Source organism: Blastopirellula marina, from assembly GCF_002967715.1.
GTDB classification, from domain to species: Bacteria; Planctomycetota; Planctomycetia; order Pirellulales; family Pirellulaceae; genus Bremerella; species Bremerella marina_B.
Window position 1 is genome coordinate 1 of the sequence record NZ_PUIA01000051.1, and the last position, 57,671, is coordinate 57,671.

54 protein-coding genes and 1 tRNA gene (1 of these 55 running past the window's edge) are annotated in these 57,671 nt (G+C 54.0%); 34 read left to right on the forward strand and 21 right to left on the reverse strand.

Annotated features, from left to right (window positions below):
• Nucleotides 1-597, forward strand: a 597-nt coding sequence (locus C5Y96_RS16135; RefSeq protein WP_214609075.1) for a hypothetical protein, incomplete at its 5' end; no start/stop codon positions are given.
• Between the two features lie 33 nt (nucleotides 598-630).
• A complete protein-coding gene (locus C5Y96_RS16140) occupies nucleotides 631-2,862 on the forward strand; it encodes a type ISP restriction/modification enzyme (protein ID WP_105355380.1) in 2,232 nt (743 codons plus the stop codon).
• Between the two features lie 14 nt (nucleotides 2,863-2,876).
• Here C5Y96_RS16140 and acs read toward each other — a convergent pair whose 3' ends face one another.
• The 3 genes from acs to C5Y96_RS16155 form a co-directional block, all read right to left on the reverse strand.
• Nucleotides 2,877-4,832, reverse strand: a complete 1,956-nt coding sequence (gene acs / locus C5Y96_RS16145) for an acetate--CoA ligase (protein ID WP_105355382.1) — start codon at nucleotides 4,830-4,832, stop codon at nucleotides 2,877-2,879.
• A gap of 120 nt (nucleotides 4,833-4,952) precedes the next feature.
• Nucleotides 4,953-6,212 carry a DUF6807 family protein gene (locus C5Y96_RS16150; protein ID WP_105355385.1) on the reverse strand — a complete coding sequence of 420 codons (1,260 nt, stop codon included), beginning with the start codon at nucleotides 6,210-6,212 and terminating at the stop codon, nucleotides 4,953-4,955.
• A 208-nt stretch (nucleotides 6,213-6,420) separates the two neighbouring features.
• Complete coding sequence (locus tag C5Y96_RS16155) at nucleotides 6,421-7,221, reverse strand: polyprenol monophosphomannose synthase (protein WP_105355387.1); 801 nt, start codon at nucleotides 7,219-7,221, stop codon at nucleotides 6,421-6,423.
• Nucleotides 7,222-7,340: 119 nt separating this feature from the next.
• Between C5Y96_RS16155 and C5Y96_RS16160 the strand changes: the two genes are divergently transcribed.
• Complete coding sequence (locus C5Y96_RS16160; RefSeq protein ID WP_105355397.1) at nucleotides 7,341-8,621, forward strand: MFS transporter; 1,281 nt, start codon at nucleotides 7,341-7,343, stop codon at nucleotides 8,619-8,621.
• Between the two features lie 11 nt (nucleotides 8,622-8,632).
• On the opposite strand, the gene C5Y96_RS16165 is transcribed toward C5Y96_RS16160, so the two are convergent.
• The 4 genes from C5Y96_RS16165 to C5Y96_RS16180 all read right to left on the reverse strand — a co-directional run bounded on the left by C5Y96_RS16165 (nucleotide 8,633) and on the right by C5Y96_RS16180 (nucleotide 13,958).
• On the reverse strand, nucleotides 8,633-9,577 hold the full coding sequence (locus C5Y96_RS16165; RefSeq protein ID WP_105355399.1) for an SDR family oxidoreductase: 945 nt from the start codon (nucleotides 9,575-9,577) through the stop codon (nucleotides 8,633-8,635).
• Nucleotides 9,578-9,653: 76 nt separating this feature from the next.
• Nucleotides 9,654-11,198: a hypothetical protein gene (locus tag C5Y96_RS16170; RefSeq protein WP_105355402.1), complete on the reverse strand. Its 1,545-nt coding sequence runs from the start codon at nucleotides 11,196-11,198 to the stop codon at nucleotides 9,654-9,656.
• 9 nt (nucleotides 11,199-11,207) lie between these two features.
• Complete coding sequence (locus tag C5Y96_RS16175) at nucleotides 11,208-12,713, reverse strand: ExeA family protein (RefSeq protein ID WP_105355404.1); 1,506 nt, start codon at nucleotides 12,711-12,713, stop codon at nucleotides 11,208-11,210.
• A gap of 30 nt (nucleotides 12,714-12,743) precedes the next feature.
• Nucleotides 12,744-13,958: a hypothetical protein gene (locus C5Y96_RS16180; protein WP_146115693.1), complete on the reverse strand. Its 1,215-nt coding sequence runs from the start codon at nucleotides 13,956-13,958 to the stop codon at nucleotides 12,744-12,746.
• 315 nt (nucleotides 13,959-14,273) lie between these two features.
• On the opposite strand from C5Y96_RS16180, the gene C5Y96_RS16185 reads away from it, so the two are divergent.
• Nucleotides 14,274-14,948 (forward strand): phosphoribosylanthranilate isomerase, encoded by a 675-nt coding sequence (locus tag C5Y96_RS16185; protein ID WP_105355408.1) that lies wholly within the window; start codon nucleotides 14,274-14,276, stop codon nucleotides 14,946-14,948.
• A gap of 235 nt (nucleotides 14,949-15,183) precedes the next feature.
• The gene (gene ahcY / locus C5Y96_RS16190) at nucleotides 15,184-16,524 is read left to right on the forward strand and encodes an adenosylhomocysteinase (RefSeq protein WP_409994423.1); all 1,341 of its coding nucleotides are present in this window, start codon (nucleotides 15,184-15,186) and stop codon (nucleotides 16,522-16,524) included.
• An 82-nt stretch (nucleotides 16,525-16,606) separates the two neighbouring features.
• Here the strand turns inward: ahcY and C5Y96_RS16195 are convergent, their stop codons facing one another.
• Nucleotides 16,607-17,086 carry a hypothetical protein gene (locus C5Y96_RS16195; RefSeq protein ID WP_146115694.1) on the reverse strand — a complete coding sequence of 160 codons (480 nt, stop codon included), beginning with the start codon at nucleotides 17,084-17,086 and terminating at the stop codon, nucleotides 16,607-16,609.
• A gap of 143 nt (nucleotides 17,087-17,229) precedes the next feature.
• Between C5Y96_RS16195 and C5Y96_RS16200 the strand changes: the two genes are divergently transcribed.
• The 3 genes from C5Y96_RS16200 (at nucleotide 17,230) to C5Y96_RS16210 (ending at nucleotide 20,479) form a co-directional block, all read left to right on the forward strand.
• Nucleotides 17,230-18,531 carry a DUF1015 family protein gene (locus C5Y96_RS16200; protein ID WP_105355416.1) on the forward strand — a complete coding sequence of 434 codons (1,302 nt, stop codon included), beginning with the start codon at nucleotides 17,230-17,232 and terminating at the stop codon, nucleotides 18,529-18,531.
• A 228-nt stretch (nucleotides 18,532-18,759) separates the two neighbouring features.
• On the forward strand, nucleotides 18,760-19,506 hold the full coding sequence (locus C5Y96_RS16205; RefSeq protein WP_105355419.1) for a ParA family protein: 747 nt from the start codon (nucleotides 18,760-18,762) through the stop codon (nucleotides 19,504-19,506).
• Nucleotides 19,499-20,479, forward strand: a complete 981-nt coding sequence (locus C5Y96_RS16210; RefSeq protein WP_105355421.1) for a ParB/RepB/Spo0J family partition protein — start codon at nucleotides 19,499-19,501, stop codon at nucleotides 20,477-20,479. Before C5Y96_RS16205 ends, C5Y96_RS16210 begins: the two co-directional genes overlap by 8 nt.
• 64 nt (nucleotides 20,480-20,543) lie before the next feature.
• On the opposite strand, the gene C5Y96_RS16215 is transcribed toward C5Y96_RS16210, so the two are convergent.
• The 3 genes from C5Y96_RS16215 to C5Y96_RS16225 form a co-directional block, all read right to left on the reverse strand.
• Nucleotides 20,544-21,029 carry a hypothetical protein gene (locus tag C5Y96_RS16215; protein WP_105355424.1) on the reverse strand — a complete coding sequence of 162 codons (486 nt, stop codon included), beginning with the start codon at nucleotides 21,027-21,029 and terminating at the stop codon, nucleotides 20,544-20,546.
• 153 nt (nucleotides 21,030-21,182) lie between these two features.
• Nucleotides 21,183-21,257: transfer RNA gene (locus C5Y96_RS16220), tRNA-Pro, on the reverse strand.
• Nucleotides 21,258-21,370: 113 nt separating this feature from the next.
• Nucleotides 21,371-22,174, reverse strand: coding sequence for a DUF1559 domain-containing protein (locus C5Y96_RS16225; RefSeq protein WP_233198992.1), 804 nt, complete (start codon nucleotides 22,172-22,174; stop codon nucleotides 21,371-21,373).
• A 343-nt stretch (nucleotides 22,175-22,517) separates the two neighbouring features.
• Between C5Y96_RS16225 and C5Y96_RS27425 the strand changes: the two genes are divergently transcribed.
• The 6 genes from C5Y96_RS27425 (at nucleotide 22,518) to C5Y96_RS16255 (ending at nucleotide 26,881) form a co-directional block, all read left to right on the forward strand.
• Nucleotides 22,518-22,793, forward strand: a complete 276-nt coding sequence (locus C5Y96_RS27425; protein WP_261341400.1) for a MoaD/ThiS family protein — start codon at nucleotides 22,518-22,520, stop codon at nucleotides 22,791-22,793.
• A 2-nt stretch (nucleotides 22,794-22,795) separates the two neighbouring features.
• Nucleotides 22,796-23,890, forward strand: a complete 1,095-nt coding sequence (locus C5Y96_RS16235; RefSeq protein WP_105355431.1) for a sialidase family protein — start codon at nucleotides 22,796-22,798, stop codon at nucleotides 23,888-23,890.
• Between the two features lie 86 nt (nucleotides 23,891-23,976).
• Nucleotides 23,977-24,450, forward strand: coding sequence for a VOC family protein (locus C5Y96_RS16240; RefSeq protein WP_105355433.1), 474 nt, complete (start codon nucleotides 23,977-23,979; stop codon nucleotides 24,448-24,450).
• A 53-nt stretch (nucleotides 24,451-24,503) separates the two neighbouring features.
• A complete protein-coding gene (locus tag C5Y96_RS16245; protein ID WP_105355435.1) occupies nucleotides 24,504-24,974 on the forward strand; it encodes a VOC family protein in 471 nt (156 codons plus the stop codon).
• An 87-nt stretch (nucleotides 24,975-25,061) separates the two neighbouring features.
• Nucleotides 25,062-25,358 (forward strand): hypothetical protein, encoded by a 297-nt coding sequence (locus C5Y96_RS16250; protein WP_105355437.1) that lies wholly within the window; start codon nucleotides 25,062-25,064, stop codon nucleotides 25,356-25,358.
• A 92-nt stretch (nucleotides 25,359-25,450) separates the two neighbouring features.
• Complete coding sequence (locus C5Y96_RS16255) at nucleotides 25,451-26,881, forward strand: pectate lyase (RefSeq protein ID WP_105355440.1); 1,431 nt, start codon at nucleotides 25,451-25,453, stop codon at nucleotides 26,879-26,881.
• On the opposite strand, the gene C5Y96_RS16260 is transcribed toward C5Y96_RS16255, so the two are convergent.
• Both C5Y96_RS16260 and C5Y96_RS16265 read right to left on the reverse strand, forming a co-directional pair.
• Nucleotides 26,878-27,351, reverse strand: a complete 474-nt coding sequence (locus C5Y96_RS16260; protein WP_105355442.1) for a GNAT family N-acetyltransferase — start codon at nucleotides 27,349-27,351, stop codon at nucleotides 26,878-26,880. The genes C5Y96_RS16255 and C5Y96_RS16260 overlap by 4 nt on opposite strands.
• A gap of 11 nt (nucleotides 27,352-27,362) precedes the next feature.
• Nucleotides 27,363-28,481 (reverse strand): potassium channel family protein, encoded by a 1,119-nt coding sequence (locus C5Y96_RS16265; protein WP_233198993.1) that lies wholly within the window; start codon nucleotides 28,479-28,481, stop codon nucleotides 27,363-27,365.
• A gap of 267 nt (nucleotides 28,482-28,748) precedes the next feature.
• Here C5Y96_RS16265 and C5Y96_RS16270 point away from each other — a divergent pair, with 267 nt between their 5' ends.
• Both C5Y96_RS16270 and C5Y96_RS16275 read left to right on the forward strand, forming a co-directional pair.
• Nucleotides 28,749-29,807 (forward strand): sulfite exporter TauE/SafE family protein, encoded by a 1,059-nt coding sequence (locus C5Y96_RS16270; protein WP_105355446.1) that lies wholly within the window; start codon nucleotides 28,749-28,751, stop codon nucleotides 29,805-29,807.
• Between the two features lie 86 nt (nucleotides 29,808-29,893).
• A complete protein-coding gene (locus C5Y96_RS16275) occupies nucleotides 29,894-30,394 on the forward strand; it encodes an NUDIX hydrolase (protein WP_105355449.1) in 501 nt (166 codons plus the stop codon).
• Here the strand turns inward: C5Y96_RS16275 and C5Y96_RS16280 are convergent.
• Nucleotides 30,391-30,735, reverse strand: coding sequence for a rhodanese-like domain-containing protein (locus C5Y96_RS16280; RefSeq protein ID WP_409994424.1), 345 nt, complete (start codon nucleotides 30,733-30,735; stop codon nucleotides 30,391-30,393). The two genes, C5Y96_RS16275 and C5Y96_RS16280, sit on opposite strands and share 4 nt — an antisense overlap.
• Before the next feature lie 130 nt (nucleotides 30,736-30,865).
• Complete coding sequence (gene asnS / locus C5Y96_RS16285; protein ID WP_105355453.1) at nucleotides 30,866-32,257, reverse strand: asparagine--tRNA ligase; 1,392 nt, start codon at nucleotides 32,255-32,257, stop codon at nucleotides 30,866-30,868.
• Nucleotides 32,258-32,566: 309 nt separating this feature from the next.
• Between asnS and C5Y96_RS16290 the strand changes: the two genes are divergently transcribed.
• Nucleotides 32,567-33,208, forward strand: a complete 642-nt coding sequence (locus C5Y96_RS16290) for a hypothetical protein (protein WP_105355455.1) — start codon at nucleotides 32,567-32,569, stop codon at nucleotides 33,206-33,208.
• Between the two features lie 31 nt (nucleotides 33,209-33,239).
• Here C5Y96_RS16290 and C5Y96_RS16295 read toward each other — a convergent pair whose 3' ends face one another.
• On the reverse strand, nucleotides 33,240-35,054 hold the full coding sequence (locus C5Y96_RS16295; RefSeq protein ID WP_105355457.1) for a divalent metal cation transporter: 1,815 nt from the start codon (nucleotides 35,052-35,054) through the stop codon (nucleotides 33,240-33,242).
• A gap of 158 nt (nucleotides 35,055-35,212) precedes the next feature.
• Nucleotides 35,213-36,274 (reverse strand): thioredoxin-disulfide reductase, encoded by a 1,062-nt coding sequence (locus tag C5Y96_RS16300; RefSeq protein WP_105355458.1) that lies wholly within the window; start codon nucleotides 36,272-36,274, stop codon nucleotides 35,213-35,215.
• Nucleotides 36,275-36,474: 200 nt separating this feature from the next.
• Between C5Y96_RS16300 and C5Y96_RS16305 the strand changes: the two genes are divergently transcribed.
• The gene (locus C5Y96_RS16305; RefSeq protein WP_105355460.1) at nucleotides 36,475-38,358 is read left to right on the forward strand and encodes a carbon starvation protein A; all 1,884 of its coding nucleotides are present in this window, start codon (nucleotides 36,475-36,477) and stop codon (nucleotides 38,356-38,358) included.
• A 65-nt stretch (nucleotides 38,359-38,423) separates the two neighbouring features.
• Here the strand turns inward: C5Y96_RS16305 and C5Y96_RS16310 are convergent, their stop codons facing one another.
• Complete coding sequence (locus tag C5Y96_RS16310; protein WP_158261265.1) at nucleotides 38,424-39,425, reverse strand: DUF1573 domain-containing protein; 1,002 nt, start codon at nucleotides 39,423-39,425, stop codon at nucleotides 38,424-38,426.
• A 442-nt stretch (nucleotides 39,426-39,867) separates the two neighbouring features.
• Between C5Y96_RS16310 and C5Y96_RS16315 the strand changes: the two genes are divergently transcribed.
• The 6 genes from C5Y96_RS16315 to rplS all read left to right on the forward strand — a co-directional run bounded on the left by C5Y96_RS16315 (nucleotide 39,868) and on the right by rplS (nucleotide 45,383).
• Nucleotides 39,868-41,616 (forward strand): thioredoxin-like domain-containing protein, encoded by a 1,749-nt coding sequence (locus C5Y96_RS16315; protein WP_233198994.1) that lies wholly within the window; start codon nucleotides 39,868-39,870, stop codon nucleotides 41,614-41,616.
• Between the two features lie 9 nt (nucleotides 41,617-41,625).
• Nucleotides 41,626-42,075 (forward strand): hypothetical protein, encoded by a 450-nt coding sequence (locus C5Y96_RS16320; RefSeq protein WP_105355464.1) that lies wholly within the window; start codon nucleotides 41,626-41,628, stop codon nucleotides 42,073-42,075.
• 228 nt (nucleotides 42,076-42,303) lie between these two features.
• On the forward strand, nucleotides 42,304-43,764 hold the full coding sequence (gene ffh / locus C5Y96_RS16325) for a signal recognition particle protein (RefSeq protein ID WP_105355466.1): 1,461 nt from the start codon (nucleotides 42,304-42,306) through the stop codon (nucleotides 43,762-43,764).
• A 117-nt stretch (nucleotides 43,765-43,881) separates the two neighbouring features.
• Nucleotides 43,882-44,274, forward strand: a complete 393-nt coding sequence (gene rpsP / locus C5Y96_RS16330) for a 30S ribosomal protein S16 (protein WP_233198995.1) — start codon at nucleotides 43,882-43,884, stop codon at nucleotides 44,272-44,274.
• Nucleotides 44,275-44,289: 15 nt separating this feature from the next.
• A complete protein-coding gene (gene trmD, locus C5Y96_RS16335; protein ID WP_105355470.1) occupies nucleotides 44,290-45,006 on the forward strand; it encodes a tRNA (guanosine(37)-N1)-methyltransferase TrmD in 717 nt (238 codons plus the stop codon).
• Nucleotides 45,007-45,032: 26 nt separating this feature from the next.
• Nucleotides 45,033-45,383, forward strand: a complete 351-nt coding sequence (gene rplS / locus C5Y96_RS16340) for a 50S ribosomal protein L19 (protein WP_105355473.1) — start codon at nucleotides 45,033-45,035, stop codon at nucleotides 45,381-45,383.
• Nucleotides 45,384-45,465: 82 nt separating this feature from the next.
• Here the strand turns inward: rplS and C5Y96_RS16345 are convergent, their stop codons facing one another.
• A complete protein-coding gene (locus C5Y96_RS16345) occupies nucleotides 45,466-46,266 on the reverse strand; it encodes a GNAT family N-acetyltransferase (protein ID WP_158261266.1) in 801 nt (266 codons plus the stop codon).
• A 390-nt stretch (nucleotides 46,267-46,656) separates the two neighbouring features.
• Between C5Y96_RS16345 and C5Y96_RS16350 the strand changes: the two genes are divergently transcribed.
• Nucleotides 46,657-47,898 (forward strand): Y-family DNA polymerase, encoded by a 1,242-nt coding sequence (locus C5Y96_RS16350; RefSeq protein ID WP_105355478.1) that lies wholly within the window; start codon nucleotides 46,657-46,659, stop codon nucleotides 47,896-47,898.
• On the opposite strand, the gene C5Y96_RS16355 is transcribed toward C5Y96_RS16350, so the two are convergent.
• On the reverse strand, nucleotides 47,895-48,386 hold the full coding sequence (locus C5Y96_RS16355) for a dihydrofolate reductase (protein WP_146115695.1): 492 nt from the start codon (nucleotides 48,384-48,386) through the stop codon (nucleotides 47,895-47,897). The two genes, C5Y96_RS16350 and C5Y96_RS16355, sit on opposite strands and share 4 nt — an antisense overlap.
• Before the next feature lie 125 nt (nucleotides 48,387-48,511).
• Nucleotides 48,512-50,074 carry a hypothetical protein gene (locus C5Y96_RS16360; RefSeq protein WP_105355482.1) on the reverse strand — a complete coding sequence of 521 codons (1,563 nt, stop codon included), beginning with the start codon at nucleotides 50,072-50,074 and terminating at the stop codon, nucleotides 48,512-48,514.
• A 678-nt stretch (nucleotides 50,075-50,752) separates the two neighbouring features.
• On the opposite strand from C5Y96_RS16360, the gene C5Y96_RS16365 reads away from it, so the two are divergent.
• The 9 genes from C5Y96_RS16365 to frr all read left to right on the forward strand — a co-directional run.
• On the forward strand, nucleotides 50,753-51,184 hold the full coding sequence (locus tag C5Y96_RS16365) for a type II secretion system protein (protein WP_105355484.1): 432 nt from the start codon (nucleotides 50,753-50,755) through the stop codon (nucleotides 51,182-51,184).
• Nucleotides 51,185-51,373: 189 nt separating this feature from the next.
• On the forward strand, nucleotides 51,374-52,036 hold the full coding sequence (locus tag C5Y96_RS16370) for a redox-sensing transcriptional repressor Rex (RefSeq protein WP_105355485.1): 663 nt from the start codon (nucleotides 51,374-51,376) through the stop codon (nucleotides 52,034-52,036).
• A gap of 362 nt (nucleotides 52,037-52,398) precedes the next feature.
• Entirely contained in the window at nucleotides 52,399-53,160 is a 762-nt protein-coding gene (locus tag C5Y96_RS16380) for a Crp/Fnr family transcriptional regulator (protein ID WP_105355487.1), read from the forward strand.
• A 78-nt stretch (nucleotides 53,161-53,238) separates the two neighbouring features.
• On the forward strand, nucleotides 53,239-53,562 hold the full coding sequence (locus tag C5Y96_RS16385) for an anti-sigma factor family protein (protein ID WP_105355489.1): 324 nt from the start codon (nucleotides 53,239-53,241) through the stop codon (nucleotides 53,560-53,562).
• Nucleotides 53,563-53,869: 307 nt separating this feature from the next.
• The gene (rpsB, locus tag C5Y96_RS16390) at nucleotides 53,870-54,589 is read left to right on the forward strand and encodes a 30S ribosomal protein S2 (RefSeq protein WP_105355491.1); all 720 of its coding nucleotides are present in this window, start codon (nucleotides 53,870-53,872) and stop codon (nucleotides 54,587-54,589) included.
• Between the two features lie 167 nt (nucleotides 54,590-54,756).
• Nucleotides 54,757-55,620 carry a translation elongation factor Ts gene (tsf, locus tag C5Y96_RS16395; RefSeq protein ID WP_105355493.1) on the forward strand — a complete coding sequence of 288 codons (864 nt, stop codon included), beginning with the start codon at nucleotides 54,757-54,759 and terminating at the stop codon, nucleotides 55,618-55,620.
• A gap of 157 nt (nucleotides 55,621-55,777) precedes the next feature.
• A complete protein-coding gene (pyrH, locus tag C5Y96_RS16400; protein WP_105355495.1) occupies nucleotides 55,778-56,524 on the forward strand; it encodes a UMP kinase in 747 nt (248 codons plus the stop codon).
• 90 nt (nucleotides 56,525-56,614) lie between these two features.
• Entirely contained in the window at nucleotides 56,615-57,112 is a 498-nt protein-coding gene (locus C5Y96_RS16405; RefSeq protein ID WP_105355497.1) for a PH domain-containing protein, read from the forward strand.
• Between the two features lie 122 nt (nucleotides 57,113-57,234).
• A protein-coding gene (gene frr / locus C5Y96_RS16410) for a ribosome recycling factor (protein WP_105355498.1) crosses the window boundary here: on the forward strand, nucleotides 57,235-57,671 show its 5' portion. Its footprint extends 124 nt past the window's final position; only the first 437 of its 561 coding nucleotides appear in the window; the start codon lies at nucleotides 57,235-57,237; its stop codon lies beyond the right edge, outside the window.

Sequence of the window (57,671 nt, forward strand, 5' to 3'; positions counted from 1 at the left end):
CCCATTCCGAACACAGCAGTTAAGCACAACCAGCCGATGATAGTGCCCACCAGTGCGAAAGTAGGTATCGCCGGATTCATTTACACTTCCAAAGCCCCGCTTAACTCAAGCGGGGCTTTTTTATTGCCCATGTTGGAAGGTAAACTGGGCTCTTCATCACTTGCCACTAATTGTCAGGCCCCTGCTTTGTCTTCTTCACCAACGATCTTTCCTGTCTATCGCTCGGCTACCCGAAGAGGTGCCGCCTCTCCGCTGGTTCTTGCGATCGCGGCCGTATCAGGCCTGATCCTGGTTAGCTGCCTAGTCTGTGGCGGTTTGGTTTATTTCGGAGTAAATTCCCAAGCCACTTCTCAGATCCAGCAGAAGTATGGCAATAACCCGATTGTGAAGGAGCATCTGGGCGAGATTCATTCTGCCTGGATCAATACGGAAGCAAGTCACGAGGTTGCTGAGGAGTTCGGTACGCCTGACTACATTGTCTACGATGTGCACGGCTCGGAGGGAGACGGACAATTACTCATTAAGCAAGGCGAGGGAGACAATTTTGTCGGGGATGAAGGAATTCTTCGTATCGACTCCCAGGACTTTGACCTCTAACGGTCCATCTCACCAAGGAAGGATCCAGATCACGTGAGCGTCGGCCCGTCTGCCTATCACTTTGAGGCCGAGCTCGCCCGGAATTCTCCTCAACAGCGTCGTGAGCGAGGCGTCTTCTATACTCCCTGGGAAATCGCCCGGAGAATTGTTTCCCAGATCGACTCGCGTTTGAAGCAAGACTTCAGCCTTTCAAGCGGTCTGGCGGATTCCTCCACATGGGAATCGATATGCTCTCATCATAAATTGGAGCTTCCTTCTGAAGTCGATCCACGACAATCCTTCGTCAAGATACTGGAACCCGCTGCTGGATCTGGCGTGTTCTTAATCGCCGTATTGAAACAAATCCATCAAAATATAGAGTCGGCTTCACTTCACCAGAAGGAATCGAAACGCAGGTGGCAAAAGTATGTTGCCGAGGTGCTGCCTGGCTCACTGCATGCCATAGAACTCATGCCCGATGCTATCGAGCAGTTCCACGGATTAGCTTCGCAGTTTCTGGAAGACCATGGCATCGCACAACAAGATGTTCCCCCGATCTCGGTCTATTGTGGCAATGCCTTAGAGTCCAATATTCACCGGAAACTTGGTTCGCCTGCAACCGTTGTTTTGGGAAATCCTCCCTATTCGGCGGCATCCACCAATACAGGTGATTGGATCAAACAACTGCTCCGAGGGCAAACGCCGGAAAGTACGGCGTTACGTAACTATTTCGAAGCGGCTGGTTGCCCACTGCAGGAGAAGAAGCTTTGGTTGCATGACGACTACGTCAAATTCCTGCGTGTCGCACAGTGGCATATAGAGCGAGCAAGGTATGGTGTCATTGGTTTTGTGATCAACCATGGATTCTTAGACAACGTCACGTTTCGCGGCCTTCGATATCAATTGCTTGATCAGTTCGATCAAATTGATTTACTCGATCTGAATGGCAATTCTAAAAAGCGAGGAACAGCTTCTCGACTCACACGCGATGAAAGTGTGTTCGACATAGGCCAAGGTGTCGCGGTCTCCCTGTTTTCAAAATCACCGATTGCCAAAAAGAAGCAGTCGGTTCGATACGGCGAACGCTGGGGGCCGCGGCAATCGAAACTGCAGGAGCTGGCCGAATCGAATTGGGACGATCTTGTCGACCAGACGATTACTCCCCTGCCCCCTCACTATTTTCTGAGCCCGCGCTCTTCACACGTGTCGCGTGAGTACAACCAGGGAATCAGGGTCATCGAGTTGTTCCCCCAGGGTACTTCCACTGTAGTGACCGCGCGAGATGCGATCGTTATCGATACGTCTCAAGAGAGGCTGCTGGCTCGTATCGATGAATTTCGAGATCCGGGTATCTCCGACGACGAACTGCGAGCGAAGTATTTCCCGCGTCCACGGAGCAGTCAGTACCCACCAGGCGACACCCGAGGCTGGAAACTGCCCGCTGCCCGAGAAAGTCTTCGTAACGATGCTGATTGGCAAGATCGCATCGAGCGATGTGCTTACCGCCCTTTTGATCGTCGCTGGATCTATTGGACTTCCAGCATGATCGACTGGCCCCGCGGCGAAGTCATGAACGCGATGCGAGACAAAGACTCGCTTGGACTGGTTGTGCGTCGTCAAATGCCACCGGATCGTCCCTGCAACTTTTTCTTCGTCGCCAACTGCCTGGCAATTGATGGTCTCCTGCGAAGTGATAACCGAGGAAACGAAACTCTTTTGCCACTGACAATTGGCGGGCAAGAGAACATCAACCGCGACCTTCTCCCTGCGGACTTGGCCGATGTCTCAGCGAGGTCACTTCTGGCATACGTTTACGCTCTCTTTTACAGCGAACAATACCGAACACAGTTTGCTGCTCATCTACAGATCGAATTTCCTCGCGTGTTTCTGCCAACACAGAGCGAGGTCTATAGGCAGTTATCCGAACTGGGAGACCAATTGATTTCGCTCCACTTATCAGACGAAAAACTCGTAGCGGATGCGATGCCTGGCCCTGAAGTTGCGATCGCCCCGGGACATCCCAAGCATCGAAGCGGCCTGGTCTGGATCACTCGCGATACGCCACTGGCCCAAGCGGACAGCGAGGCCTGGCTTTTCCATATCGGCAGCCATCAAGTGCTTCGAAAGTGGTTGAAAGACCGTCGCGGTGAGATTCTTACCAAGGACGAGATCGCCCACTATCTTCGCGTGATTCAAGCGATTCAGCAGACCAAAACGATCATGCGGCAGATCGATGAAATCATAAAAAAGCTCGGTGGGTTGCACCGAGCTTTGGGTATCTCTTAGTTGACTTCGCAAATTTATTCTTCTTCGCGAAGCTTAGCCAAAATCGAGTAATCCTCGAGCGTCGTTGTATCCCCCACCACTTCTTTGCCTGAAGCGATGTCGCGGAGCAAGCGACGCATGATCTTACCACTTCGAGTTTTTGGCAAGGTCGCGGTAAAGCGAATGTCGTCAGGAACGGCCAAGGCACCGATTTCCTTTCGCACGTGCTTCTTGAGTATATCACGAGCTTCATCCGTGTCGTCGGTTCCCTTGAGAGTCACGAAGGCAGCAATCGCTTCCCCCTTCACTTCATGTGGGCGCCCCACTACGGCGGCTTCAGCAACCAAGGGGTGCGAAACCAAGGCACTTTCCACTTCAATGGTACTCAAGCGGTGACCGGCGACGTTGATGACGTCATCGATTCTGCCCATGATCCAGTAGTAACCATCTTCATCACAACGTGCATTGTCGCCTGCCAGATACTTACCCGGCACTTTGGACCAGTACGTTTCCTTGAAACGCTCTTCGTCACCCCAAACACCGCGCAGCATCCCTGGCCAAGGCTGGGTGATTGTGAGCATGCCCCCTTGGTTGGTACCGACTTCGTTGAGGGACTCGTCGTAGATACCAGGGACGATCCCAAATAGCGGCCGGGTACAGCTGCCAGGCTTGGTCGCAATAGCGCCAGGAAGTGGCGACATCATGATGCCGCCTGTTTCAGTCTGCCACCACGTATCGACGATCGGACACTTCTCGGAACCGATCTTCTTGTGGTACCACATCCAGGCCTCGGGGTTGATCCCTTCCCCCACGGTACCTAATAGCCGCAAGCTGGAAAGATCATGCTTATCGACCCACTGATCGCCCCATTTGATGAAGGCGCGAATCGCGGTTGGAGCGGTATAAAGAATGGTTACTTTGTACTTCTCGACAATCTCCCAGAACCGGCCTTCGTCGGGATGGTTCGGGGCACCTTCGTACATCACGCACGTGGCACCTGCGGAAAACGGTCCATACACCACGTAGCTGTGACCAGTGATCCAACCGCAGTCGGCGGTGCACCAGTAAATGTCATCATCTCGGTGATCGAAGACCCACTCAAAAGTCTTCTTGGCATACAGGTTATACCCGGCCGTTGTGTGCAGAATGCCCTTGGGCTTTCCTGTCGAACCACTGGTGTAGAGGATGAATAGCGGTGTTTCGCTATCCAAAGGAGTTGCCGGGCAGTCGTCCGAGGCGGCATCCATCAGCTCGTGCCACCAAACGTCTCGATCCGACTTCATGGGAACGTCATTACCGACACGTTTCAGGACAACGCACTTCTCGATCGTTTCCGATTTCTCGAGGGCTTCATCGACAATTGATTTGAGTGGCAACTCCTTACCACGTCGCCAGCCTTCGTCGGCCGTGATGATAACCTTGGCCTGGGCGTCGTTGTTACGATCTGCGATCGATTCGGCCGAGAAGCCAGCGAAGATCACCGAGTGAATCGCACCGATTCGGGCACAGGCTAGCATCGCAATGGCGAGTTCGGGAACCATCGGCATGTACAGCGAAACGCGATCCCCTTCCCCAACGCCCAAGCTCTTCAGGCCGTTGGCACATTTACAAACCTCGGCGTGCAGCTCTTTGTAGGTTAGCGAACGCTGGTCACCCGGCTCCCCTTCCCAGATGATGGCCTTCTTGTCAGCGGTAGGCGTACCCAGGTGACGGTCCAGGCAGTTGTAGCTGACGTTGGTCTTACCACCGACAAACCACTTGGCATTGGGACAATTCCACTCGAGAACCTCGTTGTAGGGCTCGAACCAGTGGAGCTCTTCCTTGGCGAACTTGTCCCAGAACGCAGGCAAGTCCGCTTGGGCTTCGTCCCACTTCTGCTGGTACTCTTCGACCGACTTTACCCGGGCCTTCGACGCGAACTCTTCACTTGGGGGAAAGAGCCGCGATTCATGCATCACGTTGTCAATTTGCCCGGTTTTACCATCCGACATGAACAGTACATCCTAAAAGGTTTACTAATGATGGAGTATTTTCCGTTGGGGTGAACACGCGATTTTAGGTACGGGTAACCGAGGTGTCAACGAATGCCCCCAGTCCCCGCCTTCGGGCACCTAACCTGCTTCTACCGTCACTTTAGGTGGGTCGACGAAGTCATCGCGAAGCTGTTTGATCTCTGCCACGTCCATTTCGCCAGGCTGAAGCCAGATTCGGTAGTTCAACTCCAGCGGCTTATCACCTGGGATCTCGGTGGCGAAGTACGAACCGAACCGACCATAGTCTCGTTCGCTGAAGCGAGCCGGTTTCGGGTTCGCGGGGGAATCTAGATAGCAACAGGTATAACGTTGGTCAAACGCGACAAAGCTAAGTGCGTTGAATTCCAGATTAATGTGATCTTTATTGCCTGGCCAATTGCGGAACTTGCCAGGCTCTCCCTTACCGTCGGGGCGAACGTAGTACGTTTGCTTGGCAGTCTTATCTGGCACGTGCTGGGTCGCTCGATACTGGAAACCGGCGTGCTGTGGGTCGCCATCGACTTTCAGGTTGTCGACCATGGAGGTCAGCTCGGAAGTGAAATCGATTACCTGGGCTCCGTCAACGTGATAGACAGTCATTTCCCGAAGTTCTGTGGCGAAGGTTTTGCCGTCCTGACCGTTCCAATTGATCTCGAGAAGTTGACGAGCCATCACCGGGCCAACTTCTTCCCGTACGAATGCTTCATGTGTCTGGCTTTCCTTCTTGTTGCAATGCCACACATCGGCCGACTTAGTCTTGCCGTCTTGATCGTAGCTAATGCGATTGAAGCCGTAGAAAATGCCACGGTGATGCTGAAACAGCCCGCCTGGCCCCTTTGTCAGAAGGTTCTTTCCCTCTGGATCAAACAGATGATGATAGACCTTCATCGTTTCATGGCGACGGTCTTCTGAGCTGGAATCGACCGCTTCGTACATGTAGCGTAGGACGGGACGATCACCGAACAACAAGTCTTTGTACTTGCCAGCTTCGTCTTGGAAGTGAAACTCGGTCACTCCCTCGTTGTTCTTTGGAATGGAAACGGCAAATTCGCGTTCCGGTCCGACCATCGTCTTCGGTAACACCATATGCAGTTCACGGGCCAACGGATCCGCAGCTGGGTTGCCCAGCCCCGGCTTGGTTAGCTGTCCATACAGAGATTCTCCGCCATCGATCGTCAGTTCGACAAGAGTGACGTCGGCGAAGCTCTTTGGAACTGCGACATCAACCTTCAGTGGAACTGCCCGCTTGGCATCGCCTTGTGCGGCGACCTTAACGTGAAAGGTCTCGGCTACGCTCACGCTGGTTAGGCAAAGCAAAACGAGAGCACAGGAAGTGAGAAGGGTACGTACGGAGAACATCGATTGGCGTCCTTTCGACGTTGAGGGGCAGGGACTAGATCACGTTCATCATAATCCCGTGAGAATTCACAAACCACTAGTGAATGGTTGCGAGGAGGTAGATCCCCCTATCTGGCAAGAACCTAGCACGACGATCGTACGTTTGCCTTAAAGTTCGCGGCCTCAAGGGAAGTAAAAAGCCCTTAGAAAACTGGCCTGGCTTGGAACCTTAGAACGGGAGCCAGGCTTTCAGCCCCAGCCGGAATATCGTCCAAACGGCAACCATAGCTTTCTTCATGTTGATCTTCGAGCTACCGTACTGGCGTTCGACAAACTGAAAGGGGACTTCGACGAATGTCGCCCCTTGCTCCTTCAAGTGATAGAGCACCTCTTCGAAGAACGAGTACCCGTAGCTAAGAAACGAATCGAAGGTGATCTTTCGCAGGAGGTTCACCGGATAGGCGCGGAAGCTGCCGCTGCAATCTGCCATGGGCAACCACAAGAGCCACCGCGTGTACAAGTTGATCGCGCGGCTCATGAAGTGTCGCTTCAACGGCCAGCCAGTGATACCGCCACCTTGGATGTACCGCGAACCGATGACGACCGTACTATCGGCTGCCCCGGCCTTCCATGCTTCCAGCATTTCGGGGATCTTCTCCGGTGGATGACTCAGGTCGGCGTCCAAATTAATCATCACGTCGTAGTTGTTATCGATGGCGTACTGCATCGCGGCGATGATGGCAGATCCCAGACCGGGCTTTCCTTTGCGATGAAGACAATGCATCCGCGCATTCATCTTGGCGTGTTCTTCGCACCACTGCCCGGTTCCATCTGGAGAACCATCATCGATGACAAGCACATCGGCCTCGGGCAAAGTGTCTACGAGTCGCTCAACGAGAATCGGCAAATTCTCGATCTCGTTATAGGTAGCGATGGCAACCAGGACACGTCCAGTCTTCACGCTGTGCTGGTCCCCCTTAGCCAAACCGCTACGCGGGGTCGCTTCTGAATTGTCAGCGATTTTGCTCATTTTGTTCGTCAAAAGTTTGTGCTCAGACTGTCCAGGATAGGGGTTCCTAAGATTTTCGGCCTAGGAATGCCTATACTTACATTCTAACCCGATTGATCGCAAAACCGAGACGAGGCCCCATGAATTCCGCCGTAGTTACGGCCGATGAACCGTCGACTGCCCCGCAAATTGCGTATGGCCGTGAATTCTGGCTGGCCTACTTTGCCAATACGGCGTTGATTGTCTGTAACAGCTCCTTGTTCCGTTACTTCGACTTTGTCAATTATCTGGGTGGTGACGAATACGATCTAGGGCTGATCACCGGCTTCGGAATGGGTGGAGCCGTGCTTGCTCGGTTCGCTCAGGGGGCTGTCATCGACCGATTCGGAACACGCGTGGTTTGGCTTGGTTCGTTGTGCTTACTGCTAAGTGCTATCTTGGGACACTTTGTCGTCGACGAGGTTAACGGCACTCTGATCTACCTGCTTCGTCTTTGCTATATGGTTGGCCTGGCCGGTGCATTCGGTGCTTCGATCACTGCCATCTCGCTTAAGGCCCCCAAGGGACGCAGCACCGAATTAATTGGCGTGTTGGGTTCGTCGGGGTTTGTCGGCCTGGCGATTGGGCCTCTGATTGGCGACATCATCTTCGCAGGCGAGGCAGCCATCGATGCCAAGATCAACACAATGTTTCTAGTTGCCATGTGTGCCGGTATGGTTTCGATCACGCTCGCCTACCTGGCAACACGCGGCGACAAACCGCCGCATTCCAGCGAGCATCCGTCTCTTATTCGCTTGATTCGCGAGTATCATCCCGGCTGGATGCTGGCCATGGCGTTTGCGATGGGAGTCGGTGTCTTGATTCCGCAGATCTTCTTACGTAGCTACGCGAAGGAAATTGGCATCGAGCATATCAGCTCGTTCTTCCTCGTGTATGCGATTACGGCTTTTACTTGCCGGTTGCTCACTCGCAAAGTGCCCGAACGGATCGGCGTAAAGAATGCGGCCACGATTGGCATCCTGCTTCTGTCGTTCAGCCTGACGCTTTACCTATTGGCCAAGAATCCCTGGCTGTTACCCGTGCCTGCGATCGTGGGGGGAATGGCTCACGCGTTGATTTTTCCGGCCATCATTGGCGGCGGAAGTATCGCGTTTCCTAAGAAGTATCGTGGCACCGGCACGAACTTGATGCTGGTGATGCTCGACTCTGGCGGTTTGTTTGGGCAACCGCTCATTGGTGTCATGATCGCCAGCAGCCGTAAGGCGGACCTACCCGCCTATCCAATCACCTTCGTAAGCGTCGCCGTTCTGCTGGCGATCATTGCCTTGTTGAATCAACGCTTCGCCAAGCCAATCATATCACAGGAAGAAGATCAACCGGTACTGGAAGAACGTTCGCACTGCGTGAATGAATCGCTCTAGCCCTGCCGAACTTACGCACGCTGCAGAGCCAACTCGCGGTAGTATTCAATCGAACGCTGTAGTCCCTCTTCAAAGTCGACTTCGATCTCGTAGTTGAGCAGCTTCGTGGCCAGCGTGTTGTCGGCCATGCTGTCACGGACGTCGCCGACTCGTGGGGGTTCGTGCTTAGCTTGCACATCCGTTCCCAGATACTCATTCAGCAACCTGAGTAGCGTCAGCAGCGACGTGCTCTTGCCATTGGCCACATTGATGATGCGGCCTGCGACGTTGTCGGAAGCCATCGCTTTAAGGTTGGCGCTCACGATATTCTGCACGTAAGTAAAGTCGCGTGACTGCTGACCATCTCCGTAAACGATCGGCTGCTTGCCACTCAACAGCAGCGTCAGGAAGATCGGAATCACGGCCGAGTACGGGCTGTCAGGATCTTGCCGCGGGCCAAAGACGTTGAAGTAACGCAGACCAACCGTTTCCAGGCCATACGTGTGATAGAACGCCTGGCAATAGTATTCGCCTGCGAGCTTTGCGACTGCGTAAGGGGAAAGGGGAGCCGGAAGATCCGATTCACGCTTGGCCAGGTAAGGCTGATCGCCATAGGCACTGCTGGATGCGGCATAGACAACACGTTTCACGCCAGCCTTGCGGGCTTCGTTCAGAACGTTCAGCGTGCCGGTTACGCAGTGCAGGTTTGTGTCCAGCGGACGTTCCACACTCAGCGGCACCGATGCGAGGGCAGCTTGATGGAAGACGTACTCCACACCGTCGAGTGCTTGGGCCAGGTCCTCGGGGTCGGTGATAGAGCCTTCGATGAACGTTGCATTGGCATGATCAGGCAGGTTCTTTCGGCTGCCGGTGCTGAGGTTGTCGTAGATGACGACCTCGTCCCCACGGGCCAGCAAACCGTCAACAATGTGAGAACCGATAAAACCGGCACCGCCGGTAACAAGATACTTGGCCATGGCAACTAGTCTGGCTGAGGGTATGTTCGTCTGTGTAGATCGCAAGGACTAACGACTTAGCAGCCAAGTATAGCACTTAATTGCGGACAGAGGTGGCAATCAATCCAGCTGGTTCTATCCCTGCTTGATGGTAGCAATCGAGCGTTGCCTGAATATCTTCGCGGGATATGCTTCCCAGATCGGCTTGAAGGTAAGTCTTGTTCGCTACTTGCGCGAGCAACCACGACGCCGCCGAGTCTGGACCTTCTCCTGCGATCAGCACGATCGAGCAAGTCTTTAAGATTTCACGAACTTGATCACGCAGCGATTCCAGATCCTGTTCGCTACCACTGAGCATGAAGGAAGACTTGCCCGCTGGAATCACGGAAATACCGGTGTCACTGTCGCGGTAGGTTCCGTCTTGCCGATAGGTCTCGCGTCGAACCGTCTCGAACAGTCCTGGACTCAACCTCAGCCCCAGTTGCTCAGATAGAGTTTTATTCTTCAGTGCTCCATCGATCATAAACACATCGCACGAGTTCTGGCTCAACCAAGCCGCCAGTCGAATGGCCAGGCTTGCCGTATCGCGACCAGGCACACATGTTCCCAGAAAAATGACCTGCGGCTGGGAGATCGACGAAGGTTCCACAGGCCCAAAGATCGAATCACAGAGTTCGATCAGTTCCAGTGACAATTGCGGGTCATCGAGTGAATCAATCGCTTGCCGTAGGGGATTGATAACTGGAATCGGCTTTTCCGGTGCCACTGGACGGTCTTGAGGTTTGAAGACGGTCGAGTGCTCCGTAGCTTTGGTCAACGGTGTACTTGACTTCGGAGGAGCTGATGTAGGTTCGCCAGCCATCACAGGAACAGGAGCCGTAGCCTGGCGTTGGACTCGCTGTTCAACATCGCTCAACTTCTTCGAGAATGACTCTTCCTGCCGCTTCAATTGTTTGAGCAGTTCAGCCTGGATGGTTTGCGATGACTGTTGGTGCGACTCAAGAGAATCTCGCAGACGAACGATCTCCTCCTCGTATCGCTTATCGTGCGAAGCCAGTTGTTCGCGCACTTGTTGAATTTCAGCTTCAGGATTCGACTCCATCACCAGCGTTTGGCTGGCCGATTGGGCCTGAACTCGCTGTTCGACTTCGCTCAGCTTCTGTGCAAACTCTTCCTGTTGCTTTTGGAGCTCGTTCCGCAGTTCGTTCTGGATCTCTTTCATCTCAGCTTCGATCTTCTTCGAAGACTGCTGATGTGTTTCGAGGGTATCACGCAAACGAAGGATCTCGTCTTCGTGACGCCGATCGTGCGAGGCCAGTTCCTCTTTGACCTGAGTTACCTCTCGTGCCACCTTATCCCGCTGCTTCAGCATCCCGGCCAGCTGCTGGGTGAGCTTCTGAATCAGTTCATTTTGCGCAAGCGAAACAATCGATGGCTCGGGCTTCTCTTCAGGTTCCGGCATGACGATAGTCTGCGTCATGGGTCGATCGACCGCTGCAGCACTGGAAGCCGATCGCTCAGACTTTGGCTCGCCACGCACTTCAGGTGATGCCTCCAACGAGCCTGAGGCGGCCTCTTGCGGAGGGCTGGTCTCAGGCGAATCCGTTTGCAAACCTTGCAGTGCTTTTAGAAAACGAGCCATGGCTTTCGCTTATGCGTGTTGTCGACGCAGTTGAGAGAACAGTTGACGATACGTTCGGCGACGCGGCGATGGCATCTTGGGGTGCTGTGGCTCTTCCACTGCCGTCTCTTTGGAATCAATGACAATAATGTCACGATCGTCCCAGTCAGAAAACCCAGTAGAATGGGTAGAGAAATCTCGCGAGACGACCATCCCTTCAGCCTGCGAGTAGCTGGGCTGAATCACTTCCACTTCGGCGAGATTTTCCTCAGACCCAACCAAGAACGCGGCGATCTCGGAGTTACGCGGGCTCACGACACGGCGAATCCCGCGGATCTCTTGATCCCCTAGTGAAGCAAAGCGGTCCAGAACAATCTCTTCCTTCTCAAACTTCTCGTCAAACGGATTCGTCGCATTCTGAAACGTCAGTTCAACCTCAGGCTCTTCAGCAGCGACTGGCGAGAACTCTTCGTCTTCTTGGGCAGGAGAGCGATCTTCAAATCGGACCACCGAAGGATATTCGATCGCGGATTCCGACTTCGTGTCTTCCAGCGAGCCAAACTCGATAAGCGAATCGGTCGAATGCGCGTTATCGGTTCGGATTTGGCGCTTGGGAACCGGCAACCGCTGAAGATCGGCCCAGGCTTCTTCAATTCCGTCCGCATCCAATTTCGTCTCATCCCCTAGCGCCGCCAACAGCAAGGCATGATCGCAGATCTGATTCACCAGACGCGGAACACCTTGGCTACGCTGAGCGATTGCTTCGATTGCCGAGTCGTCGAAGATCGTTTGCTTTGCTCCAACCACCTGAAGTTGCTGACGAACGTATTTAGCTACGTCGGAGGTAGACAGCGGTTGCAAATAGGCCCGGGCACCAACGCGTTGATTGAACGACATCAGATAGGGACTGGACAGTCGTTCTTCCAGCGTCATATTGCCCAACAGAACGACCGACACGCGTGAGCGGTCTTTGCCCGCGAAATTCGTCAGTAGTCGAAGTTCCTCCAAAAGGCGAATCGGGAGCAGATCCGCTTCGTCGACCAGGATGACAATACCCATCATCCGGCGGCTTTCCAGACGCTCGACATACTCTGCAAATTGAATTCGCAGCTCCCCTTCTTCCAGGCCACGACAAGGGAGATCAAGTTCGTAGGCGATGGCCTGAAGTAGTGCGCGTCGCGAACCACAGTGACCACTATTGAGACGAACGACTTCGAAGTCGTCTTCCAGTTCTTCGTGCAAACGTAGCGCGATCGTCGACTTGCCGAGCCCTGGTGCCGAGATCAGGGTGCCGACCCCTTCGTCGCGACGAACGCATCGCAGCAGGGTCTCGATAGCTTCGAGGTGCGAATCCGTCTCCACGTAACCGACCAAGGACGGGACGCTGGGAAATGGGCGTTGCGACAATCCAAAAATTTCTTCGTACATGGTCATCCGTGTCCCGGGAAGGGTATGATCTCCGCGTCCTTGCGGCTGGTCGAACAAAATCGCTCGAGAATACAGGGCTTTCTTTTCATCGGCATTTTCAGCCGTCATTCTCCAAACGGAGGGAATCTCAAGCGAATCCTATGACAACGATGGGATCAGGCTGCGAAGCAATTCGCGAATGGCTGCTAGTGGATCGTCGCGTAGCAGAAGAGTAAACTCAGGTTGTGTTTGCGTTGCTAGCACCATCAGGCCGATCACGGTCACAATTGTCAATTCAGCAAGCCGCGTCAGCACGAACGATGCTCGTCCAAACTGCCAGCGACTTTTCGAGCCTGGCTGCCCGCCAGCAGTAAGGGTCACCGTTCCCGCCACCGGAATGGGAGTCGCAGCAGCTAGTTTCTGCGTCGAAGAAATCATCGCCTGACTCGCCGAACTGGAAGCCATTTGGAAAGCAATCAGACCTGCGAAAATCACCCATCCTCCAAGCACCAAGAGAGCGGTCGATCGCCAGATGCCACCAATCGAAGCAACTTCGATCTCACCCGTGTGCTCCATCGTGATCCCATTCAGAAATCCCATCGCCTTGGCGGCATCCTTTTGACGCAACTTCAACGCATCGAGTTGGGCTTGTCTCTGCTGTCGCTCTGCTTGCAGGGTAGCAATGCGCTGCTGGTTGCGTTCGGCCTTTTTTTCGCTATCTGTCATCGGCTCAGGCGGTAGTGGCTGCGACTGATATTCATTAAGCGATGCCAACTGTGACTGAAGTAGTTCGACCTTCTTCTGATGATCCAAGACAACCGGATGCCGAGGCGTTCGGGTTTCCAACAATTCTTTCAGACGCGACTCAGCCTGATCGAGTTGCTGCCGTGCTTGCACCCAGGCTGGGTCACGCGGCAGGGGCATCTCAACGCGAGCTGGCGGCACTTCACCAGATACCGCCGCGACCAGTCCGCGAAGCTCCGAATCCATCGCAGCGATCTCTTTTTCGGTGCTACTTAGCTGATCGACGTAAGTGGCTTCGATTCCGCTGATCTTCTCTCGCTTCCAATCATTGAACTGGCGATCGAAATCTTGCAGGATTCGAGACAGAAGTCGCGAACTTGCCACCCGGTCGTCTCCGTAATACTTGAGGAGGAGAGTAACCTGGCCGCCAACGCGATTGGGGGAAACCTCTAAACGGCGGCGGAGGATTTCCAGGGCATCTTGATCATCCGCGACTTGCAAATCTTCGCGTAGCTGTTGGTCTTGTGCCAAATATTGGGTGAGCTGTTGGTCGGTTATCGTTGCCTGAAGAATTTCTTCGAACAACGGTTGCAAATGCGCGTGCGCCTCAGGCTCTCGGGAGTCGGACATGATCGTTGCCTGACCTTGGGTCACGAATCCGGAATGATCCGATCGGCACCACGGCAAGCCAACCAGAATGACCGCCAAGACCACGACCAGAGCGCGATACCATACCCATAGACCTCCGCGGCGAGATCGAGGGGGAGTGTAACGTGGCTTTGACATGGACACCAACGGGTCACCTTGAGCAAAAGATGCTGTAGACTATAGGCAAGGAGAACCGTGTGTCCTCCTGACATCACCGCTATCTACCTTGCATCGGTTTCGCGAGGAAGAATATTCCGTTTAGCGAGTGGGTTAACGAATATACGGACTTCGTCGATCATGCCTGTCCCTGATATTTTCCGCATCAAGATCTGTGGTCTGAACGATTTCGAGAACGCTGTCGCTGTCTCGCATAGCGGGGCCGACGCGATCGGGCTGAACTTCTTTCCCCAGAGCAAACGCTGTGTGGAAAAAAATACGGCCGTGAAAATCGCGAACACGGTTCGAGGGGAGGTCCAGATTGTGGGCCTGTTTGTTAACGCAACCCCAACCGAGATCAAACAGACTAACGAGCAGGTCGGTTTCAATTGGATTCAATTGCACGGGGACGAATCGGCCGAGTTCGCCAAGTCCGTTTATGAAACGACCGGCGTTCCTATTCTGGCTGCCAGTCGTGGATCTCTGGTGCGGTGGGCAACGCTCCCAGATGGATTCCACCCCCAAGCACTTCTGATGGATGCCGCAGTCCCTGGCTCCTTTGGTGGGACAGGCCACCTTTCTAATTGGGATTTGGCTGCCACCTGGCGCACTATGCCGCACCTGAATCACTTAGTGCTAGCTGGGGGGTTAACGCCAGAAAACGTGGCCGATGCGATCCGAGCCGTGCAGCCTTCCGGCGTGGACGTCGCAGGAGGAGCCGAGAATAGTGGCCAGCCAGGCATCAAGGATCTCGACAAGGTCGAGGCTTTCGTCACGGCTGCCCGCGAAGCGTTTGCCAGGCTTCCTAAAGAATAAGGCCATTCCCAACCATGGGAGGTGCGACGTATCTCGTTAAATCGCACGACTTTCGCAGCTGTAACCCGAGTTTTCCGGTTACGCTGGGCCCCTCATCCCGGGTTGCTAAAGAGTGCCAGCACTTTATCATAGCAGATTAGTTGCGGCGCAAAGTTTTGCGTATTTTATGGGCCTTCCAGCGACGCACTGAAGTGGCGTTTCGCGATGGCTCATCCCCCGGTCCTTCCAATACAAGGTGGAGTTCATAGTGTCCCAGGTCGAAAAGCTTCCGTACAAGGTCAAGGACATCTCCCTCGCGAAGCGTGGACGTCAAGAAATCAAACTGGCCGAAGTCGAAATGCCCGGCTTGATGGCCCTTCGGGAAAAGTACCGCGACGAGAAACCTCTCGCTGGAGCACGTATCGCTGGCTGCCTTCACATGACCATCCAAACGGCCGTGCTGATCGAAACGCTGGTCGAACTGGGTGCCGAAGTTACCTGGAGCAGCTGTAACATCTTCTCCACTCAGGATCACGCTGCCGCCGCCATGGCCGAAGCCGGCATTCCTGTTTATGCCTGGAAGGGTATGACCGAAGAAGAATTCGATTGGTGCATCGAGCAGACCATCTTCTTCCCCAGTGGCGAACCGCTGAACCTGATTCTGGACGATGGTGGTGACTTGACCGCCATGGTGCATAACAAGTTCCCGGAACTGCTGGACGGTATCAAGGGTCTTTCCGAAGAAACGACCACAGGCGTTCACCGCTTGTACCAGATGCACCAGAAGGGCGATCTGAAGACGCCTGCCATCAACGTCAACGACTCGGTCACTAAGAGCAAGTTCGACAACCTGTACGGTTGCCGCGAATCGCTGGCCGACGGTATCAAGCGTGCCACCGACGTGATGGTCGCTGGTAAGATCGTGGTCGTGGCTGGCTACGGCGACGTCGGTAAGGGCTGTGCCCAGTCGATGCGTGGCTTCGGTGCTCGCGTGATCATCACCGAGATCGACCCGATCATTGCCCTGCAAGCTGCGATGGAAGGTTACGAAGTTTGCACGATGGAAGATTGCTGCGATCGTGCCGACATCTTCGTCACCACCACCGGTAACCGTGACATCATCACCGGCCAGCACATGAAGCGTATGAAGAACGACGCCATCGTGTGCAACATCGGTCACTTCGACCTCGAAATCGACATGGCCTGGTTGAACGGCCAAAAGGACGTCGAACGCGAAACGATTAAGCCGGCTTCGCAAGAAGGTGGCCCAGTCGATCGTTACACGTTTGCCGACGGTCATGCCATTCTGGTTCTGGCCGAAGGCCGCCTGGTGAACCTGGGCTGTGCAACCGGTCACCCATCGTTCGTGATGTCCGCCTCGTTCACCAACCAGGTTCTGGCCCAGCTCGAACTGTGGCAAAATGCTGAAGCCTATCCGCTAGGCGTTCACGTTCTGCCGAAGTCCCTGGACGAAGAAGTCGCTCGCCTACACTTGGACAAGCTGGGTGTGAAGATGACCAAGATGACCAAGGCCCAGGCCGACTACATCGGTGTTTCGGTTGACGGTCCGTTCAAGCCAGATCACTACCGCTATTAATAGTAGCGGGGTCAGTTCTGGCTGAATCGATAAATCAAGGAAAAGGACTCGCTCATTCAGCGAGTCCTTTTTTTGTGGAACCTCAATTGCGGGCCTTCCACCGTATCATGCCGACCAAGCAACTAAAGTAGACCACCAATGCAGCAAGTGACCCACTAAAGAATCCACCGATCGCCTCATCAATTGCGGTATCATCGGTGGAGGCAAGATCTATCCACGTGACTACTAGGGTACCGACGAACATCATGGCAATGCCAGCCAAAAGCCCAATCGGCATCAACTGAGCAAAGCCCAGGAAGATACAGTACCACTGCTCATCCCTATCAACAGATTCATATCGCGTTTTTCGATTCAGGCTTGCATATCCATTGAACAATCCAGGCACTGAGATCAGTCCCCCAAAGACAATTCCAAGCCCAGGTGCCAGAATACACAGACCGAAATTACCCAATAACACCAGACCAACCGCATAGGGAAATACCGTCCCGGATGGCGTTTCTCGCTCAAAGCTGGCTGTTGGAGTTGCGGGTGACTTAAAGGGATTGTTGTCTTGCTGATTCACGATATCGAACTCTCTATACGTCGGTTGAGATCGCTCTATCGTATGCATTCGCCACAACATGATTGCCGTAGGGCTTGGACTTTTCGGATTAAGCGAAGTAGTCTGTTTCACGTGAAACGTTCCCCAACCAAACAAATCATACCATGCCAGATATTCGAGCCATTCACGGACTGCGTTACGACCTGGGACATATTGGTGCCCTTGCCGACGTCATTGCCACGCCTGCCGATGTGTTGACCCCGGAGCAGATCGACGAACTTTACAAGCGTCACCCGGCCAATGTAGTTCGGGTGCTGACCAACCGGGACGAGCCTGGGGATGATGAGGTCAACAACCGGAATAGCCGGGCGAAGCGTTTCCTGACCGACTGGCAGCGACAAGGGGTTCTGCAGCGGGAGCCTGATCCGGCGATCTATGTTTATCACCAGGAGTTCAACTGGCAAGGTCAGCAGGTAACTCGACGCGGGTTCCTGGCAGGGGTCATGCTCGAGGATATCGACCAGGAGCAATACGAAGCGGTTCAGGTTATGCTGACCGAGAACGGCTCGTCGAGCCTCCAGCAGCTCCATGCGATCGCTGCCGACGTGACTCCCCAGGTAGCTCTGTATGCCGATCCTAGAATCTCCGTACAGCACGAGTTAGACAGCCACATCGCCACGGCGACGCCCCTGATCGCCAAGGACCAAGCTGGCGTCATCCATCGTTTATGGCCAGTCACCGACCACAACCTCATCGGTTCCATCCGCGAGAAGATGTCGCATCGCCGGTTGCTGCAAGCCAATCAGGATGCCTACGCGGCCTCCACTCTCTACCGATATGAGCTGGCTCAGCGAGGCGACTTGACACCTCAGCATCCAGCCAATGTCGCCCTGACCGCCTTCTTCGAAATGAGCGAACCAGGCTTCGAGGTCTTGCCACGATTTCCATTGGCTCACCAGGCCCCCGCTCTTTCCAGTGAGGAGATGATCGAAAGGCTCGGCATTCACTTCGACTGCCAGAACTTCGGGAAGGGACCTGGGACTGCAGCGGATCTCTGGGAAGAACTTCAAACCAGCGGCGAGCTAGGGCACCTGGGCATCTACTGTGCAGCGGATGAGTCCTGGCTCAGCGTCAAGTTGACAGCCGACGGGCAACTGCGAATGGAGGAAGCCACCCCCGAACGGGACGACGTCTGGCGCGAGCTAGACAACAACCTGTGGGAATGGCTGATCCTGACCGAACTGCTAGAGACCGCCAGTGCCAAGGAAACGTTCGTCCGCACGGTCGACCACCTGGTGGAAGCTCTCGACAAGGACACTGCCAAGTCTATCCCACTTGCCGCCCTGCTCCGCCCCATCACGATGACCCAATACCAAGATCTCGTGAACCGGGATGTTGGCTTCCTGGAGGCGATTGCTATTGGGCCATTGCCGCCCTGCGGGATGGTCATTCATCCATTCTCTTAGCGGTGCGTTTCACGTGAAACAGGATCGGTTACCCTGACTGGTACGAAAGTTCTTTGTATCACGAATGTGTAATTTGGGAGTTTCACGTGAAACACGTAAACTGCGGACGAATGTTTCACGTGAAACGGGGCCGCATCTAGCCAAAGTGCCGTTTCCTCTTTTTTGCGTTCGTGTCTAAAATCCTCACCTCGAAAACGGATTTTCGACTCGTAACTGCATTGAGGCATCATGGCTCGCATCCTGTGCATCGCCAACCAGAAGGGCGGCGTCGGCAAGACCACCACGGCCATTAATTTGGCCGCCGGGTTGGCCCTGGCCGAGATGCGCACGTTGCTGGTCGATCTCGATCCCCAGTGCAACGCGACCACCGGCGTCGGCCAGAAGCCGACCGACCGTCATCCGCTTGTCTCGGATCAGCCGCTAGGTGACTCGATCTTGGCAACTAAAATCGAGAACCTCTTCCTGGTACCCGGTAGCCGCAGTTTCGAGGACGTCGAACGCCTAGCCGGGGGCGAGAAGTCGACCTCGGCAGTGCTGACCAATCACCTTGAGTCCGGCATGAATCAGTTCGACTACGTTCTGATCGACTGTCCCCCGTCAGTCGGCGCAATCACCCAGACGGCCTTGGCCGCATCGACGGAAGTCATCATGCCGATCCAGGCAGAGTACTTCGCCATGGAAGGTCTGACCCAGATGATCAAGGTCATCCGGGATGTCATGCGGCGTCCGCCTGGCAAGCTCGAGTTTGGTGGAATCGTACTGACGATGTACGATCCGACGCTGGAACTGACCCACGAGGTCGAACAGGAAGTTCGCGAGTTCTTTGGTGACATCGTTTTCGATACGGTGGTCCCCCGGGATCACTGGGTTTCCGAAGCACCCAGCTTCGGGCAATCAGTTATTACCCACGCACCTCGCAGTCGCGGGGCACGTGCTCATATTGAATTGTGCATGGAGGTTTTAGACCGTGACTAGACAAAAACGATTGGGGCGTGGCCTGGCTGCGCTGCTGGGAGATCCTACCGATGAAGCAGCGGAAGTAGAATTGCGAGAAGAACCCACCGAGACGGTCCCCTTCCGCCCTCGCCTGGCCGAATCAGACTTCACGGAAGAAGCCTCGCAGAAGTCAGACGCGTCGCGGATCGCGCTCGACCTGATCGACCGCAACCCTTTTCAACCGCGGCATAATTTCGACGACGCCGAGATCGCTTCTCTGGCCGAGAGCCTGAAGCAGCATGACATCCTGCAGCCGATTGTGGTTCGTCAAGTCGGTGATCGCTTTCAACTGATCAGTGGCGAACGTCGCCTGCGAGCGGCTGGGATCGCTGGCTGGGAATCGATTCCAACTCTGGTTCGTGAAGCTGACGACCGGCTGGTTGCCGAGTTGGCGATTGTGGAGAACCTGCAGCGACAGGACCTCAACCCACTGGAGAAGGCCATCAGCTTCCAGCGTTACCTGGAACAACACGATGCCACGCAGAGCGAACTAGCCGACCGGATTAAGGTCGACCGCAGCACGATTGCCAACCTGGTTCGCTTGTTGGATCTACCTGATGCCGTGAAGTCGGCACTGCACAGCGGCGAGATCTCGCAGGGGCATGCCCGGGCCTTGTTGCCGCTAGGCGAAGAACAAGTCCAAAGCGAGTTCGCCAATCGAATCGCTGCCGAAGGGTGGAGCGTCCGGGCGACGGAACAGGCCGTACAGGATTACCTCAACGGAGAAGAACCTGCTACTTCGACCACGCCTGCCAAGAAGGGCTCGCGAACCAAATCGCAGCAGGTCGTTTCGCTGGAAGAAGACCTGCGGATGGCCCTGGGCACCAAGGTCGATATCAAGCAGTCGACCAAGGGAGGCAAGATCGTCATCCACTTCAAGAATGCGGACGAGTTCGATCGCCTGAACGAGTACCTGCTAGCAGATGCTGAGGAAGACCGCCGGGTCGCCTAGAGCCCGACAGGGATCTTACGAGAAACACGAATGGGAACCGTTGGCTCCCATTTTTTATGCGCGGCTAGATGTTCTCGATATCGCCAGTGAATTCGGCGGGGTTGTCGAAGCAGTCTCGGTAGAACTCATAATTGGAGGCGATCGACTCTGCCATTTCTGCGACCACTGCCAAAGTGGATTCATAGCGGTCCGATTCTTCGATCAGAAAATACTCGATGAAAAACTTGAGCATACGCCCCAATTGGATATCGTGCACACGAGGTGGTAAGGACATCGGACGCATTTGAATAGGCCTGCCGCTGCGTGCCCAGTCTCGAACCCACCAGGCCAAAAACTCGAGGCTTAGCCAGGCCTCCGCAGAACGATCAAAAATGACCTCTGTCTGGATCAGAACCTCGCGTTCCTGGCCGCCGTTAGTTCGAATCAGCGCGACCTGCGGCAGGTCGCCGAATTCCCCTGGCAGCGAGAGATCGCTCAGTTCGATCCCTGCCAACGGCTTGGGACTACAAAAGCATCCAGCCACACCCGGAAGGGCGGAAACCGCATCCATTAACGCTTGAACCTGCGGGGGAAAATCCAAACGAAGCCTCCGATGTTAGTTGAGAACCTGGAAATCTAGTGCCTGATTTTAGAGTATCCCGGTGCCCAAGCAAGAAAACAAAAAAGGCCTTGGAACCCGAAGATCCCAAAGCCTTTAATGTAGTCGGGATGATAGGATTCGAACCTACGACCCTCTGCTCCCAAAGCAGATGCGCTAGCCAGACTGCGCTACATCCCGAGGACTTACGAATATACCCACATGGTCCAGAGTTGACAATGCGGGGTAATCGCTGTTTTCGATATAAATCTAGTCACATATTCTGGGCCGAGGTTCACTGCTTTCCAGGGAAATTACAGGGCGTCGTGGCTGACCACTAAACCGTCGTCAATCACGCACAATCGACGGAACATTTCGCCATCGACCGTGTAGCTGATAAATCGTACCGACCCGTCCACGAGCACTACGTTGATACCGCTTGGGTGGGCCGCCCCGAATAGATTGGAATTAGAATCGGTTCCCAGGACGGTCTCTGGGTGATTTCGGTCGTGGTCGGGAGGGGAAGTCCCCAGGCGATAGATATCGACTTCCCAACCGGGGTTGTAAGGGTTCTCGTTATCGTCACAGCATCCGGCGTCGTATGTTTTGTCGGTCTGCTTTTCGCCGACAAGCATCGTATTTGACGTCCCATCGAGGATATCTTGGAATGCGGTTTTCGCTCGATCTCGGCGACGCGTTACTCCATTGTCACCATTCCCATTGGTTCCTGCGTTGGCGGCATAGTCGATCCGTGCGTGGCTTGAACTGCCATATCCCTGGGCACTTCGGCGACTCGGACAGTAGTACAGTTCGACCGGCGTTTTATAGACCTGGTTATAGTCCGTGTTGTCGTACAGGTTGTTTTGCTCGATATATGGCAAAATCTGGTACGGCCAACTCCACTGCGTCCGATCGGTATGCTCTCCTGAGCAACATGGATCGCCATCGGGAGCATTGATGCCGCCATGGGGAAAATTCTGAAGAATGTCGTGATGATTGTGGAATGCTAACCCAAGTTGCTTGAGGTGATTCACACATTCGGTCCGCCGGGCCGACTCGCGTGCCATTTGGACAGCCGGAAGCAACAATGCGATCAAGATGCCGATGATGGCGATCACGACCAGAAGCTCCACGAGAGTAAAACCTGAACGACACCAAGAACGTGACATAGTAGGTGTGCCCTTAGACGAACGGCTAAGAAGTAGGGATTATTTCCAGCTATCTTACGATAAGCGACTTTGGATACATAGAATAAAACACAACTTTCTTGATAAATAGCCTCACTGGCGCAATCTTCAACGGGCTTCAGAAGCAATTCCTTTATTCTGCCTGATGGGTCCCCTAAACTTTTTCCAGGTCTCGGTCGATTCCGTTCATCGCTCTTCGACTAGCTTCCAGGGGATGGTCCGTAATTTTCCAGCCCTCTTTTCCTCAAGCGTTTTCCCATGGGCTTTTCGTTCTATGTCCGTTTCCGTTCAAATCCCGTACGCACTCCGCCACGAGTGTGAGGGGAAGGCTGAAGTGGCGGTATCCGCTGGGTCAGTTCAGCAGGCCCTTACTGCCCTGAAGAACCAGCAGCCGAAACTCTATCGCAATGTTTGCGACGAGACGGGTGCCGTTCGGAAACATATCAACCTGTTTGTCAACGAGTCGCTCATTCACCGAAGGGACGGGCTCGATACGAAGCTGGGCCCAGGGGATCTTCTTTTCATCATGACCGCTGTATCCGGAGGCTGAAGATGGCAGATCGTGTTGTTTTGTGCATTGGCACCAAGAAGGGTTTATTCGTCGCCGAGAGCAGCAAGTCGCGCGGACGCTTCTCGTTGCGAGGACCATTTGGATCCGGCGTGGCGGTCTATTCCGCTTTGATCGATAACCGAAAATCACCTCGCATTTTTGCTTCGAGTTGTAATGCCTGGTTCGGTATGAAGGTGCTCACCTCAACCGATTTGGGTAAGAAGTTTAAAGAGACGAAGTCTGCCCCCACTTTTCCGGATGGTGACGGCCGAGCACTGGCAAACATCTGGTCACTCGAAACAGGCACCGACAGCCAAGACCTTTGGGCCGGCGTCGAACCTGCGTCGCTATTCCGTAGCGAAGATGGAGGTAACTCATGGGAAATGATTGCCAGTATCAGTAACCATAAGCACTCAAAAGACTGGCACCCTGGGGCAGGCGGTTTATGCCTGCATACGATTGTTCGAGATGGTAATCGAATTCACCTGGGGATCTCGACCGGAGGGCATTACCTTAGCGAGGACGGTGGACAAACATTCAATGCGGCAAACAATGGCGTCGGAGCTGGCTTCGCTCCTAATCCCTATCCCGAGTTCGGCCAATGCGTGCACAAGATCGCTCGTCATCCCGATGTACCTGGCCGACTGTACATGCAGAATCATGGCGGCTGGCCCGAACGCCCTGGCATTGGGGTGTTGCGCAGCGATGATTATGGTCATACCTGGCAATCGATCGCAGACGGTTTGCCGTCTGACTTCGGCTTTCCCATCGTGGTTCATCCGCACGATCCCGACACGATCTACGTCGTTCCCTTGGAAGCGATGACGCGGACGTGCCCCGAAGGGAAGCCTGCCGTCTGGCGCAGCACAACCGGCGGGAAGAAGTGGAAGAAGCTCTCGAAAGGCCTTCCCAAGCATGATGGCTATTTCACAGTACTGCGTGATGCGATGACCACCGATACGCTGGCCAGCCCGGCGATCTATTTCGGTACTACCACCGGACAACTCTGGATGGGGCACGATGGGGGAGACGAGTGGAGTTGTATTTTTGACTCCCTTCCCCCGATCAACTGCGTCAAAGCCGCGGTAGTTTCCTAGAATTTTTGACGACGTGTCGAATTGCACAATTCGAGATCGACTACTCTCCAAACAGGCATCACTACCAACCTGGGAGATTCGATTTCATGCAACGCGTCACCCCATTCCTCTGGTTCAACAACCAGGCAGAGGAAGCTGTCAATTACTACCTTTCGATCTTCGAAGACTCTCGGATTCTGACCAAGACCCGATACGGCGAAGTGGGTCCTGGCCCTGAGGGTTCGATCATGTCGATCGATTTTGAGCTTCAAGGCCAAGCGTTTGTGGCCCTCAATGGTGGGCCACATTTCACCTTCAGCGAAGCTGTTTCGTTCGTCGTCAACTGCGAGACAGCCGAGGAGGTAGATCACTACTGGGAAAAACTATCGGCAGGGGGCGAGAAGTCGCATTGCGGTTGGCTGAAGGATCAGTTCGGCGTCTCTTGGCAAGTCGTGCCAACGCTGCTGCCCCGCTTGATCGGCGATGCCAATCAAGAGAAAGCCCAAATGGTGATGGCTGCCATGCTGCAAATGCAAAAGCTGGATATCGTTGCGTTGCAAACCGCTTACGACGACGCCTAGGCAGATTCAATCCCATTCCAAACACAACGCATTTTGAAACCCAAGGAAAGACCATGACTCAATCAAGCATGCCCGCTGGCCGCATTGGCCTGATTCCTCACCTAGTCTGCGATCCATGCTCCGAAGCAATCGAGTTCTATAAGAAGGCATTCGATGCCCAAGAAAAGTTTCGCTTGTCTACCGAATCGGGCGAGAAGTTCATGCACGTCGAAATGACCATTTGCGATGCTAGTTTCTTCATGGCCGATGACTTTCCGGAATACTGCGAAGGAAAGTCGCAATCCCCCAAGTCATTGGGTGGAACTCCGGTCACCATCCATCGATACGTCCCAGACTGTGACGCGGCGATTGCCCAGGCCGAGGCTGCCGGGGCCACGGTTAAGATGCCTGCCACCGATATGTTCTGGGGAGACCGCTATGGCATGGTTGTCGATCCGTTCGGGCATACCTGGTCATTCGCGACACCTCAGCGACAGGTCGAAATGGACGAACTAAAGCAAGCCGTTAAATCGATGGGCATGTAATCAACCCAATATTCATATTGCCCTGACGAATGACCTTCAGTTCATCACTTGAGGTCATTCTTTTGTTGTTCATGGAAAGGAATTAAGGTGATCGCCTGGGATCGAGGGCGGATTGCCGCGTGCACGTTAGCAGGCACATCGCTCGTTGTCCATCTTATCACAACCCTGAACATCGAGGCGGTCTTATCGCATGCGATTTTTCTACTATTGCCACTCTCGGTCATATTCTGGCCCGAGTACTGCGACCGAGCGTTTCGTGAATCGGACCGGGGAAGAACTCATTCCACCACCGGACCGACGCCTGCGATCATGGTCCAGATTGCCGGCTGGATCCTGCTGTTAGTCGGCTGTTGGCTTCCTTTGTTCGGACCTCCGCCGGGCTAATGTGCTTCGCTTGATTCATCCTTGCTTATCGATCATCGGGAAAGTATCGTGGGTCTGAACTTCTCACTCCTTCGCTCACTCGAGATTAGACCATGCGCTGCATCCACCTCGGCCTGGCGGCTTTGTTATCGATTTGCCTTTCGTATTCCCCCCTTTCCGCCGCCGACAACGATCCCCCGGCCGCGGAAGTCTTAGCAGCGATGAAGAAGGCTGCAACCTATTTCCATGACGAGGTCGCGGTTCATGGGGGTTACGTCTATTTCTACAGCCCCGACCTCACCCAGCGTTTCGGCGAAGGCACCGCGTCGGCCGATCAGATCTGGGTCCAGCCTCCCGGTACGCCAACAGTAGGCATGGCATATCTTGAAGCATACCGCGCAACAACCGATGACTACTACTTGAAGGTCGCCACAGAGACCGCTGAAGCTCTTATCTACGGTCAACTGGAATCTGGCGGATGGACGAATTGCATCGACTTCAATCCCAAAGGGGAACGTACAGCTCAATATCGCAATGGAAAAGGTCGCGGAAGGAATAATTCATCACTCGACGACGATCAAACTCAATCTGCAATTCGCTTTCTGGTGCAACTCGATAAAACATACGAGTTCAAAAACGAAACGATTCACTCAGCAGCGTCGACCGCCCTGGATGCATTACTGGCAGCTCAGTACGCCAACGGTGCATTTCCCCAGGTATGGACGGGGCCAGTCGATCAAGCACTGCCCATCCAACAGGCCAGCTTCCCGAAGTACGACTGGAAGACTGAAGGACGCGTTAAAAACTACTGGGACATGTACACCCTGAATGACGGCCTGGCAGGAAGTGTCGCGGCGGTCTTAATCGAGTCTCATGAAACCTATGGTGACGATCGTTACCTGGCATCGCTGAAGAAACTGGGAGACTTCCTGATCTTAGCCCAATTGCCGAGCCCGCAACCCGGATGGGCTCAGCAGTACAGCTACGACATGAATCCGATCTGGGCTCGCAGGTTCGAGCCTGCCGCCGTTGCCGGTCGGGAATCGCAAGACGCGATCGAAACACTGCTGGCCATCTTCAACGTTACTCGCGATAAGAAATACTTGGAACCGATTCCCAAAGCGGTAAACTATCTGGAAGCGTCGATACTTCCCGATGGCCAATTGGCACGCTACTACGAAATGCAAACCAATCGTCCCCTATACATGAACCGAAACGGCAAGGATTATTTTCTCACCTACGATGACAAAGACCTGCCCGATCATTACGGCTGGAAAACAGATCAGAAGCTCGAGCGTCTGAAAAACGAATACCGCAAGCTGGCCAATTCGCCGAAAGCTGTTATTACCAATCGCAAGGTATCCGCCGATCAAGTCAAGCCAATTCTCGCAAGTCTGGATGATCAGGGGCGTTGGATTACCACCTTCTCCGATGAGAAGCTGGTAGGTGACCAACGCTTTCGCCCTGGTGATCAGTACATCTCCAGCCAGACCTTCGCCAAGAACATCGAGACGCTCAGCGGATACCTGAAAACATCCCACTAAGCCGACAGGGACTTGCTCATAACGAAATTCCCAATCATTACACCGTTGACGATGACCTCTTGTGGGACCACCACTTGAAACCCTTGCGTTTCAAAGAACGGACGCGCCGTGATGCTGACATGAGAATGAAGCTTATCCAACTTCATTTGCCTGGCTCTTTCGTCGATTTCGGCGAAGAGTCGGCTACCAATCCCTTTTCGTTGCCAGGCATGGTGCACGTAAAACATGTCGATCAGGCCATTGGGCTGAACGTCGGAGAAGCCCACGATTTGTTCTTCCGCAATCGCGACAAACGGATCGATACCTTGCATCCGGACACCCCATCGCGACAGATCGACTTCTTCAGGTGCCCAAGCGGTTAACTGCGGCGTCGTATAGTCTCGTCGATTGACACGGTGTACGGTGTCGTGAAACAAACGCCACAACACCGGATACTCTTCCGGTTTCGCTGGGCGAACATCGAAGTGCATTGCGTGCCTACCTATGAATCGACCGTGACACCGCGGTAGGTCACTTTGCCTCGTGTTGCGCAGAAGCGTTCGGCAAGCTGCGGGATATCGTTCGAGTGTCCCAATACGATCACAACATCTCCGGTGCCGAGCACGGTTTCGGCTGGTGGATTCAGCATGGTAGAACCATCCTTCCGGCGCAGTCCCACGATGAGAAATCCGTGATTGCTACGCAGTTCGATACTGCTAATCGTCTTGTCCACCAAAGACGAGCCATCGGCTACGATTAGCTCGTCGAACCGAAGCCCGATGCGACCTAGTTCATCGTTCATATCGCCCTGGGTGGTTACCTGTTCCAGCATGTTTTCGGCCGAGGGGCGAATGATCATCTGGGCAAGCTTCTTTGCACCGATGGCAGTCGGCAAGACAACTTTATTGGCACCACACCCAATCAGCTTCTTCTCCGTCTTGGGATTCTCGCCTCGGGCAATGATCATGATGTCGGGGTTCATGCCTCGCGCCGTCACGGATACGAACACGTTAGTGGCGTCTTCCGACAACACGGAAGCGAGTACCGCAGCACGCTTGATACCGGCCTGCTCGAGGACATGCTCGTCGGTGGCATCTCCGTTGATGAAAAGGTAGCCTAGCTCCTGGGCTGAATTCAAGCGTCGTTCGTCAGTGTCGATAACAACAAACGACTTGCCTTTGGCGGCCAATTCACGGGCCAGGATCGATCCCATCCGGCCGACACCACAGATGATGGTGTGATTGTCCAATCGATCGATTTCCATGCACATACGTCGCGCTCCCAAGGCCTTCTGAAGTTCTCCATCTACCACCATCTGCATGAATCCACCGACGGTGTAAATAACGGCCCCATAGCCGGCGATAATCACCATGATGGTCAAGGCACGCAGAGCCATCGATTCGACTGGCTGGACTTCGCCATACCCTACGCCAAAGATGGTGATGATCACCATGTAAATGGCATCATCCAAACGCCAACCGTGAGCCACATAACCGAAAACGGCCACAACGCAGATTGCGACAAACAAAGCAGCCCCGGTGGCCATCTTGCGAATAGGGCCAGAAAGCGGCTGTTTACGTTGGGGGGGCGGATGATCCGGGTCGAGATGATGTGATACCACGTTCGCTGTTTCACGCTGCGTGTTTGTTAAATGGCTGAACCCCATCCGCCAAGCGTGATTCAGCTAACCAGGAATCGAGAGCGAATTGGCAAGATGCCAAAACTCCATGGGGATTCCTTCTAGATCGAGTCTACCAGCCAGCCCTGGAATTCGCCATTGCGAATCGCTACCCGAGTAAAAGCCACAAATACATGTCTTGACAAGTATTGTTCCGACAACTCAAATATTCCGTATTCACATCCCCCCTCTATTGATCTGGATTCAACTTTGCTGGGGTTTCCGACCGACTTTACCTGGCCACGAATCTGGCCGTTTATTGTCTGGCTGACCGTCTTCTACAGTATTTGGCTGACGGTCGTCATCTTAGGGGGTTATTGGCCAACGGTTCTCTCACATTGGCCAATCGCGTTGACGATGTCCGTGGGGTCGTATGTTGCCGGATCGACCCCCATGGGAGGCGGAACCGTTGCGTTTCCCGTGCTAGTGCTTCTGTTTGATCTTCCTGGCTCGCTTGGCCGAAACTTCGGCCTGGCGATTCAATCGATCGGGATGACCTCGGCGACGATCTACATCTTGTCGACCCATCGTCCGGTCGATTGGCGACTCCTCTCCCCTGCCCTCTGGGGCGCATTAATCGGAACACCTTTAGGTGCCACCCTGGTCGCTCCTTATGTGCCAGACCTGTGGGTCAAGCTAATCTTTGGGGTGATCTGGGCTAGCTTCGGCATCCTACATCTGGTGAAGATCCGCGAATTGACATCCAATCATGGAACGGCCGACCACGCATCACCGTACGACTTTTCGATTGGAATCGCCATCGGGCTGATGGGCGGTGTTGCGTCATCCATCACAGGCGTCGGCATCGACATGATGATCTATGCCACGCTCGTTCTTCTTTATCGAGCCGATCTCAAAACGGCCATTCCGACATCTGTGATTCTGATGGCGTTTACCTCGCTGGTTGGTATCGGCTCGAACATCGCCTTGTCACAGATTCGACCCGATATCTACGCCATCGACCAGCAGGTCTTTGCGAATTGGTTAGCGGCCGCTCCGATCGTGGCGTTGGGAGCCCCTTTTGGTGCCATCGTCGTAAACTTAATCAGCCGAACCCCAACCCTGATCGTTGTGTCGCTACTTTGCATAGGGCAGTTCATCTGGACACTGATTCACGAGCATGTCACCGGCATGGCATTGATCGGTGCGTTGGCAGGCGTAGTGCTGTTCAACGCGATGTTTCACGGGCTGTACTATCTAGGGAAAGGAGAGTCACCGTTTCTCCTGGCCGAACCAGTTGAACTTGCCAACGAGGACGGGGATGGCTGAACGACTCCTCTTTCGGATCGTGCGAAACCGTATCACAATGAAATTCAACCGATCAGCAACAATGTAGCCGACCGAGGGGAATTATCATGAAATCGCCAGAAACTGTTTTTGAAGGCGTTCGTTTCAATATCGAGCGTGTCTGGCAAGGCAAACGTCCACGGGATGTCATGCGTCATCCGGGTGCCGCCGTTATTCTTCCCCTTGTCGATGACAACCACGTTTGCCTGATCAAGAGCTATCGCATTTCTGTCGACCAGACGCTGTTGGAACTACCGGCAGGTACGCTTGAACCGAACGAACCGCCGGAAGTTACTGCCAGCCGTGAGCTCGAGGAAGAAACCGGCTACCGCGCCGAGAAGATCGAACTGCTAACGGGCTATTACCCGTCACCCGGCGTCATGGACGAACGGATGTTCATGTACTTGGCAACGGGACTTACGATGCATGCACCGGCCCGAGAGGAAGGAGAAGAGATCGAGAATCACGTAGTGACCCTCGACGAAGCTAAGGCCATGATTCAAGATGGCCGGATCGCTGACGGCAAGACGATCGCCGGCCTGCTGTTTTACTTTCAGTTTCGCACTTAATTCATACTAAGCGGCGGATCCAATTTCGGATCGGTATCTTTGGTTTCCTTGAAGCCTGCATCAATCAAGTCTTGATAAGACTCTGTGATTGCGATGACCTTGGCATCGACTCGCTTGAACATATCGGCGGCTAGAACCGAGCGACGACCCGATCGGCAGTAGGTGTAGATTTTAAGGTCAGGGTCCTTGGTGTACTTTTCGATCGCCCTTCTCGCATGCTTGTCGGTGGCGATTGACGAAAGAGGGACAAACTCGGCTTTGCTGAGATGAGCCTTCTTCCATTCCACTTCTTCGCGAACATCCAGCAAAACGGCCTTGCCGTCGGCGACCTCCTTCTTCACCTCTTCCAAGTCGACGGCATAGCTGAACGTCGTCCACGAAAGCGTTCCCAGTGCGCAGAGCACGATAAGCATCAGGCGGCGGATCATATCTCGAATCCTTGATGGAAGATAACGTTTGCCAGCGGACCGCTTAAAACTCGGCCCAACCTGGGGTGCGAGGGAAGGGAATCACATCGCGAATATTCCCCATGCCTGTAATAAACTGTAGAACGCGTTCCAAGCCAAGTCCAAAACCGGAGTGCGGAACGGTGCCATATCGACGTAAGTCCAAATACCACCAGTATTCTTCGGCGTTAAGCCCCTGCTCTTTCATACGGCTTTCAAGCACATCGAGCCGTTCTTCACGCTGGCTTCCGCCAATGATCTCGCCGACCTGCGGCACAAGCACGTCCATGGCACGAACTGTTTTGCCATCGTCGTTACAACGCATGTAAAACGGTTTAATCGTGCGGGGGTAGTCATGCAGAATTACCGGTCGCTTGAAGTGCTGTTCGGTCAGGAATCGCTCGTGCTCGGACTGCAGGTCCATTCCCCAGGTCACTGGATACTCAAAGGCCTGACCTGATTTCTGCAGAATATCGATGGCGTCGGTATAGCTGCAGCGGAGAAACTCGCTGTCGACGATCGACTGCAGGGTGTCCAAAATGCCCGGCGCGATCCGCTCGTTGAAGAATTCCATATCTTCAGCGCAGTCATTCATCACGTCGGTGAAGATCCGCTTCAGGAACGCCTCGGCGACCTCCATGTTCTCTTCCAAGTCGGCGAAGGCGATCTCCGGTTCGACCATCCAGAACTCGGCCAGGTGGCGGCTGGTGTTCGAGTTCTCGGCGCGGAATGTCGGCCCAAACGTGTAAACCTTGCCGAGCGAAGTCGCGAAGATCTCACCTTCCAATTGGCCACTCACAGTCAGGAACGCAGGCCGCGCGAAGAAGTCTTTGCTGAAGTCGACCTTGCCGTTGACCTTCGGAGGCTGATCGACGTCGAGCGTCGTTACGCGAAACATTTCGCCAGCCCCTTCGCAGTCGGAAGCGGTAATGATCGGCGTGTTCACGTAGAGGAAGCCACGTTCCTGGAAAAACTGATGAATGGAAAACGACACCCGGTTTCGCACGCGGAAGACACTACCAAACGTGTTCGAGCGAGTTCGCAGGTGAGCCCATTCGCGAAGCTTCTCGAACGTGTGCCGCTTCTTCTGTAGAGGATAGGTTTCGGCATCGGCCGTACCGTAAAGGAAAACCTCGCTGGCCTGGACTTCGGTCGCTTGTCCCTTGCCCTGAGATTCCTTGATTTCGCCAACTACGCGAATCGAGCAACCAGGCGTGAGATGCTTGATTTCGCTCTCGTAATTGGGCAACTGGTTGTCGGCGACGACCTGGATATTAGACAGGCAACTACCATCGTTCAGTTCGATGAAGCTAAAGCCCCCCTTCGAGTCACGCCGCGTACGAACCCAGCCTTCAAGGCAAACCTGTTGTCCAACCGATTCCGCCTTGCGTGCTTGTAAAACCGATCGCTTGTCCATCGCGTCCTGCCTCACGTGTTCTAGGTCTAACGTATTATTTTTTTATGAATATGCCGCAGAGAATCCTCTGTCCGGGCTGCTGTAAATTGATCGTCCTGACGACCAAGATCTGTCGACCTTGAGGATCTAACAGCCCTATTATCAACCACATGCGACATTATCGCGAGCCCTAGCCTTGGAGCAAATACGCCTAATCATTGGCAAAGGGGGGAAAATGAATTCGTTGAAACAGATCCTACCCAAACTCATACTTGCAGTAGCTTCGTAGTTCAGACACTTCGCACAATCCTAAGCCGAGCAGGGACACTAATGCCGGGACTTGGAAACAACGTTCAACGATTTTCAAAACGCGTCGTCAATCGACTCAAGCGATTGACCTATATCAATACTGTTCCGGTCGATGTTTCGCAGTATTCATTAAGTGAAACGGAACTCGATCTCCTCGAAAAGCTTGTAGAAGAAGCGGCTCAATACGAAGGGCCGATCGTCGAAATTGGCACGCTCTTAGGTCGTACAACCCAGCGACTGGCAACTTGGATCACCCCTCCGCAAAAGATTGTGACGGTCGACAATTACAGCTGGAATGGTTGGGGCATCTCACCAGAGCAGCACTTTGCACTAGCCTCTGAGATCCTTTATTTCCCCAAACACCTGGGACTCGTCGAGCAGGTTCGCATGGATAAGGATGAGTTCTACCGAACGTACTCCGGCCCGGCACCTTCCATGGTGTTTCTTGATGCCATGCACACTTACGAAGAAACTCGAAAAGATATTGCGTGGGCCCGGTCCCTGGGAGTCCCCATCATTTGTGGCCACGATCATAACGCCAACGCCTGGCCAGGCGTCGTTCAGGCCGCCAACGAGTTTGGCGGCGCTGAAAGACTGCAGGGCAGCGTTTTCGTACTGCCTAAGGCCAGCATGGAGCCGGTTGCTCAGACAGCCAATACCTAGCAATCAAGCCCTGAGGCAACCACGGCTGTAACTAAGCAGCTTGCTCGGCGGGATCCTCTTCATCCTTGCCAGAGCGGAGGAAAAATCCGCCGACGAACAGGATCAGATACCCGATGACGACCGTCAATACGACCGCCTTTTGAGCGAAAGGAGTCGTCGAGCTGGTAACCTTGTCGGTAATCGAGACGACAGCCGCAGCGATGGCCCCGATCACGGAGATGACCATCAGCACGTTCCAAATAACCCAGCTCAATCCCTTTGGCTTATCGTCGCCGAGAATCTTCTTGCTGTTCATCATCATGAAGAACGTCACATAAGCGATCGGCAAAAACATTACTGCAAAGCTGGAAACCAGAATGGCCAGCCATGTCTTGGCCGGACCGTCCCAAATGATGAACCACGATGCGCCGGAAAGCCCGGCGACCAGGCAGCCGATCACGTGGGCAGCTCCGTTGGGTTTGGTGTTGAGCATCTCGGTAAACGCATAACCGTTGATCATCATCAGAATAATGATCGTCGAGAAACCCATGCCGAAGATCCCAATGCCAAACACCCAGCGGGCCATATTATCACCGAGCAAGGGTGCCAAAGATTCGGAAAGAAGAAACTCGCTCCGTTTAACCAACGAAGCGGAAAGGCGTTTTTCGTTGTCGGAAAGGTTGGCGACCGCTTGCTTGAGTGGTTCATACTTAGCATTGAGCAAAATGCCGGTGAGCTTTCCGTCATCAAGCTTACCATCCTTGCCCGTGGCTTCTTCGACGTACTCTTGCGGGACATTCAAGCTGTCCTTTTCATATTTAACAACTCGCAAAGCGAGTGTTTTCTCGGCACCACCGTAGATCGGGCTCTTGGCCATAGTCTCAGGCGAAGTCGATAGAAAGTCGGCATCCACCTTGGCGTGAAACGCGGCAGCCGAGGCGATTACGACACAGCTTGTCACCAGGATGTAGGGAATTGCCATCCCGGTCGAAAGATCGAATCGTGCCAGGCCACGGAACGTTTTGTCCCAGCCACGGGCCAGCATCGAATACGGCAACAGGAAGGTCATATTGATACCCACCGCAGTCGCCGCGGCACCAATCATGGCGGCCCGCTGATCTTTGACGATCAGGTCGGTCCAGAAATCGCGGTAGGGTTCTTGTACTTCGGCCGCGATTTCCGCTACCTGTCCGGTAGGCTGGGTAGCTGCCGAGAAATCAGGAATAAATCCATTGAAGACTTCTGACCACGAGAACGCTTCGCCGGACATACCCAATTTCACGACCACGCCAAAGAAGCAAATCACGATGACGCCGATCATGCCCTTCAACAAGATGTCGAAAATCTTCGTCGCGAGACCCGGCCGTGAATTCATGTACACCAGTGCGCCAGCGGCCAACAGAAGCACCAAGGACACAATCGCCTTGTCTTGAGTCGTATCACCCACCAGACCTGGTGCGAGATTCTTATTGAGTGCCGCATAGCAAAGCCCGAACTGCGGCATCAGGAAGATCATGTTGGCCGCAACGGTCGCCACAATCCAACCCCAGCCAAGTACCGGATTGATATGAGCATTGATCTGACGAAACGGACGCTTTCCGGTCGACAGCGTAACGTAACTAATCGCCGAAAGCATGACGACGCCACAGATGATGGCAACCAACTGCAGCCACAACAGGCTGTAGCCACCCAAGATCCCCATGAAGAGTGCACCCGACAGCGATCCCCCCCCCAGCGTGATAGCGCTTTGCAACCAACCTGGTCCAGAAAGCTTGACCCAAGCACCTAACGTGGCACCGGCCCCCTTAGCTTGTGCTTCTTGGAGAATCTCTCGGTCTGTTTCGACTTTGCTTACGGTCTCAGACATTAGCGAATCCTTCGCCTAGATTCGGCGTAGATAAGGGATGATGGGGTGGGAGCTAACAAAACAAGGGGAACGATCTTCGCTCCCCTTGCTGAGTTTTTTCTTTGACACACAGAACAAGCAAGGTTCTCAGTGCATCTAATGATGGTTGCATTTTTCGACTAATGCAAGCCCTGCGAGGCCAACCAGCGTTCGGCGTCCAAAGCCGACATACAGCCAGTTCCTGCCGCAGTGATGGCTTGGCGATAATAGTCGTCGGCCACGTCACCAGCGGCAAACACTCCGTCGACACTCGTATTAGTACGGAATGGAACTGTCCACTTGAGGTAGCCAGCGTTGTTCATATCCAGCTTCCCTTTCAGGAAGTCGGTATTGGGCGTATGACCGATTGCCAGGAAGAAACCGCTGGCATCGAGCTGCTTGGTAGAGTCGTCGACGGTGCTTTCCAGCATAGCTCCGGTTACACCGTTCTGGTCGTCGCCCAAGACTTCCGTAACAACGTGATTCCAGACGACTTCGATCTTCTTGTTTTCCATCGCACGATCGACCATGGCCTGCGAAGCGCGGAACTTGTCGCGGCGATGCACCAGATAAACCACCGAGCTGTACTTGCTCAAGTAGTCTGCTTCCTCAATGGCCGAGTCACCGCCCCCTACGACGATACATGGGTTATTGCGGAAACGTGGCAAGGCACCGTCACAAACCGCACAGGCACTCACGCCACGGTTCTTGAATTTGCCTTCCGATTCCAAACCGAGGTAATTCGCCCGGGCACCGGTCGCGATGATTACGGAACGAGCTTTGAGCCACTCTTCCCCTTCTCGGGGCTTCAGCTTGAACGGTTTTTGGCTGAAATCGACTTCGACGATATCGTCTGTTACGACGCGTGTGCCGAAGTTCTTGGCCTGTTGACGCATCAGTTCCATCAATTCCGGACCGCTGACACCATGCTTCTGGTGCGGAGCCATATATTGGCGCAGACTTTCGTCGATGGCGTTATCCAAGTAGCCACTCAGGTCACCGGACGGAAATCCAGGGAAGTTCTCGACTTCCGTTGTCATGGCCAGCTGTCCCAGTGGGCCACGACCGAGGTCGTAATGCTCTTGAAGTGCGGCACCTTCGAAGAGAAGTGGCTTCAAATTTGCCCGAGCCGCATAGATTGCGGCAGTCCATCCCGCAGGTCCGCTTCCGACGATAATGACGTTTTCAATCTTTTCCGACACGGTCGATCTAATCCTTGTGATAGCGCTAAGCCGCGAAAAAAATTTATCTCAGTTGAATTGTGAGCTATTCACGCCGCTTGAAGAATCCATCATTATAGAGGTAGGCGGGGAGGCTCACTATCCCCGCGTACCACCCACCCTGAAGTTCGCTCCTCCCTTGGATGCACGATGCCTCACATCGTGACAATCATTTTACGCTTATGTCGACGCTAATTGTTGCCGTTTTGTCATTCGTTGGCTTTATTGTTGCCTATAACACCTATGGGCGTTGGCTATCGCACCGACTCTTTGAACTCGATGACAAGAACGAAACGCCCAGTAAACAGCTGCAGGACGACATCGACTTCTGCCCCACCGATCGGCAGGTTGTCTTCGGGCATCACTTTACCAGCATCGCCGGTACCGGCCCCATCGTTGGCCCGGCCATCGCGGTGTTTTGGGGATGGTTACCGGCTCTATTGTGGGTCGTCTTTGGCTCGATCTTCGTGGGAGCAGTTCACGACCTGGGCGCGTTGATCATCTCGCTGCGTAATCGCGGGCAAACGGTGGGTGAAATCGCCGGTCGCATGATCAACAAGCGAGCCAAGTACCTGTTTCTAATCGTGCTGGCCGCGGCATTGATGGTGGTTCTGGCGATCTTTGGCCTGGTGGTGGCGGTAATTTTCGCCGAGTACCCCCAGACGGTCCTGCCCGTTTGGATCAGCATGCCGATCGCAATCGCGTTGGGAATTTATGCCCGCCGCAAAGATGCTCACTTACTGATTCCATCCCTGGTTGCCCTGTTTATTGTCTATGCTTCGATCATCGTTGGCGTCTATTACCTGCCGATCGATCTTACGGCAATTCTGGCCAATGTGCTGGGTCCAGATCTCTCGGCAAGTCCATATCTAAGCGCCCTGATGGTCTGGACTGTCATTCTGCTTATTTACTGCTTCGTCGCTTCGGTGTTGCCGGTTTGGCTGCTACTTCAACCTCGCGACTATGTGAACAGCCACCAACTGATTGTTGCGTTGGTGCTGCTGTTCGTTGGGCTTCTTGTGGCAAGTGCAACGGGTGCCGCCGACCTCGCCCAATCGACCCCTGCGGTGTCAACGCAGATGCCAGTGGGTGCCCCCCCAATCTTTCCGTTCCTGTTCATCACGATTGCCTGCGGTGCGTGCAGCGGTTTTCACTGCCTGGTCAGTAGCGGTACCTCGAGTAAGCAGGTCGAGAAAGAAACCGACGCCCAGTACATCGGCTACGGCGCGATGCTGCTGGAAGGCGGATTGGCCGTCATCGTCATTCTGGCTTGTTGTGCCGGGGTAGGCATGGGCATCTTCGAGGGAAGCAAAGGGGCGGACGGATCCTATGTATACACCGCGATGACCGATGCCGAAGGGGTTCCCCTGACCGGTCAAGCGGCCTGGGAAACACGCTATGCCGTCTCGAAGAACTGGAGCGATTTCGGATTGAAGAACCTGGTCGCCGCATTCGTCGAAGGGGGGGCCAACTTCCTCACTTCGATCGGCATTCCACTGGAAATCGGCATCAGCATCATTGCGGTGCTCGTCGCGAATTTTGCGGCTACGACACTCGACACCGCAACACGTCTTCAACGTTATGTGCTGCAGGAACTATTCGCTTCGATGCCGGTGACCAAACCCCTTTCCGGAAAGTATGCTGCGACCGGTGTCGCGGTACTTTCCGCTTTAGCAATCGCAGTATTTGCGGATAAAATACCTGGTAAAGGTGGCACGCTGCTGTGGCCACTATTCGGCGCGATGAACCAACTGCTGGCTGGTCTGGCGATGATGGTGACAGCTTTTTACCTGTGGCGTCGTAGCAAACCGATTTGGTTTGTTGCAATTCCCATGATCGCGATGCTCATCTTGCCTGCCTTAGCGATGTACTACAACATCTTCAGCGAGACAGGCTACCTGGCCAAACAGCAGTGGCTGCTCCTTGTGCTGGGCGCTGGCGTGCTAGTCCTTCAGGCGTGGATGCTGTTTGAAGCGATCGTGATGTGGCCGCGTGTGAAAGGCGTTCTGGAAGAATCACTTCCACCACTACCCGAGAAGAAACCCACGGTAGCCACCGACAACTAGCAATAGCAAAGGCCTCGCTTCTTCACGAATCGAGGCCTTCGTTGTTTCTTGAAACACCAACCCGCTTAGGTCTCGTTGTTTCCGTCGGTAACCACCACGGTGGCAACCGATTCGCCACTGACACCTTCACCCAGGTCTGTCTGGATGGTGATCTTTTTGACCAGGGTACCACCTTCGCTACCGGCCGTGAACGTCAGTGGCAGGAAGTGGAGCTTCTTGGGCTCTTCTGGCAATGCGGCAAACTGGAAGTTGTCGCAATCGCAGTTCACCCCGGTAATGCGAAATGGTTTTTTGGCTCGCACGATCAACTTGGCTTCAGTCTTCTGACCTGGCTTCAACTCACCCAGCGACAAAGCACTTGGGCTGACGTTCAATGCGGATTCGACCTTGCCTTCGACAGGCAGCGAAACCGAAGGGCTACGGGTGTCGTTGGTAATCAGTGCCAACTGGCTCGAAATGAAACCAACCGGAGCATTGTCTTTCAGACGAACGACCAGGTCGTATCCAACGCGGCCGCCGCCGCGATTGGTCTCACTAAGTTCAACACCCAGGAAATCGTCGTTGCTACGAACGTCGGTGATTTTCCAATCGCTGCGACCGGCCTGGGTGACGTGAACTTTCGCGACACCACCTTCGCCTTGCTCGACGTTACCGAACTGCACAGCACCTGGCTGGAAGACGAGATCTCCACGAATGTCTGTCGAAACATTCAGCTGCACTTCAGCGTAGAATGGCTTGTCGATCGTAACCGTGACGGTCGCGCTCTTGTGGCCAAGGAAGCTGTCGGTGTTCAACTTGGCGACAATCGCCCCTTTCTCCCACGTTTTCAACGTGTCGTTCTTAATCGATGGGCTGGTACAGCCACAGCTCGATCGAACGCTGGCGATGTGGACGGTTTCCTCGTAGACGTTTTGCAACTCGAACTCGTAGTAGACTTTGGCACCTTTCGCCACGGCACCAAAATCGTGAGAACGAACCTGGAACATCTTATTCGCCCATTCCTGGCCCATACCGAAGGAAGCCAGTAGTGGTAAGAGACAGACGGCGAGCCATACTTTACGAAACACGATTTGATCCTCCGATATTTGGCGAGCTTGGTCTGTAAGGGTAGGATGTGGCATTAGTCACCCCGACTATGCCATGCATAGACCATTCCGCCAAAGGTAGCACATTCCTCGGTGCAAATTCGACAATATCGCTTCCGGATGACTCCGGAATAATCGCTATAATCGTTATAGTTTGTCGGCAAAATTCCATGGCCGCCCCAGGAATTTTTTCAAGATGATGCCACACACCCCAAAAGGGTGTCTAGTGCATGCATGCTGAGCATAAAGTGAAAAGAGCTACCCGGAACATCCTGAGCCAGTAAACTATCAGGTATTGTACGAATAAACACAGCCTTGCTCTCCATAAATCGTTCCAATTTGTTGGAATCCTGCCCCCATCAAGAAGGTCTTATCCATGACTTGCCTGCATGTTTCTCCCTTACCAATTGTGCGCAAGCTAGCGATGTTTGCTGCTGTCTTGCTATTGGTCGGCTGCGGAAGCTCTTCGACGCATCCGTTCGCGATGGCAGAAGAACAAGAGCCTGCGGTGGCCAAGGAAGAAGCAGCGAACGATGCTCCTGCGAAGAAGGAAGCCGAGCATCCTTTCCGCGCTCGCATCCCTGCCCCATCGTTCCCTAGAGACATGGAATGGATGAACACCAAGGCACCGCTGGAACTGAAAGAACTAAAAGGGAAATACGTCCTGCTCGATTTCTGGACATACTGCTGCATCAACTGCCTTCACATCCTCCCAGAACTAAAGAAGTTAGAGCACGAATTCCCGAATCAACTAGTCGTCGTTGGCGTTCACTCGGCCAAGTTTGATACGGAAAAAGAAGCCCAGAACATCAGTGAAGCGATCTTGCGCTACGAGATCGAACACCCGGTCGTCAACGACGACGAAATGAAAATCTGGAACAGCTTCAGCGTCAGTAGCTGGCCCACGATGTACCTGATCGATCCGGAAGGAAACGTCGTTTATCTTCGTCGCGGTGAGTTCAAAGCAGACGATATCCGCGAGGTGCTCAACCGTTCGATGCCCTACTACCGCAACAACGGCTCGCTCGACGAAACGCCGATCCAGTTCGACCTACTGGCATACAACCAGGAACCGACCCAACTGCGTTTTCCTGGGAAAGTCTTGGCCGACGAAAAGTCGAATCGATTGTTCATTTCCGACAGCAATCACAACCGAATCGTGATCACTTCGCTCGACGGCCAATTGCAGGACGTCATCGGTAACGGAGAGATCGGGGCGACCGACGGCGGCTACGAAGTTGCTCAGTTCTTTCGCCCGCAAGGCATGGCCCTTGTGCAGGACACTTTGTATGTCGCTGATACCGAAAACCACCTCATTCGCAAGGTCGACCTGAAAGAGAAGAAAGTCTCGACGATCGCTGGCGTAGGGGAACAGGCCCGCAACAATTGGCCAGGTGTCGGCGAAAACGCCACCATCTCGAGCCTCCCCGATCGCTTCATTGGCTTGCCCAAGACGACTCCAATCAACAGCCCCTGGGCCCTTTGGCCGCATGGCGACAGCCTTTACATCGCCATGGCAGGCCCCCACCAGATCTGGAAAATGACACTCGACGAGAAAGAAATCGGCCCCTACGCAGGCAACGGCCGTGAAGACATCGTCGATGGTCCGCTGCTTCCGCCGGTTCCTTATCAAACAGGATTCTCGTCGTTTGCCCAGCCATCGGGGCTGACCTCGGACGGTAAATCATTGTTTGTGGCCGATAGCGAAGGAAGCTCCATCCGCGCCGTACCATTCGATCCGGCGGAAAGCGTTCGAACAGTCATCGGCACCGCCCACCTGCCTTATGGCCGCCTATTCAGCTTCGGCGACGTCGATGGCGATTCCAAAACAGCCAAACTACAGCATGCTTTAGGTGTGTGCTACGTTGACGGCGTCATCTACACCACCGATACGTACAACAACAAGATCAAAGCCGTCGATGCGGCGACCGGCGACGTTAAGTCCCTGGCAGGGACCGGCGAGCCTGGCACTGCCAACAATCCCGCTCAGTTCGACGAACCAGCCGGTATCTCGCACGCCGCCGGTAAGCTGTACATCGCCGACACCAACAACCACCTGATCCGCGTGCTGGACCTGGAAACCAAAGAGGTTTCGACGCTGGAGATCAAAGGGCTCAAGCCTATGCCGGTGAAGAAGCGGCCAGAGGCAATTGAAGGAGCGATTCAGAAGTGAGATAGTTAAATGGCCAACCCCTTTACGCTGGATGATTTCCGAAAACAGCTTGAACAGATGGCCCGACCAGGCCTATTGGAGAAGATGTTGTGGCTCATTCCGGGAATGGGGGAGATGACCAAGATGCTACATAGCGACGAGCACAAATGGGAAATGCGCCGTCTGGGCGGGATGATCGACTCGATGACCCCGGCCGAACGCAACGATCCCAAGCTGATCGACCCCAGCCGTCGTCAGCGAATTGCCGATGGCTCTGGAGTCTCTCCGCGAGAGGTTACCGATCTGATCAAACAGTTCGAGAGCATGGCTTCGCTAATGGAGGCGATGACAAGGGGTGGCACACGCAGCGCCATCGATAAGATGCGAGAGCTTCGCCGCGGAGAGGTTTTCGATGATTGGGAGGACGACGATGACCCCTGGGATGACGACGATATTCTAGGCAGATACGATCATCCATAGTGGGCCACGGTACTACCAACCACCTATCTTGGGGCCATCTCCCAGCGAAAAACCCTCGCTCCACTCCTCTTTACCAATTGCCAACCTGCCGTGGGGTTCGCTAGAATACGCGTTTCGACCCATCTCTCGGGAGTGGGCCGTAGGGTTGTTTTGTCTCTTGCGGGCAAGATCTTGGCCCTCGCAGCGAACTCCCGGTTAAGTGATATTTGACCCTAGGCAAATCTTCCGATGTTGGAATCGTTACAAGACGGCTTGCAATCAGCGTTTAGGACGCTGCGCGGACAAGGCCGACTGACCGAATCGAACATGCGGGATGGCCTGAAACTGGTCGAGAACGCCCTGCTCGAAGCCGACGTAAGTTATGACGTCGTCAAGACTTTCATGCAGGACGTCTCCGAAAAGGCTGTCGGCCAGGACGTTCTCAAGTCGCTCAAGCCTGAGCAGCAGCTTGTAGGCATCGTTAACGAGGCCCTAATTGATCTGCTAGGGGGCGATTCCGACCCCACCCTGCACCTGAAACAAGGTGTCACCGTGCTGATGATGTGCGGTTTGCAGGGAGCCGGTAAGACAACGACGTGCGGCAAGTTGGCCCGCATGATCGGCAAAGAGGGCAAAAAAGCCCTGCTCTGTGCTGCTGACCTTCAGCGTCCTGCTGCCGTTGAACAGCTTCATATCGTTGGCAAAAGTGTTGACACCCCCGTCTACAGCGAAGAGGGAGCCACCGACCCCGTCGCTGTCTGTCAGAATGCGGTCAAGTACGCCGAAGCAAACGGTATCGATGTTGTCATTCTCGACACCGCCGGTCGTTTGGCCATCGATGAAGAGCTGATGCAGCAGCTCAAGACGATCGACCTGAAGCTCAATCCGGATCAAGCTTTCCTGGTCGTCGATGGCATGACGGGACAAGACGCAGTCAACAGTGCCAAGGCGTTCAATGACGCCCTGGAGCTTAACGGCGTCATCATGACCAAGCTCGATGGCGATGCCCGAGGCGGTGCATTGCTGTCGGTCAAACATGTCACTGGCGTACCGATCAAGTTCGTCGGTGTCAGCGAGCACATGGATGGCCTCGATCCCTTCCATCCGGACCGCTTTGCGAGCCGGATCCTGGGAATGGGCGACATCCAATCGATGTTCGAGATGGCCCAGCGTGAGTTCGACCAGGAACAAGTCCAGAAGACACAAGAACGGCTCCAGAAGGGGCAGTTTACGCTAGACGACTTCCGCAAGCAGCTCAATCAGATTGCTCGACCTGGCCTGATGCAGAAGATGCTCGGCCTGATGCCTGGCATGGGCGAGCTGACCAAGATGTTGCAAGGTGGCGACCACGAAAATGAAATGCGTCGTCTGGGCGGGATGATCGACTCGATGACCCCGGCCGAACGCAACGATCCCAAGCTGATCGATAATAGCCGTCGTCAGCGAATCGCCAAAGGCTCTGGCGTTTCCCCGCAAGAGGTCAACGAACTGATCAAACAGTTCGACAGCATGGCCTCGCTGATGAAGGGAGTGGCTGGTGGCGGTGTTGGCGGCGCGATGGACATGATGCGGAAGCTTCGCACTGGCGAGCTGATGGATCCGACCGGCAAGATGAAGAAGGCCAAGCAGAGCACCGGCAAACGGATGACCGACAAGGATGTCCAGAATCAAAAGAAACTCAAGAAGAAGCTCAAAAGGCGGCGTCGTTAACCTCGTCGCTGAGCATGTTTTAAAAGTAAGTTTACTTAGGAGTAACGTTACGTGGCAGTTAAGATTCGCATGAAAAAGATGGGTCGGGCACACCGTCCGTTCTATCGTATTTGCGCCATGGATTCTCGCACCCCTCGAGATGGCAAGGCAATCGAGTACCTCGGCACCTACGATCCGTTCGTCAAGGAAAAGGACGCACGGGTTAACCTGAAGACCGACCGCGTCGACTACTGGCTCGGCGTCGGTGCTCAGCCTACCCCCAAGGTTGCTGTTTTGATCCGCAAGTACGGTACCAACGGTAGCCACCTGGCAGCTCGCGAAGAAGCCTTGGCTCGCTTGTCGACCAAGACTGCCTACGTTCCTCCTAAAGTTGAAATCAAAGAGCCTGAACCGGAAGCCCCAGCACCCGCTGAAGGCGAAGCTCCGGCAGACGAAGCTGCTCCTGCTGAAGGCGAAGCTGTCGAAGCTTCCGCTGAAGGTGGCGAAGAGCAGCCTGCGGCTGAAGGCTAAGCAGGTAGGCCTGCAATGCGGTTCGATGTTCTTACGTTGTTTCCAGAGATCTTCACCGGCTATCTTGGTGAAAGCCTGCTCAACAAGGCCATCGACAAACAGTTAGTCGAAGCCCACGTCCACAACTTGCGGGACTGGGCTAACGACAAACACAATCGAGTCGACGACCGACCTTTTGGCGGAGGACCAGGAATGGTTATCCGCGTGCAACCGGTTGTCGAGGCAATCGAACAAATCCAGCCGCTGGGCGACAAGCCAGGCCGGTTGATTCTGCTGAGCCCTCAAGGCAAAACGCTGAATCAGCCACTGGTTGAAGAGCTTGCCCAGGAACAACGGCTGACCATGATATGCGGCCGCTACGAAGGCTTCGATCAACGCGTGATCGACCTTCTGCAGCCGGAAGAGATTTCGCTAGGAGACTTCGTCCTCAATGGGGGAGAGGTCGCAGCGATGGCAATCATCGATTCGGTGATTCGCCTGATCCCTGGCGTACTTGGCGACGAGCAAAGTGCCGTGGACGACTCCTTCAGCGAAGGAAATCGTCTTCTCGAGTTCCCGCAGTACACGCGGCCTCGTGAATACCGCGGACTGAATGTTCCGGAGATTCTCTTAGGTGGCAACCACCAAGAGATCCTTGCCTGGAGAAAGCAACAGTCGCTGGAAAAGACCAAAATGCGACGCGCCGATCTGCTGGATCAGCATTCGGACGACGCCAATCAAAATAAACGTTAAATCGCTGTAGCAGAAGGAAACTGGCAATGAGCCAAGATTTGATGAACAAGGTCGAAGCGGCCTACAAGAAGTCCGAAGTCGATTTCTTCGAAATCGGTGACACTGTCGAGGTCCACACCAAGATCCTCGAAGGTCAGAAAGAACGTATCCAGAAATTCATCGGTACCGTCATCGCCAAGAGTGGTAGCGGCACCCGTGAAATGTTCACCGTTCGCCGTATCGTCGCTGGCGAAGGTGTTGAAAAGAAGTTCCCACTCCACAGCCCGCAGATCGCCAAGGTGGAAGTCACGCGTCGTAGCGTCGTCCGCCGTGCCAAGCTGTACTACCTGCGCGATCGCGTTGGTAAGGCTACCCGCCTGCGAGAACGCCGCGTCTAAGACGCCGCTCGCAACTTCGCCTACAGCGAGACAAACACGAAACACCGCGCGTCGCATACGCCGCGCGGTGTTTTTGTATGCGCTAATCTGGCGACCACTGATAACAATTCAGTTCCCCATACACGCGAAATCCGATCTGCCGATATAGCGACTTGGCCTTTTGTGACGCGCAGAGTGTTGCCAGTTCGTACCCTCGCTCCTCGATCAACGACAATAGCGAGATCGTCAATGTCGAGGCGACTCCCTGCCCACGAAACGGCGGCAGGACAGCTATGTTGTAGATACCCGCCGCCTGGCTCCCATAGAAAATGGATCCCACGCCAGCCACTTCGCCGTCGACCGAGGCGAGAAAGTGCTGCAACTTGCTTTGGCTCCCCAGCCCTGCCTTCTTGAGAATCCTGAACCAAGGCTCCTGCGTATGCTCTGGCAGTCCATAGACACCGGTCATGATCTCGACCCACGTGCGAAGATCATTCGCCGTGCTAACCGCCTGAACTTCGACCTCTTCGCTGATCCGTTCATAGTCGGCATCGAAAGGGCGAATGGCCATCGCCGCTTCACAGGCCACGTGCTCAAAACCATGCCGGGCTAGTGCCTCACCGAGATTGACCGGACGGGTCTTAGGACCAACCCACCAGGCCATCGGCAGCTTTCTCGCACGAAACGGAGAAATCGCTTCCTCAACGCCTGCAACGAGTCGATCCGGTGGAATATTCGCCTCGAAGATACTATTGAAATACGGGTGCGCGATCTTGCTGATCAGGCGGTACCAGTAAGGCTCCTTGGTCAAATCAACCTCGGAAGATTGTCCCCAGTAACAACAAAACTCGCTGTCGTTGGACTCAATAACCGGGCCGATTTCGCTGGCGTCTTTTTCTGCCAATTCGCCCTCCATCTTCTTTTGCCGAAGAGATTTCATTCTACAGGAAGTCGATCAAGAGACACTCGCGCGTCCAGCAGGTTCGGAGCGTTTTGCTTAAAAGCATCAATCCGGCTTGCCCCCTCCGAAAGGGATCCTAACACGACTCTCACTCCTCAAGACAACCACTGCACACTCATTCTGCTACCGAGATCTTCTATGTGTGAACTTCTTTATCGCACTTTCGTGCGAGTAATCCCCATTGCTTTACCGCTGGTGGTTTGTCGGCCGCCGATCACAACCTTTGTCCAGACAAACGGTTGCATTTCTAATTGAACATTCCCCTTGCCGCGGCCGATCAATAGTGTACATTCATACACATCCCTAGATTGCATCTCTCCCAGGGCCGCCGCGATGACTTACGTGAATTGGATGATGCAGGACATGAACTCCTTCTTTGCTTCGGCAGAACAGTTCTTGCGGCCTGAGTTACGCAACCGGCCTGTCGGGGTCGTACCCCTCGAGTCCGATGCAACATGTATCATTGCCGCCAGTTGGCAGGCCAAGCAGTGCGGCATTCGCACAGGCACCAAAGTTTACGAGGCCAAACGCCTATGCCCTCACATCCAACTCGTTAGGGCCCGGCCGAGCGTCTATGTCGAGATACATCACGAGTTGCTCAAAAGCGTCGATCAATGCGCCGAAGTTCATCACGTCTATTCGATCGACGAATGGACCATCAAGCTTTGTGGACGCTATCGTGAAATCGAGCATGCCCTACAGTTGGCCGGAGCGATTAAGCGACAACTTCGCCGAGACTTTGGTCCCTGGCTGACTAGTTCAATCGGCATTGCCCCGACCCGCTTGCTTGCCAAGACAGCAAGTAACCTGAAGAAGCCGGACGGTTTAAGCGTTCTGACGACAGACGTCCTGCCTGGCCGACTGACTCATTTATCACTTGAGGACCTGCCTGGACTGGGGCGCGGCATGGTAGCTCGCCTCAATAGTTCAGGCATCCATTCAATCGAGGGCCTTTGGAAACTCGATCGCCGACACGCCCTGCAGATATGGGGCTCCGTTTCGGGAGCTCGTTGGTGGGACGGCCTGCATGGCATCGATGTCCCCGAACCTCCTACGAGTCGTCACTCCATGAGCCACGGTCGCGTATTGGATCCTCGGTTCCGGAACGAGACAGGGGCGCACTGTATCCTCGTACTACTGCTATGCAAACTTGCTCGCCGACTTCGGCAGACAGGCTACTATACTCGTAGCCTACAGCTTACGCTGACCGGCAATCAAGGAACGCTGCTCAACGAGAAAATAGATTTACCCTGCGTGCAAGACACATTGTCGATCCTTCATCAGTTTGAACGTCTATGGCTTCGACGTCCGCAAAACTTACGGGGGCTGAAAAAGGTCGATGTCACCGTGAGCAAGCTCGAACAACGTAGCGAGGTTTCAGGCTATCTTTTCGACGAGATCTCTCAGTCTCAGCGGCTATCCCACGCGCTGGACGAAATCAGCGACCGCTGGGGGGCGAACTCCATCTACTTCGCCAATACACACGCTTATCGCGATGTCCTGGAAGACAAAATCGCGTTTGGAAGAATTCCTGAGTTGGACAAGAAGAATAGTGCCTTTCACACGGTTACTTAACCAAGGCGTTTCCACTCGCGATAGATAAATCGGGCATGTTCATCTTCGCGAACGATTTGCCACTGTTGGCGATCGAACTCAGGGAAGTATCTGTCCCCTGCGTAGTCTTGCTTGATTTCACTCAAGTACATCCGGTTCGCATGCGGCAACGCGAGTTCGTAAATCTGCGATCCTCCCGCAACAAATACCTTTTTCCCGTAAGAGTGTGCCAGCTTGAGTGCCTTGTCGATGCCATGGGCAACCGGCACGCTGACATCCGGGTCCCCCCGCGAGACCACGATCGCATAGGCACTGGTTAAATCGGGACCAAAAACGTCATACGACTTCCGCCCCATGACAACGGTCTGCCCACGAATGTTATCGATGAACGTCTGATATTCTTCCGGGATATCCCAGGGCATCTTGTCCCCCTGGCCGATCACGCGGTCTTTCGTCATTGCTCCTACAAGAATGACCGGAACGTGCATGTCGTCGGATAGAGTCGTCACCAGGTAAGCTCCTGAATCAAGAAACAAAAAAAGCGGCTCAAGACCGAAGTCTCAAGCCGCCTCAATCTACCAGGCCAGTGCCTTAAACTCTCCGGCAGAGAGCCCAAGGAGCCGGTTTCGCATCGTTACGCACCGCAACCGCAATCGCTGGCAGCAGCTTCGCCACCGCAGCAAGGATCACAGCAAGGGGCCGGGCAGCAAACAGTGACCGGAACCGTCTTGCAGATGGTCTTTGGAACGCAGCGGGTAACCGTGTAAGCAACCTTCTTTGGCACACACTTGGCAACCTTAACGGTCTTCGTGGTGTGAACAGGCTTCTTCACGCAGTAAGGAACTTGCTTGGTGTGAGTTTCCTGGACCATCTTGCACACCTTGTAAGGAACTTCCTTGGTGTGGCATTCCTGGACCATCTTGCAAACCTTGTAGGTGCAAGTCTTCACACGCTGTTCAGGAACCATCTTGCAAACCTTGTAGGTGCAAGTCTTGGTACGCTGTTCAGGAACCATCTTGCAAACCTGGTAGGTGCAAGTCTTGGTCTTGTTTTCCTTCACCATGTGGCAAACCTTGTAGGTGCAGGTCTTCACACGTTGTTCAGGAACCATCTTGCAAACCTTGTAGGTGCAAGTCTTGGTGTGCTGCTCAGGAACCATCTTGCAGACCTTGTAGGTGCAGGTCTTAACGCGCTGTTCCTTCTCCATGCGGCACACTTTGTAAGGAACTTGCTCGGTGATGGTTTCTTGTTCGTAACGAACACAGTCAATCGTCTTTTCGCTGACTTCAGGAACCCAAACCTTCTTGCAGCAGGTCTTTGGTGGGCACTGAACTTCAACAACCTTGGTTTCGCCTGGGCAGTAGACGCACTTGCACTTGCAAGGGTCCCAAGTCCAGCAACCTGGTTCTTGAATGCACTTCTTCACGACAGGACCGGGGATCGTTTCGGTCTTGGTTTCCCAGTGACCGCCACAGACCTTAACCGTCTTGGTGTAGTGAACTGGCTTGCAGATCGTCTTGCAGACGTCGCGGTACTTCGTTTCGTAGACCGGCTTGCACACGGTGTAGCAGATGTCCTTGGTCTTGGTTTCCCAGACTGGCTTGCACACGGTGTAGCAGATCTCTTTCGTCTTCGTTTCCCAAACTGGCTTGCACACGGTGTAGCAAATGTCCTTGGTCTTGGTTTCCCAGACTGGCTTGCAAACCGTGTAGCAGATTTCCTTGGTTCGGGTTTCGTAGACTGGCTTGCACACGGTGTAGCAGATTTCCTTGGTCTTGGTTTCCCAGACTGGCTTGCACACGGTGTAGCAAATGTCTTTGGTTCGGGTTTCCCAGACCGGCTTGCAGGTGGTGTAGTTCACCGTACGGTACTTGGTTTCCCAAACTGGCTTGCACGTGGTGTACGTGCAATCTTTGTAGAGCGTTTCCGTTTCGTAGGTAACGCAATCCACAGTCTTGTCTTCATAGACCGTTTCATAAACAGTCTTGTAGCAGGTTTGTTCCTGCTGTTCGTAAACCGTCTCTTTGCAGGTCTTGTTTACGGTGTAGCACTGCTGCTTGCAGCACTCGTAAGTTGCTGGCTCACAACAGCCAGCATTCCGGAAGCTGAACAGACCGCCATAAGCGGCTTCAGCCGAGTTCGCCGAAAAAGCAGCCAACATGACCGCTAGGATCGGCAATCCCAATACAGCTCGCATTTTCCTTCTCCTTCGTTGACAAAACGCCGTACGACTAAGGGCCTGGCCTGGTTTGGGCAAATCCTTGCCGTGTCCTGTGCCCTCAAACATTGAATCGTGCAATATCTCCTGCTATCGCCCGTTTATCTAAAGCACCTACTCAGGGCGTCTTTCGCATCACGGATTGACAACCCAAGCCACCCATTCAGCGCTCAGATGTCCTTCTGTATCGTCAATTTGGGATGATTGCTTGAGATCGAACAAATAGGGACTTCCCAAAAGATGCGAAGACACGACCAGATGGGAAGAGTGCAAGCATCGAACGGAATGATCCTGTTAGGCCCTACTTCAACGGATCTCACGATTGGAGGAGAAACTCTGCGAATGGCTTTTATGCCGGTTTTCTAAGGGGGGATTGGCATTCCACCTATCAGCATCAATGCCCTGAGGCGCATTTCCATCGAGCATTCAAAGATCGTCGGGAAAGGGTTTCCCCATACTTATGGATGGCATGCAAGCGTTTTGATGAAAATCTTCTTGACCGGGCTCCCGCGTAACGTATTTACCTTCAGAAAGCAATTACATCACTGCTTTCGGGTAATCCACCAACGCTAAGAAAACACGATCCTTGCTGATTGATCAGACGTGGGAATTCTCCCAAAAAGAATCAGCAAATATTCGACTTGGAGTGTCAAAACAATGTCGCAATCGAAGAAAGCTGGTTTCACGCTTATTGAAGTCCTGATTGTCGTGGTCATCCTGGCTGTATTGGCAGCTACGGTCATTCCGCAATTCACGGACTCAACGACGGATGCCAAGAAAAGTAGCGTGCTGTTCAACCTGCATACCTTGCGTTCACAGATCCAGCTGTATCGTGCCCATCACGACGGGGCTGTCCCCGGTTCAGCGCTGAACGAACTGACTATTGCCACCAATGCGGACGGCACCTCAGGCGGCCCATTTGGTCCATATCTCTCGAAACTTCCGGTGAACAATTTCACCAACAGCAACACCGTCAAGGTTGTCACTGCCGATCCGGTCTCGGCTGATTTCACCGACACCCATGGCTGGCTGTACAATGCCACCACCGGTGAAGTTTGGATCAATTACGAAGATCTAGGCACAGAATAATTGCTGTAGCGAGATTATCCGAAAGCCTGGCTGGATACCCGCCAGGCTTTCGCTGTTTCTTGCCGAGTAACCCGTTCATTAACCACCCTTGTTGGGCAGTCTGCTAACAGGTTAGAGTTGAGGGAGTATTAAATATCCACTCACGTGATTATTCGATGACGCCTTGGCGTCAACCTGATAGCGCACGTCATGGCGAAAAGCAAAGACAATAAGAAAGCTACCAGCGACCAGCGCGTCTCCAAGGCCGTTGTAAGTCGATTGAGCCTTTACCTGCGCGAACTTTCCCGTTTAGAGCGGGCCGGAATCGAAACAACCAGCAGTACCAAGCTGGGAGAGATGTTGGGCTTTTCCGATGCCCAAGTCCGAAAAGATTTGGCAAACTTCGGGCAATTCGGATACCCAGGCGTTGGATATCGTTGCTCTGAATTGATTGCCACCATTCGCCAGATCATGGGCACCGATCAAAAATGGCCAGTCGCTCTCGTTGGTGTCGGTAATCTGGGTCGAGCCTTGCTGGGATATCGCGGCTTTTCCAACCAAGGTTTCAATACAGTCGCGGCCTTCGATCTTGATCCGAAGATCGTCGGTACCGAGATCGAAGGCATCCCGGTCTTCAGCCTGGAGAATGTCGACAAGATCGTTAAGGAGAAGTCGATTCAACTGGCAATCCTTGCCGTACCGGCCGCTGCTGCTCAAGAAGTGGCAGAGCGTCTGGTCGAAGCAGGCATTCGAGGCTTCCTTAACTTTGCCGCTGTTACGTTGAGGCTACCAGACGATGTCACCGTTATTGGAGTCGATTTGGCGATTGAAATGGAACAACTTTCTTTCGCCATGACCTCGCGAATGTCGTAGTTTCCTTAGCGAACCAAATGTTTGTCATTGGGTCCTCTTGCCGGAACCTTAAGGTTTCCGGTACTATCTATACTCCCGCAAACGGGAATTACCCCCTAGTGTAATGGTAGCACTACAGATTTTGGCTCTGTCGGTCGAGGTTCAAATCCTCGGGGGGTAGCTAAGCACGCCTAGATTGGCGTGCTTTTTTTATGCATGGATTCGAACGATTCCGGCAATCTCCTTCGTAATTTCGCTATTTCCAGCGAACTACCCGTCCATCTGTAACGAAGGAAATGAACTGGCATCCAACTCGATGAGCACTACTACATTTCATGCCGAGCGATGATAGGGGCATAGCATCGCCAACAAAAGGATCACCGATGGCGGGACAAATCTGGTATCTCAAGTCGTGCCGGCTATTTGAGAACTGCACCCCTCCGCAAATCGCACGACTCGAAGCAGCCAGTCGTGCCAAATCTGTTGCCAAAGGTGAACCCATCTACCTGCCAGCCGATGACGCGAATTCCGTGCTGGTTTTAGCGAGTGGCCGCGTCAAAATCTGCCATCTGACTAGTGATGGAAAGCAATCCATTCTGGCGTTCATCGAACCGGGGGAAATCTTCGGTGAATTGGCGATTTTGAACATGGGAAATCGAGATGAATACGCGGAAGCAATCGAGAATTCTCGAGTCATTGCGATTCCCGATGAAACGCTGCGAGAGTTAATGGAAGAGCAGGCAGATCTTTGTCTTGGCGTAACCAAGATCATAGGCTTGCGGCGGCAGAGAATCGAACGGCGAGTAAAGAACTTGCTTTACTTGCCCAATCGCGAGCGGATTATCCATCTCCTGTTGGAATTAGCCGAACAATACGGGCTGCAAACGGATCGCGGAATCGAACTGTCTATTCGCCTGTCACATCAAGATTTAGCGAGTCTTGTCGGCAGTACCAGGGAAACCGTAACGGTAGTCCTGGGGGCCATGCAAAACGACGGGCTGATTGAACTTGGCCGCAGAAAGGTTATTCTCAAAGCACCTGATCAATTAGCTCATCAAGTTGGCGTTCCTTCCCTGCGGATGAGTGCCCACCCCCCATCCACTTCCCCTGCTGGTTTCCATTTTCGCCATTCATTTGGCACGTGAACCTGTTCCTCTCGCTCAATCTGAGGAGGTAGCCCTCCTTTCCACTGTAAGCGAGGGCGTTCATTGGAACTCATTGCCATGCCTTCTGACGAAACTTGGTCCGAATGCCCAAATGGTGAAATCACCAAGCTTCAGCAATTGCTGAAGGAGCGTCGTATCCAGGGGCGTCGCAAGCTCATGTTCGCCGCTGGCAGTGCTACGTTGGGAATCGCCAGTGCCGGCATTGGCATTATTTTATTCCACGCTGAACCGTCAGTTACGATTCTCTCCTGCCAGGAATGCGTTGACCTGCTTCCCAGATATGTCGAGGGCACCCTGAGCACCCCATCTAAGCAAAAAGCCGTTGAAAAGCACCTCGTTCATTGCGAAAAGTGTCGCAAGTATTTGGAAGCAACTTATTAGCCCCTTCATTTCCCGGGGTCGTTGACGATTCGCCGGTAATCAGCTATCCTCATCAGCTTCCCTCCCCCTCACTTTGTAGACCTGGGGGAGCACCAAGAACTAGGGAGGCTCCTATTACGTGGGTAGCCGGCCACGTCTTGGTCGTTCAACCGCGACGAATTCTCCGAAAACTGTGCGGGAAGTGAGGTTTTCGGAATCGAGAGTCGCTGCGGGACAGGTATCGCTTCCACTAATTGGTATGGCGCCAATCTAGAGCCTGAAACGTCCGAATGTCGTTGCAATCCCTTACCAGAAAGGATTTTACGCCATGTCGAGCGGACAGCAATTTGTCCAGGAACTTGTCGAATGCGGCATTCACTTCGGTCACCGCACCAGTCGGTGGAACCCGAAGATGGCTCCGTACATTTACGCCAAGAAGAACCAAATTCACATCATCGACGTCCGCGAAACAATTCGCGGTCTTCTGCGAGCCAAGAAGTACCTGGCTCAGGTTTCCGAAGGGGGCAGCTTGGTGTTGTTCGTCGGAACCAAACGCCAAGCCGGTGCCGCGATCGAACGTGAAGCTGAACGCTGCGGCATGCCGTTCATCAACGAACGCTGGCTCGGTGGCACGCTGACCAACTTCCGCACTATTCGTAGCCGCTTGACTCGCCTGGAAGAGCTGGAACGGATCATCGAAGGTGACGAACTGGCGAAGTACTCGAAGAAGATGCAGTCGTCGCTGCAACGCGAATACCGCAAGATGTACCGCAACCTAAACGGTCTGCGTACGATGAATCGCCTGCCAGAAGCCCTGGTGATCGTCGACCCGAAGAAAGAAAAGAACGCCATCAAGGAAGCTCAATCGCTGGGCATCACGACGGTGGCTCTGACCGATACCGACTGCGATCCGGATCAAGTCGACCTGCCGATCCCAGGCAACGACGACGGTATCCGTTCGATCGAAATGTTCCTGAAGCTGATGGCCGACGCCGCCATCGATGGCAAGCATCACGCTGCCCAGCAAACGGAACAAGCAGCTAAGTAAGCTGCTTTGGGCTATGGGTCCCTCGGTGAACCTGGAAGGATGATGTAATCTCCTTCAAATGTTAACCGAATCGGTATTCGCCGAGGGAAACCCGCAGCGGTAGAATTTTTTACGTATAGCTCCTAGTATTTCTTGAGCGACTAAATTCGAGCATTGGAGATAAGACGATGACGGCAATCACCGCCGGAGCGGTCATGGCACTTCGCGAAAAGACCGGCCTTCCTATGATGGAATGCAAAAAGGCCCTCACTGAGTCGAATGGCGACGAAGAAAAGGCGATCCTGTGGCTTCGCGAAAATGGTAAGGTCAAGCAGTTGAACCGCACTGATCGCACCACGGAATTCGGCCGCGTCGGCATTTACACCGACGGCGAAAAGGGTGCCATGGTTGAATTCAAGTGCGAAAGCGCTCCGGTTACTCAGTTGGAAGAGTTCATCGCGCTGGCCAACGACTTGGCCAAGGTTTACGCCGAAACTCCAAGCGTCACCACCGCCGAAGAGCTGTTGGCCCAACCTTCGACCATCAAGCCAGGCACGACGCTGGGTGACTTGAAAGACGACATGTTTAACCGCATCCGCGAAGTCTTCAACGTGGGCCGTATGGTCCGTGTCGAAGGTGCCACCGGCGGTTACAGCCACAACTCGAGTACTGTGAGCGGTGTTTTGGTGCACGTCGAAGGAAACAATGCCGAAGCTGTCAAGGACGTCGCCATGCACATCGCTGCGATGAGCCCTTCGGTTTTGAGCAAGGAAGACATCGACCCTGCCCTTGCGGACAAGGAACGATCTATCCTCAAAGCTGCTGCCATGAACGAAGATTCGAGCAAGCCTGAAAACATCATCGACAAGATGGTGGAAGGCCGCATGCGTAACTTCTACGCCCAGGTCGCCCTGCTCGAACAGCCGTTCGTCAAAGAACCTAAGCAAACCGTCAGCAAGTATGCTGAGGAAAATGGCGTGAAGATCCTGAACTTCACCCACTGGGTCATCGGCGACGACGCTGCTCCTTCCGCGGAAAGCAGCGAAGGCTAATTCGGATTCAGTTCGAGTAACGCAAATAAAAAATCCCTCGGCAATTTCTGCCGAGGGATTTTTTATGCGCGGCGTTCTCCTGCACACCGTTGGCAATCTCGGTTAAAATCTCCCCAATCCCAATACTTGCCACGCTTGCCCTGAGGAAGGCTCAACCATGCCGGAAACGCCTGAGAACCACACCACCAAGTACAAACGGATCATCCTCAAACTTTCTGGTGAGAGCTTTTCGCGAGCCGGCGAACGAGGGATCGCTATGGACGAAGTGGTCAGCATTTCGCAGCAAATCCGGCAAGCTGCAGCGGTTGGCTGCCAAATTGCCGTCGTCATTGGAGGAGGTAATATCCTTCGCGGCGGACAGTTCAAAAACGAAAGCGCTTCGATCCAAGAAGCTACGGCCCACTACATGGGCATGCTCGCTACTGTGATCAATGGCCTGGCCCTGCAAGACGCGTTGGAAAGCCTTGGCATGTCCACACGATTGATGACCGCCATTCATATGCACGGTGTCGCCGAACCTTACATCCGCCGTAAGGCATCCCGTCACCTGGAAAAGGGGCGGATCGTTATTCTGGCCGCAGGCACCGGCAGCCCGTTTGTCACCACCGACACGGCAGCCGCCCAACGGGCCTTGGAACTGGAAGCCGATATCCTGATGAAGGCCACTCGGGTCGATGGCGTCTACAGTGACGACCCCGAAAAGAATCCACACGCCGTCTTCTACCGCACGCTGGGCTTCGACAAGGTTGTCGCAGAAAACCTGCGTGTGATGGATGGCACGGCGATTAGCCAGTGTCGTGAGCACGGCATGCCGATCCTTGTGTTCAACTACAAGGTGGACGGCAATATCCAGAAGGCGGTCCGCGGAGAACAGGTCGGAACGCTGATCGATCCGAATCTGTAAAACGAAGCCGTTCCAAGATTGCCTCGCCTCGAACGAATGACACGTCATCGAAGGTATTTTACATGATGATGTTTTGGGAGGGCTTGTGCCGTGGATCGTTCGCGATTCCCAGCCAAAATCGACTGGGGAATATCCTTGCTGATCGCTGGACTGGCGATACTATGCTGCGGCCAGGGCATCGTCTGTTTCTTCCTTCCCCCACCCACGTACATCAGTGGGGTTCTGCTGCTACTGACCGGCGCACTGCTGCAATCGATCTGGATGTGGACCTACTACACGATTGACAAACAGTACGTGCACGTTCAGTGTGGCCCCATCTGGTGGACGATCCCTCTTGCGGACATTTACGGTATCGAGAAAACGTCCAGCATTTGGCTCATGATGGGAGGCCCTCATCTGCGACTTGCTCTCTCGCAACAAGGGCTAATGATTCGTTACCACCGTCATCCCGGACAGAAATGGTTTGGGCTTTTCGATCCTGCCGTACTCATTTCACCCGTCGATCGAGATCGATTCCTGGAAGCCATCAAGTCCGCTCGCCCTGATCTGGTGCTAACGGAAAAAGGAAATCTACGGCTTGAAGAGTAGTCTTGCCTGACGGGTCGTTATCTTTTCACGCTCGGGTCCGTGGTGTAGGTTATTCTCGGAGGCATGCGCACGCCTCAAACGTCAGTTAGCGAGGATCATTCCTGCGATAAAGGTTAACAAAGATGAACGCGGAACAAATTTCGGAAGACGCTACGCAGCGTATGGAAAAAGCGATCGACGTCTTGAAGAACGGCCTCAGCGGCGTTCGTACCGGTCGTGCGACCCCAGGTCTGGTCGACTCGCTGCGAGTCGAAGTGTACGGATCGCTTCAACCCATCAAGCAGATCGCTTCGGTGAGCGTTCCCGAGCCTAGCCAGCTTTTGATCCGTCCTTACGATGCTGGTGCCATCAAAGACATTGAAAAGGCGATTGTCGCCAGCGATCTGGGAATGGCACCACAGAGCGATGGCCGCGTGATCCGCTTGAACGTTCCGCCTCTGTCGACCGAAGTTCGCAAGAAGCTCGTTTCGCGTATCAAGGAACTTGCCGAAGAATCACGAGTTTCGATTCGCAACATCCGCCGCGATGCCAACAAGGCTGCCGATACCGCGGAAAAGGA

What these genes read in the sequence shown, in the direction of transcription:
- acs (WP_105355382.1), bottom strand. Translation starts at nt 4,832, where the DNA reads ATGTCGGATGGTAAAACCGGGCAAATTGACAACGTGATGCATGAATCG.
- C5Y96_RS16150 (WP_105355385.1), bottom strand. Translation starts at nt 6,212, where the DNA reads ATGTTCTCCGTACGTACCCTTCTCACTTCCTGTGCTCTCGTTTTGCTT.
- C5Y96_RS16155 (WP_105355387.1), bottom strand. Translation starts at nt 7,221, where the DNA reads ATGAGCAAAATCGCTGACAATTCAGAAGCGACCCCGCGTAGCGGTTTG.
- C5Y96_RS16160 (WP_105355397.1), top strand. Translation starts at nt 7,341, where the DNA reads ATGAATTCCGCCGTAGTTACGGCCGATGAACCGTCGACTGCCCCGCAA.
- C5Y96_RS16165 (WP_105355399.1), bottom strand. Translation starts at nt 9,577, where the DNA reads ATGGCCAAGTATCTTGTTACCGGCGGTGCCGGTTTTATCGGTTCTCAC.
- C5Y96_RS16170 (WP_105355402.1), bottom strand. Translation starts at nt 11,198, where the DNA reads ATGGCTCGTTTTCTAAAAGCACTGCAAGGTTTGCAAACGGATTCGCCT.
- C5Y96_RS16175 (WP_105355404.1), bottom strand. Translation starts at nt 12,713, where the DNA reads ATGACGGCTGAAAATGCCGATGAAAAGAAAGCCCTGTATTCTCGAGCG.
- C5Y96_RS16180 (WP_146115693.1), bottom strand. Translation starts at nt 13,958, where the DNA reads ATGTCCGACTCCCGAGAGCCTGAGGCGCACGCGCATTTGCAACCGTTG.
- C5Y96_RS16185 (WP_105355408.1), top strand. Translation starts at nt 14,274, where the DNA reads ATGCCTGTCCCTGATATTTTCCGCATCAAGATCTGTGGTCTGAACGAT.
- C5Y96_RS16200 (WP_105355416.1), top strand. Translation starts at nt 17,230, where the DNA reads ATGCCAGATATTCGAGCCATTCACGGACTGCGTTACGACCTGGGACAT.
- C5Y96_RS16205 (WP_105355419.1), top strand. Translation starts at nt 18,760, where the DNA reads ATGGCTCGCATCCTGTGCATCGCCAACCAGAAGGGCGGCGTCGGCAAG.
- C5Y96_RS16215 (WP_105355424.1), bottom strand. Translation starts at nt 21,029, where the DNA reads ATGGATGCGGTTTCCGCCCTTCCGGGTGTGGCTGGATGCTTTTGTAGT.
- C5Y96_RS27425 (WP_261341400.1), top strand. Translation starts at nt 22,518, where the DNA reads ATGTCCGTTTCCGTTCAAATCCCGTACGCACTCCGCCACGAGTGTGAG.
- C5Y96_RS16235 (WP_105355431.1), top strand. Translation starts at nt 22,796, where the DNA reads ATGGCAGATCGTGTTGTTTTGTGCATTGGCACCAAGAAGGGTTTATTC.
- C5Y96_RS16240 (WP_105355433.1), top strand. Translation starts at nt 23,977, where the DNA reads ATGCAACGCGTCACCCCATTCCTCTGGTTCAACAACCAGGCAGAGGAA.
- C5Y96_RS16245 (WP_105355435.1), top strand. Translation starts at nt 24,504, where the DNA reads ATGACTCAATCAAGCATGCCCGCTGGCCGCATTGGCCTGATTCCTCAC.
- C5Y96_RS16255 (WP_105355440.1), top strand. Translation starts at nt 25,451, where the DNA reads ATGCGCTGCATCCACCTCGGCCTGGCGGCTTTGTTATCGATTTGCCTT.
- C5Y96_RS16260 (WP_105355442.1), bottom strand. Translation starts at nt 27,351, where the DNA reads ATGCACTTCGATGTTCGCCCAGCGAAACCGGAAGAGTATCCGGTGTTG.
- C5Y96_RS16275 (WP_105355449.1), top strand. Translation starts at nt 29,894, where the DNA reads ATGAAATCGCCAGAAACTGTTTTTGAAGGCGTTCGTTTCAATATCGAG.
- asnS (WP_105355453.1), bottom strand. Translation starts at nt 32,257, where the DNA reads ATGGACAAGCGATCGGTTTTACAAGCACGCAAGGCGGAATCGGTTGGA.
- C5Y96_RS16290 (WP_105355455.1), top strand. Translation starts at nt 32,567, where the DNA reads ATGCCGGGACTTGGAAACAACGTTCAACGATTTTCAAAACGCGTCGTC.
- C5Y96_RS16295 (WP_105355457.1), bottom strand. Translation starts at nt 35,054, where the DNA reads ATGTCTGAGACCGTAAGCAAAGTCGAAACAGACCGAGAGATTCTCCAA.
- C5Y96_RS16305 (WP_105355460.1), top strand. Translation starts at nt 36,475, where the DNA reads ATGTCGACGCTAATTGTTGCCGTTTTGTCATTCGTTGGCTTTATTGTT.
- C5Y96_RS16315 (WP_233198994.1), top strand. Translation starts at nt 39,868, where the DNA reads ATGTTTGCTGCTGTCTTGCTATTGGTCGGCTGCGGAAGCTCTTCGACG.
- C5Y96_RS16320 (WP_105355464.1), top strand. Translation starts at nt 41,626, where the DNA reads ATGGCCAACCCCTTTACGCTGGATGATTTCCGAAAACAGCTTGAACAG.
- ffh (WP_105355466.1), top strand. Translation starts at nt 42,304, where the DNA reads ATGTTGGAATCGTTACAAGACGGCTTGCAATCAGCGTTTAGGACGCTG.
- rpsP (WP_233198995.1), top strand. Translation starts at nt 43,882, where the DNA reads ATGGATTCTCGCACCCCTCGAGATGGCAAGGCAATCGAGTACCTCGGC.
- trmD (WP_105355470.1), top strand. Translation starts at nt 44,290, where the DNA reads ATGCGGTTCGATGTTCTTACGTTGTTTCCAGAGATCTTCACCGGCTAT.
- rplS (WP_105355473.1), top strand. Translation starts at nt 45,033, where the DNA reads ATGAGCCAAGATTTGATGAACAAGGTCGAAGCGGCCTACAAGAAGTCC.
- C5Y96_RS16350 (WP_105355478.1), top strand. Translation starts at nt 46,657, where the DNA reads ATGACTTACGTGAATTGGATGATGCAGGACATGAACTCCTTCTTTGCT.
- C5Y96_RS16360 (WP_105355482.1), bottom strand. Translation starts at nt 50,074, where the DNA reads ATGCGAGCTGTATTGGGATTGCCGATCCTAGCGGTCATGTTGGCTGCT.
- C5Y96_RS16365 (WP_105355484.1), top strand. Translation starts at nt 50,753, where the DNA reads ATGTCGCAATCGAAGAAAGCTGGTTTCACGCTTATTGAAGTCCTGATT.
- C5Y96_RS16370 (WP_105355485.1), top strand. Translation starts at nt 51,374, where the DNA reads ATGGCGAAAAGCAAAGACAATAAGAAAGCTACCAGCGACCAGCGCGTC.
- C5Y96_RS16380 (WP_105355487.1), top strand. Translation starts at nt 52,399, where the DNA reads ATGGCGGGACAAATCTGGTATCTCAAGTCGTGCCGGCTATTTGAGAAC.
- C5Y96_RS16385 (WP_105355489.1), top strand. Translation starts at nt 53,239, where the DNA reads ATGCCTTCTGACGAAACTTGGTCCGAATGCCCAAATGGTGAAATCACC.
- rpsB (WP_105355491.1), top strand. Translation starts at nt 53,870, where the DNA reads ATGTCGAGCGGACAGCAATTTGTCCAGGAACTTGTCGAATGCGGCATT.
- tsf (WP_105355493.1), top strand. Translation starts at nt 54,757, where the DNA reads ATGACGGCAATCACCGCCGGAGCGGTCATGGCACTTCGCGAAAAGACC.
- pyrH (WP_105355495.1), top strand. Translation starts at nt 55,778, where the DNA reads ATGCCGGAAACGCCTGAGAACCACACCACCAAGTACAAACGGATCATC.